Source organism: Waddliaceae bacterium, from assembly GCA_018694295.1.
Lineage (GTDB): Bacteria > Chlamydiota > Chlamydiia > Chlamydiales > JABHNK01 > JABHNK01.
Genome location: JABHNK010000035.1, coordinates 1 through 53,796, shown reverse-complemented (window position 1 = coordinate 53,796; position 53,796 = coordinate 1). Strand labels below are relative to the sequence as shown.

Below are 53,796 nucleotides of genomic sequence, written 5' to 3'. Positions count from 1 at the left end.
CTATCACCTAACACCTCAGGAAGCGATTTTATTGCAGCCTCTAAAGCATCTCTGTCGACATCGGCAATGATGGCCTCATCAAATTCCTGCTCTAGCAGACCTTTAAGGGGAATGTCCATTCCTCTTCCACATCCTGGAATAAATACCTTCCCACTGAGACCTCGCGCCCCTAGTAGTATCGCGTCGTGACTTTCTTCGATAGCTTTGGTGAAGAACTGGGGGTCTGTTGTGCCAAAGGTCTTTCCAGGGATGGATTCTGAAGGCAGGCCTTTAGGAGAAAAAGGGTTGAGAATATAGGGATAGCAACGAAGAATGGCGGTTATGCGGGAGTCTGTGAGGCTGAAACTCGGGTCCCTGTAGGCTGTAATATTTGTAGGTACGAGTTTTAGGGTAAATAGTCTTAGGGCAACTTCAAAGGCTGTTTCCCCCTCGACATTGACTTTTGTTGGGTCGGCACCATCGAGAAGAGATCGCCTCAAAGAGTCAACCTTTTCGTCAATAGAGAGATCTTCCTGAAGAAGAATGTCGTGTAATGAATGTTTTGTAGAGAGTCTATCACTACAATAACTGTGGCCTGCCGATGCTGCTGCTGTGGTGGGTTCCATAAGGCCTTCTTGTTTTTGAGGAGATAGCAAATCTTATACTTCGAAAGACAAAAAAACAAGGACAAGATTTTATCTCGGATAAAGAAGGAAAATATTGGCTTTATAGATGTCAAAACTGTCGATGGTCGCCCCGAAGGGACATGTTTCGCGCCTTTCTACATGAAAGAGAGCGTTGATCTCTTCTTCGAGAGCTTCTTCTTCGACGGCAGGAAAGATTTCTGTTGTCCCTTCTTTGTTTACGTCTTTGTAAGCCGTTTCGTACGACAGGCATACCTTGCCGCCAGGAGCGACGAAGTCCCTCATAGCCCGAAGATAACACTTCTCAATATGCAGCTCTAGCTCCGACAGTGTTCTCTCAAGATGTTCGTTATAAATATCCCTATCCGAAATATACTCATACTTATTATACTCATCCCTACCCGTCTCGTCATAATGTTTGTCTAATAGGCAGTTAACATAATGTATAACAGGAGAAAATAGCCTTGTCAATAACATGGAAGATACTATATACGACGGTGGCTTAAGTCCGTCTCTTATTGCCTTAGGAGAAATCTCAATATAACGCTCCAAGATAAAAATTATGTCCTGAATTAAAGTTTTTTTCTGCTGTTGTGTTTTTTTGGGGTTGTCAAGAGTATGACGCAGCTCCTGAAGAATATTGGCCTGAAAGCCCGTGACATCCACCCTTAAAAACTCGAACTTGTGATGTAGACTCGTAGCGATTTTTTTAAGAATCATTGTTTTCGCACGCTTACCTCCAGTGTTTACCACTAATACTTCGCTAAACTGCTCCGCAAGAGACGCGAAAGGAATGTCGTTATAATAATCACATACTACGACAAAAGCCGTGCCTGAAAGGCCTTCAGCACCCCTAATGATAGCTTCATGACTCTTTTTTATCGCAGCTTCGGACATAGTTATAGCGTCGATCTTTAAAACACCGGCGACACGAAAAAATTCAAGATGAAACGGTGAATATTCACTGGGATACGACCGCAAAACCCTTAGCAAAGGAGAATCTTCTTTTATAACATGATCCGACAGCCTGAAAACAGCACGTTTATTGTGAGGATAAGAATCCAAAGCATTGTGAAAAGCAGACTCTCCCCAGTGATTTCCTATCGTAGGGTCGGCGCCTTCAGCTATTAGACTGAAAATTTTAGCAGCCTTTTTTTCTACACTGTCATCACCATATAATATAGTGTCGTGCAACTCTCTCGTTCGAAGGCTTATTATCGGCTGAGAAAGATGCTGTTTTAATAAAGGATCCATATATTAGATGGTGAATATAATGTTCTCAAAATATATCATTCACGGTGAAGAAGCAATAAAAATAATTTGAAAAATGAAAAAGAAGAGAGGCGATTAGTGATATAGAGAAAAAGCTATTGGGGAGAAATGCCCAGGAGAGGACTCGAACCTCCACACCTCGCGGCACCAGATCCTAAATCTGGCGTGTCTACCAATTTCACCACCTGGGCTTGTGTTGAAATGACATTATATGTGATACCGTACTTTTTTTGATAGCGATATATTTCCACATATATCATTTTGACAAACTATTGTCTATCTGTTGATCTTGCTCAATAATTTGTTATGGTATCTGCTCAATAACACCAAGGCAAGGACAGCGCCTAACAAAGCATATGCCATATCGGCCTGAGTGTCCCAAATATATCCTTGCATACTCAAAAAATACTCAGCAGACTCTCCTAACATCAAAGCGAAAACCCACTCTGCAAGCTCATAAAATGCACTTATCGCTAAGCATATACAGACCACAATAAAACTTAACCACTTGCTCTGTTTAAGAGGGGAGGTTCTTATCAGCAATTCCCTTGCGATTATCGCAGGGGCAAAACCTTGAAATAGATGCCCGAACTTATCGTAGTCATTTCTAGTAGAGTTAAAAACCTCTTGTATCCAGTTAAATAACGGAACCTCTGCATAGGTATAATGCGATCCAACCATTAAAACGATGCAATGCAACAAGATTAAGATATATGACAGCTTTGTGAGCTTGAAATATGGAAAAGTGATGGCAATGGCAAAAAATCCTGCCATAGCAGGACCAGCCTCTAAAAACCAGGTAAGCCTATCGTATGGATTTATCGAAGACCATAAAAGTACGATAAAAAATATGGCAACCCATACGAAATAAAATATATTTTCTTTTTTATACATATATTCCCAACCCTCTTTGCTATATCTATATTGGATGTTATTGTTACTTATAGATAATGACATGAAGAATGACAATGACAAACTGATGCTACGCCACTAAAGTGAGAGTAGCGCTTAAGGTCAGTGACAAATTGATGTTGCGTGCTAATCTCGAACCCTAACTTTCACCAATTACCCGAACAACCCTTCGAAGGACTCTTGGCGTTCTTTGCGGTGGGCGTGGTCGGTGAGTTCATTGACATGAAGAGGGACGCCGGTGAGGAATCCTTCGTTAATGAAGGCTATATCGCTGTCGGGGTGCTCTTCTACTTCGAAGTTCTTGCCGTTCATATAATATATGTCACTTTCGGGGCGTTTGTCTTTTTCGACGACCTCAATCCAATATCCTGAACCTTGCCTGGCGAGTTTATATCCACGGGCAGGCGTGCTGGGGATTGTTATATTCAGAAGCGTTCCTTTAGGAAGAGGATGGTCGAGGACATGTTGGACGATAGGGGTGATATGAGGCTCGGCGATGGCATAGTTCGGGTTGTGTATATCAGCGCACGAAAACGCCACACCAGGGATGCCACGGAAGATTCCTTCGATGACGCCACCAATAGTTCCGCTGTATAGACAATTCCTTCCAGAGTTTGGACCACTGTTTATACCGGAAACTATGATGTCAGGAGGGGAGTCAAGAACTTCAGAAAGGGCAAGCTTTACACAGTCGGCAGGAGTGCCACCAACACGCCATGCCTCTACATCGTTGGGCCACTCTACACGTTCTAACGTTACGGGCTTGCGGATAGAGATCCCCATGCCTGCACCAGACTGCTCGACTTTAGGCGCTACGATGACGACATCGCCAAAGTCTTTTAGTCCGTTCCACAGATGCTTCAGCCCTGGGGCGTCGATACCATCGTCGTTAACAAGAAGAATCTTAGGCATAGTACAAAATCTCGCAAGTTGTTATCATAAAAGCAAAATAGTACAGTAAAAGCCATTTTAAGAAAATAGGAACTTTCGATGAAGACAGCAATAACGCCGACGCGCCAAGAAGATTATCCCGAGTGGTACCAGCAGGTTATCAAGGCCGCTGACCTCGCAGAGAACTCTCCCGTAAGAGGATGTATGGTGATAAAACCATGGGGATATGGAATATGGGAGAAGATACAGCAAGAACTTGATAGGCGTATCAAAGCCACCGGACACGAAAATGTGTACTTCCCGCTATTCATACCGCTAAGCTTCCTAGAAAAAGAAGCATCACACGTCGAAGGCTTCGCAAAAGAATGCGCCATAGTAACACACCATCGCCTCGAAGGTAAAGACGGCAAACTCATTCCCGCAGGAGAGCTCGAAGAGCCCCTCGTCGTACGCCCAACATCAGAGACGATAATAGGACACTCCTTCTCGAAATGGATACGCTCACACCGCGACCTGCCAATGCTGATAAATCAATGGGCAAACGTCGTAAGATGGGAGATGCGTACTAGAATGTTCCTAAGAACGATGGAATTCCTATGGCAAGAAGGTCATACCGCACACGCCACAGAAGAAGAAGCCGTCGAAGAGGCAGAGAAAATGCTCGAAGAGTATAGAACCTTCTGCAAAGACTTCCTCGCTATGCCGGTGATATGCGGCGAAAAGACTCCACAAGAGAGGTTCCCCGGTGCCGTGACAACATACGCCATGGAAGCTATGATGCAAGACCGTAAAGCTCTACAAGCTGGCACATCGCATTACCTAGGACAAAACTTCGCTAAAGCCTTCGATATAACATTCTCCGACACCGAAGGCGCACTGAAACACGTATATATGACGTCTTGGGGAGTTGCTACACGTCTCATCGGCGGCGTAATAATGACACATAGCGACGACGACGGACTTCGCCTGCCACCACGCATCGCCCCAAAACAGGTCGTGATAATACCGTTCCTCACAAAAGAAGAGCATAACGAATCGGTAATGAAATATGCTAACGACCTCGCCGATGATATCCGTGCACAAAACTTCCACGGACACGATGTCACCGTCGTCGTCGATGACAGAGATATGCGCGGAGGAGAGAAAAATTGGCACTGGATAAAGAAGGGGATGCCAATACGTATAGAAGTAGGACCTCGTGATATAGAAAATAATAACGTATGTATGGCACGACGCGATAAAGGACATAAAGATAAAGAAATAATAGCTCGCAACGATATCGTCGCTGCTATAGTGCCTACGCTCGACGATATACAGAATACATACCTAGAACAAGCGCTGAAAATGCAAAAAGAGAATTCACGTTCCGATATAGCAGACTTCGAAGAGTTCAAAGCTTTCTTCACACCGAAAAATGCCAATAAACCTGAGCCCCATGGCGGCTTCGTTTATGCAAAATGGTGCGGCGAAGACTCCTGCGAAAATAGATTATCAGACCTTAAGGTGTCGATACGGTGCTTGCCAACAGAACAGTCCGGCAGCGAAGGCACCTGCGTCGTCTGCGGCAAAAAAGCCACCATCGACGCCCTTTACGCAAAATCTTATTAAGAGCATATAGGAATAGCGTATAACTATACGCTATAAAACCCCAAGCCCCTAGCATTTTTCCTTCTTTAAACTTTGGCTTTCCGAGCACTCCGTGGTAGAAATTGGGGTTCAGAGCTTTATTAAACAGTAAATGTCTTTGGTTTCTGCGTAAGGTCAGCTATTACTTGAGAGAGAAATCCGGGTTGAATTCTATCATCATCATTGTTATGTCATCGGATTGTGGCTCTTCATCGGCGAATGCTTTAACGTCGTCATAAATACGCTCTATAAACACCTTAACATTATCATTATGGAACCGATCGGCTTTTTCTAGAAGCCGTGTTTCGGAATATACTTCTCCTTTTGTGTTGAATGCTTCTGTTACGCCGTCGGTATAGAGGTATATTTTATCGCCTTTTTGAAGGGAGATGCTATCGTTTTCATATTGATTGTCGGATTCAATACCTATAGACATGCCATGTTTTAGAGTAAAATATTCTGCAGGCTTATCTTTTCTTATTATTATAGGAGGATTATGTCCTCCGCTAGAATATGAGAGCACGCCGGTTTTGATGTTTAAGATACCCAATAAAACCGTAACAAACATACAGGTTTCATTTTCTTTTGATATCTGAGCATTGACTTTTGTTAAGATCTTGCCGGGGTCGTTTTTCACATTACGTGCTATTGTTTCTATCAAGGTATTACTTACAGCCATGAAAAGCGACGCGGGAACGCCTTTACCCGCCACATCACCGATTACCAAGCAGAGGTTGTCATCGTCTATCATAAAGAAGTTATATAGATCACCGCCAACCTCTTTTGCGGATTTTAGGATAGCATATATATTAAATTCTTTTTTGTCGGGGAATGCAGGAAACAGCATCGGTATCATGCTCATCTGTATCTCATGGGCGATATGCAGCTCGCTCTCTATGCGCTCTTTCGAGATTGCTGTATGTTTCAATGATTCAACGGCAGAATTAAGAGATCTTAATGTTGTATTGAAGATATCTCCAAGCTGTTTAAATTCAGTAGCTCCTTGTGGTTTTATCTGTGCTTTCGTGAGCTTTTTGAGGTCTATTTTTTTCATCGTATTGATGAGCGAGGTGATGGGTGCCGTTAGAGATTTCGAGAAGAAAAAACATAAGAAGATGGCTATGGCTATGATGATAGAGGTAGTAGTAACAATTTTCATAACTAGAGCACTGACGGCGTCGGCGATATCGGCGTTTTTTACTGCAATGGCTGCTTCGATTTCATCGAGATAGAAACCTGTCCCGACGATCCATCCAAGCGGCTCGAAAATCTTGACATACGAGAGTTTCAAAACATCTGGGATAAGAGAGCCATCAGATGTTGGCTTGGGCCATAGGTATTCGACAAAACCATCACCATCACGTTTACAAGCATTTATCATGGCAGTGAAGAGGTTTTTCTCTTCACCGATGGCAGTGTTGTAAGAAGGGTCATCGAGGATAATACCATCGAGATCGGGGAACGACTTGTGCATGACCATTTTCGGATACATAATCATTGTAGGGGCTGGTAGTGTGTCGTCATTTATCCAGAAATAGCCATTTCCGTCGTCGTAGACCATCTTTTGTATAGAGACTATCGCTGCTATTTTTGCTTCGTCGAGAGCATTGTCGATGTAACGCCCTGTGCCGAGAATCCATCCCCATTCTGGAATGCGACGGACATATGTCATTTTGGGTTCGTACGTTTCTCCTAGGCCTTCTTTTAAAGGCTTCGGCCAGTTATATACTGTATACCCTTCGAGGGTTTCTTCGGTGATCGTTGTGAACGATGTTATCAGATAAGCGAGTTGATCATATTGATCATATAGAGGGCTACTGATATGTACGCTTTCGAGATGCGGAAGAAGAGGGTGCATTAGTAGCATCGCATTGTTGAAGTCGCTCTGCTGAACCCATACGTAGTCGTTATAGTCATAGCGTATACGACGTATTGTTTCGAATACATTGTGCTGTGCTTCTTCGAGAGAGATCTCGCCGGATGTATAACGCTCGTTCTGGTAGTCGATGATAGAAGAGCAGATGTCGATGACGTTCTTCAGTCGTGTGCCGTATTGTTTCTTCAGAAACTCGAAATCTTGTGAGTTTTCATAGTTGATTCTGATGGTCTCATAGGCAATGTCGACGAGACTTTTAAGGTCGCGCTTTTTTTTTGCCATCTCTTCGAAGCGAAACTGCTCGATGTCAGCACCGCCCTTATTTTTTATGGAAATAACTGCAATAGACAAGGAAATAATGGCAGAAAATAATACTATACCTAATGTCGTCAATAAAATTTGTGTGCGTATTTTCATATGATGGCCTCAAAAAAACGTTTAACTTATATGATTAATGGGGAGCGCTTTTTATCATATATTTATAGCGGACAGGTGATTTCTATCCGCTAAACTCTATAACTATCCGCTATTTAATGGTAAACACTTTACCATTAACAGTGTCGATACACAGTTCTGTCATCGTCTTTTTAGGATATTTTATCGCATATCCTATGAAGAAGTATGAAAAGACGAGAAAGGCTACCAATAAAACTATTCTAATAACAAACATTAGTATCCCGTCCGTATCATGGCGTCGACGACAGCTTCGCTGATTTCCCATTCATTAAGTTTTATGATATCATTAGTGCTTAGGTTGAAGACGCTCTTCGAAGCATATATATGGTCGATGATGATCTTATCGCTGACATTAGCGTCGGATAGAGCTTTGATGTCATAGACAGAAAGCTGCTGTTGGTTGTCGAGACGCGACAGCGTCTGTGGGTTTCTGTTTTCGAGGATCATACGTTCTTGATCGTCGAGCTCTGATCCTATGATACTACCAACTAGTGCGCCGATAGCACCACCGATGAGGGCGCCTTCGCCGTCGTCGATAAGAGCGCCGGTTCCTGCCCCGATAGCCGCTCCTGTAAGCGTCCCTGTTTGCTGCCTCGTTTCACATCCTGAACAAAAAACAAGCGCTACTGCCGATAATAATCCTACTGCTAAATATTTTTTCATCTTCTTTCTCCTGCGTAGATGATAAAGTTTCACATATATCACAACACCCTACACCAAAGACATCATGATAAGCAAATATTTTTTTCACTGATAACTGGTCACTGGTCACTGGTCACTGATCCAGCCATTCATTTGTGAGGTTGAAAAGATCGATGACGACGTCTTTCTTATGCGTCTGTATATGTGTGGTGTCGGTGTTTACTATGTCTTTGGGCTCTGGCGCGAGGTCTTGTAGTTTCTCGGCGGCGGAGGAGGGGATTTTAAGGTCTCCGTTGCCGTTGACTATCAAGAATTCTCCATGCATCCGTTGTACGTGGTATCCAGGCTCGACCTTGTTGAAGATCATTGTCGCTGCCATTGCTAGCGGACCTCTGAAAAACCAATAACCAGGGACGATATTGTAGAAGATATTGCAAAGGCCTGCACCGCCGTAAGCGATGACTCCTGGGCCGAGCTCCTGACCCTGGACGTTGGCGAGGTGGTACGTCGCTGGCGTCATGATGGCTCCAGCACTTATCCCTATTATCGCTGTAGGCTTGCCGTCGGACCACTCCTGCTTCCGCACCCACTGTGCTATCGTCACAACCTGCTGTGGGGTGTCGTAAGCACCGCGACGTACTGAAGGGACGTGCAGTGCTCCACGTATTTCCCTCATAAGCTTGAAGTCAGGAGGGTATTCGTAAGAGATAAGAGCTTTGTCGCCATGGTCGGGGACGGCCTCAAGGCCGAGCTTTCCCGTCCCTAAGCCCGCCATTATGATGAGACACTGCAAGCCATCACTCGGAACTTCGACAGGGAGGCTTACGGTGAACGCTGCCGTTCCGCCGGCGTCGCCGACATCAAGGACAATATCGCGGAAGACTCTAGGGCCTACGTCGTCGTTAGTTTCGTAGACGTCTTCGGAGATGACCTTGCCGTCGATGATGCCGTGGTCGAAAGATGCAACAGGGCCGCTCTTGCCGGGAGGCATGCAGCCGCAGGCTAAAAACAGTAAAGCTGTACAATACGATAATATTCTCATCCCCACAACATAGCCTTTTTTTGAAAATTGCGATACAAAAATATTTATTGTTTCTTTTGCACTAAAATCATCACCTCTGATATCCCTAGAAGAACAACAAATGGGAGGTGGGGAATGTCAGGAGCATTAGGAGCATTAGGAGCATTAAATAGATTACAAAGTTTTTTTAGCACAACAAGAGAGCCCGACCTTGAAATGGGGGAAGGTGTTCAAGCAGATCAGGTAGGAACTTTGCAAGTTCATGAGAGCTCAAGGAGTGTTATATTTTTCAGCAACAAATCTAAATGTTTTGATATATCGCTCTTGGTGGTAGGTGCTGTAACTGGTATATTCGGATTATTATCAGGTCATAATTTTGTTATGATATTGGGTTCTGTGACAGTCTTAATAGCAGGTGCGAAAGTATATGGTTCTCATATCATAGATGAAGATCGAAAAACGGTGATAAGGGATTATAATTTTACGGTGGGTCTCGAAGGCGCCGCTGATGCCGTAGGAGATGCCGCCGATAGAGTAGACAAAGAGACAGATGAGCTTGTAGTCGCTTCCGATGCCGTAGAAGACGCCGCCAATAGAGTAGACAAAGAGACGGATGAGCTTGTAGTCGCTTCCGATGCCGTAGAAGGTGCCGCCGTGAAAGTAGATAAAGAGACAGATGAGCTTGTAGTCGCTTCCGATAAACTTCAAGAGCAGATAGAAAGCATGGAGTCGAGGATCTCCGATAGGGAGGCGAAGCTTCAAGAACAAGAAGCGGAAATTGCTTCTAAACGACAAGAGCTTGAGGGCTTTCAGAAGCAGGCATTAGAGGGATCGAAAGAAAGAGAACAACAGTTTTCAAAGATGTTGTGTACGATAAATGCAAAGGAAGAAGCGCTACAAAAAGAAAGAGCAGATTTTAATGTTTATGTTGCTGAACAGAGAGCGGGCATTGATAACGAAAGGAAAAGCCTCGCTTCCCAAAGAGAACAGTTTGCAGCTTTACAACAAACGGTTTTCGCGGATCTCATGAATCGTCAGCAGCCTGGTCAGCAGACTGCTGCAACAGTTAAATAATTTTACCTATTCCAGAGGTCGAAAGCTTTGCATAGCTTTTCGGTCATCTTAGCTTCTGTGAGGGTGTCAGGGAAGTCTTTCGCGATTTCTTTGACGACCAGCTTCTCTATGGCCTTGTGGCTTGAAAGTGCATGACGGAGCTCCCCGAGGAACTGCGGAGGAGCTACGAGGGCAAATTCTTCGAAAGTGCTGTAGCTACTGAGCTCTTTGGCAAGCTGTTTCGCCCATACCTGCTCCTGATGACGGTGAGGGCTGACAGAACGCTCTTTGCTGTGTGTCGCTGTACCACTGCTAGAATGTCCGCGGCCTTGCTTGTCAGCATTGATATCACCAGGATGTGCACGGCCGAGTTCATTAGATAACGACTTGATCTTATTTATCTTCTTCCCTAGACCTTCGACTTCAAAAAAATGTGCACTGCTGCTGTTCGCCACCAAAATCAATAACGTCTTCATGTTTTTCATAATCTGTGCTCCTTTTTAATTGTTATACAACGATACCATCGCATCATAACACAATTTCCGTCAAGAAAATGCGGCGATGCTGCATTTTCATTGAGCATTGAACATTGAGCATTGAGCAATGATGATTTTGCTATCCGCTAAACGCTATAACTATCCGCTAGTTTTAGTGCGAGCGAGGATCATCTTGGCTTTGTGGATGCCCAAAGCCCTTACATAGTACCACGCCGTATATTCTATGACTTCTTCAGGCGATAAATCGCCAGGAACTCCCAAAAAATCACGCTTGCGGCGCGTGAGGTCGTATAGACTCAATGCCGCAGAAACAGAAAGGTTGAAACTTTCTACCATGCCGTACATCGGAATCCTATAACGGATATCACACAAAGCACGAGCTTCTTCGGAAAGACCAATACTTTCATTGCCAAAAAGAAGGCATATAGGCTTGTCGACGGGAAGATCTTCTAGCGTTACGTCGCCGTCGACGCAAGCCCCCGCGATTATCAGACCACGTGATGCCGAGGAGAAGGCCTCGAGAGAAGGGTGACGGTAGCATTCCGCCCAGCGGTCGGTGCCCTGCATGGTCTTTTTCCCTGAGGTTCTCTTCCGTATTATCGGATTTATTATATGGACGGTATTGACACCTAGTGCTTCGGCGGAGCGAACTACTGCCAGGGCATTATGGATGTCGTAAGGTTCTTCTATGGCGACGTGTATAGAAGACATCCTATTTTCTATCGTTCCGGCGATACGCTTTATGCGTTCTTCGGTGAAGCACGGCGACAGTGCCCTTATTATATCCTCGGCAGTATAATTTTCGATAAGGGAGTCGAAGATGTTTCTGTGCGTTGTTATGTCGTGGACCATAATATTGTATTATCCGTCAATGTTTTGATAATGGCCAGCTTCCATATGATGATGGCGAAGACAGACTGAAGAAAGGCATTCTAAGCAAATCAGATATCGATGGTGTTCTTGCGAAAAGAGAATCGATGACGTCGAGAAGAGCTTCGCATATTCTTTTGTGCTTTTTAACACGACCATGAATTTCACTGTCGAGAACAGCGGCGTGTGTGTGTTCATAGAGATCTTCTAGAGATAATTCTTCAGGATATGTACATTCCTTTCCAGAGATAAGAGCGGCGAAAATTTTACCTGCCATGATAAGAGTGTTATTTTGTGGGGTGACGTAGACTTCTTTTGGTAAAAGAGCTCGGCGCTCATCGGAAGAAGAGCTTGCCTTGGCAACGAGAGGTCCAAATTCATCGAAGAGGCAGAGTTTTATTGTAGAGCGTCGATCATCGACGACATAAAGAAGGTTGTCGACGTCGATCTCTCGGAATATTACGAACCCTGCAGAGTTGATGTGTTGTATGCCTTTGAGGAGCTGTCTCAAGGCGTGACGTAGCTTTTCTAGGGATATCCTGCCGGGCTCCGGCGATGCCAATGCCTTTCGTATATCAACGCTTTGGACATCTTCGAGCAAGAGATAGAAATTGTCTCTGTCTTCTTTAAAATCTATGAGACTCACCAGAGAAGAATATTCTACTGTACTGAGGTCTTTTAAAAGATTGCGCATAGGTTTTACGGGATGCCTCTTAGGAAGAACCTTTATAGCGCAATGTTTGTTATAATAGTCGCGGCGTAATACGCGGAAATCGGCGTATGCTTTGTTGGCAACAATATCCGTGATGACATGCTCTTTGAAGAGCTCTTCTATGGTTGCCTTTTCTTGTCTTATTCTTCTTTGTTCTTGTTTTTTTCTTCTCTTTTCATAAAAAGCTTTCGCTTTTTCTTGAACTCCATCGTCTTCTTTTAGAAACCGTTCTACAGACAAACTTCTCGATACAGCTTTTCTCGTTGTTTTGTCGGACTCGAGCAGCGGCGTTGGTGTTTTACAAGACGCTGGCGATTGTGGTGATAAAGTAGTAGCTGTCGGCGGCGGAGCTGTAATGCCAGAAGCTGATATCTGAGGTGATGACATATTAAATCCCTCCTATGTTTTCAGCGATGGTATCCAAAAAAACAAAAAAAAACAAGAGGACTTTTCAGTTATCAGTGACCAGTGACCAATGCTTTTAATAGCGTATAGTTATAGCGGATAGCGTAGAGTTATAATTCACCATTTATTGTTCACGGTTCACCAATCAGAAATGGGGGTCTGGGGGAGAATTCCCCAGCCAGACTCCTTCTTTAAACTTTTGTTCTCCGTGCACTCCGTGGCTCCGTGGTAGAAAAATCCTATTCCGAACCCCGAAATTATTGATCATTGAGCATTGATTCTAGTTTTTGCCAGCGGGAAAATGCCTGATCGAGATCTTCCTGGGCCTTGGCGAGAGCGTCGCATGCCTCTTTAAGCTTTATGCCGTCGCTTGCGATAGCAGGATCCTCAGTAGCCTTGGTGAGAGTGGCGATGTTTTTCTCGATGGTGACGATCTTATCTTCCATGTCGGCAAGCTCGCGCTTCTCACGGTATGACAAAGACGGCTTTTTTGTCTTTTTACGCTGCGGAAGCTGCTGGCGGCGTTCTTTGGCGCGCTGACGACGTAGCTCTTTACGCCACAACAACCACGAGGCAGTGTCGTTGAATGCGTTGCCATCGACGGCGATGAGTCTGTCGGCGACGCGGTCCATCATGGCACGGTCGTGTGTTATCATTATTACCGCGCCGGGGAAGTCGTCGAGGCCTTCTTCGAGGATCTCTAGGGTGTCGATGTCGAGGTCATTGGTGGGTTCGTCGAGGAAAAGGACGTCGGCGGGCTTTATCATAAGACGTGCGATTATTACACGAGCGCGTTCTCCACCGGAAAGCTCCGACATCGGAAGTTCTAGGCGGTCTTTTGTGAAAAGAAACCTTTCACACCAACCCTCGACGTGGATGTTCTTGCCGCGATACTGTATCATGTCGCCTGCCGGCGCTAGGCCACGACGCAGAGAAAGCGATAGGTCGAGTTTCTCCCTATGCTGGTCGAAGAAGAAGATGTCGAGGTCGTTTGCACATTTAACAGTGCCGCTGTCGCTGTCGAGCTCTCCGGCGAGGATCTTCATAAGAGTAGATTTCCCACTGCCATTCTCTCCGACGATGCCAAGCCTGTCGCCACGGAGGATGTCGATGTCTAGGCCAGAAAACAGACGATTGCTACCGTATGCCTTGCTGAGGTTCTTTGCGGTGACGAGCTTACGAGTAAGCCTACCAGAATGTTCTACGGAGATCTTTGCCTTCTTATCGATGTTACGACGCTTTATACAGGAAAATTCCTGCTGGAGCTTCGCGGCCTCCTGGATGCGCGACCGTGACTTCGTAGTACGCGCTTTTGGCGTCTGCCTAAGCCACTCTTCTTCACGACGCAACTTCGAACGCAGGCTGCTCTCCTGGCGCTTTTGTGCCTTGAGGAACCCTGCACGGCGTTCCATAAACTCAGCATAAGCATCGTCTACAATGAAAAGACCTCCAGGGTATATGGTGCTGATCTCCCACGTCCTGGAACATACAGTGTCGAGGAAAACCCTGTCGTGGCTGGTGACGACAAACGTCATCGACGACTGCCGAAGGAAACCCTCCAGCCATAAGATACTCTCGATATCAAGATGGTTCGTCGGCTCGTCGAGAAGAATGACGTCAGGCTCCGCGACGAGAACCCTGGCGATGGTAAGACGACGCTTCCACCCGCCAGAAAGATCGTTGGCGTTGATGGCGATGTCAGAGAAGCCTAGCTCGCCAAGGACCTTGCGGACGCGAGAATAACGCTCGTGGTCGTCGAGGTGCGACACACCCACAGCGGCATCAGCGACGACATCTTCGACGCTACCGTCGAATTCCTCGACATTCTGAGGGACATAGCCGACGCGTAGGCCTTTGTTGGTGATGATGACACCATCGTCGGGGTTCTCGGCGCCACAAAGAAGCTTGAGGAATGTCGACTTGCCCGTACCATTAGGGCCGATGAGACCTATCCTGTCTCCAGAGAATATCGTCGCAGAAATGTCGCTGAAAAGATCGCGAGAACCGTATCCTTTGCTGATGTTTTGACAGTCAATGAGAGGTGTCATGATGATTTCGTTGGCAGAGTTTTTTCTTGCTGGTATGTCTTAAAAGTCATGACAACATTGTATATTATGATAGCAAATAACATCCAGTGTAATGCTATAGGGTTGGAATACGCCACGAAAGGTGCGGAGATAAGGACGCCGATAATTCCAGGGACTACAAGGAAAAGTGTCTCGCCTAAAGCTATCTCCTTCTTGGTGACGAAAGTTAAAGCCGTTAGCGACTGTACAAGGACGCCTACAGTAGTCATGATGGGAAAAGCGACTAGTGGCGATAGACCAAGGAAGAAGAGTACAACTTGCGTTGGAGCGTATATCCCTACGCCTATGGCAGGGAGCATCCCAACAAAAAACATGGCAATAGCACCGATAAAGAGCATCTTACCGTGTAAGGCAATAGCATTGCCGCCGATAGGTAAAAGATTCAGCTGGTTGCTTAACACAAGCATGGCGATGCCAGAAAATCCTACGACCATAACAAGGCGTAGAGTCTGCTTGTTGAGCTTCGTCACTATGAGGCCACTGAAAAAGCCACCAGCACATGACGTCACGACGAGAACGACTAACGTCATAACGTCTATCTCTATGAACTTCAAGAAAAATAACGACTGTACCATGGCAGCCATTACGCTGAAGCCATTAAGAGTTCCAGGGAGCTTCTTGTCGTCGATAAGAGCCCAGTGTTTGTCAAAAGCGATAAAGACGGCAAAGCTTCCTATGCCAAGAGTGTCGGCAATACAGGCAATAAACCCAGAAATAGCAAGGCGTAGCTTGTTGGAGACCTTGACGAGAGAGCCTTCGCTCTTACGAAAAGAAAAGATAATGCTCGCCAAAACGGTAAGCGCTACGACGACGACGATAAACTTTATGATTAAAATCATGAGATATCCTGTTATACCTGTGATTGCGACCTATCTTTCCTTTAGCGCCATAGAGTTAGGTAAGATGGCTCAGTGCGCGACAAGCGAATAGTTGTAACTATTCGCAAGGAGCAAAATGAACCAGATTGCCTGACTCTATGGATGCTATAGGGAACAGGGCATTTTTTTCTTTCTAAGAAGCTCGAACAAAAAACATACTCTCATAAAGATAAATGTCTTAAGCCCTTGCTATTCCTTGTTTTTTTTATTTACCCGCTTGTTATTATTTGGCTTCACCATATATCTTTTTCCAGCAGCACATCTACTTTGCTTCTATCCTCGCGAATGTTTTAACATTCGCTCGTCTTTCACCTTCGTATCTGTACCACTGCAAAAACCCTATGGCAAAGGATAGGTCGCAATCACAGGTTATACCTTAATAATTAAAACATTATACTTATTTTTTTTATATTATACAACAGAAAATAAAACCCTGCCGTATACCCGAAAATAGTAGTAAAAAATTGAAAAAGGGTGCATATTTAAAATAAATGCGGCAATGACGCATAGTTCAGAGTTTTGAGTTTATATAGTTATAGTTTACCATTCAGAAAGGGGGTCTGGGGGAAATTTCCCCAGCAGGTCCTATTTCCTCTCTGTGTTCTCCGTGCCTCTGTGGTGAAAAATCCTATTCCGAACTCCGAACTCTGAACCCCGAACTATTTATTAAGGAGAAAAAAGATGAAACTAAAAATTATTGCTATTTTTGTACTTATCATTGTCGCTGTTGTAGTTTTTCTGCGTACACAACAATATAGCCCCGCTACCGAAGCAAGCATCAAAGAAAAAGTCACTAAGGATCTTGTAGATTCAGCATATGCATATCAAGATGCTATGGAAGCATATTTTAATGTCGAGATAGGAAAAAGAGAGTGGGCGCTGAAGATGAACCTCCGCGAGGCATACATTAAATGCGATGCCACCCACGACGATATCGTCGAATATGTCGATGGATATGGTAAAGAACTCGACAGAAAACTCAGAGAATGGAACCTCAAAATCGAGAAGGGACTTCTAGAACGTAAAGACCCTACCGTTTCGCTAGAAGATTTCGCCGAGAGGGCAGAAGAATATGTCGTAGCACACTACGAAGCTACAACGCTGCCAGAATACGACGAATATGTTATAACGCACAACACCTTCAAAGAGATCGTTATAAGTCTTATGGAAGCCGGAAGGACAACGGAAGAGATCCTTCAAAACCTCGAAGATGGTAACATCACCAACAAGCGTGTACTCTCACGGATAGAGTACTGGCAGAAAAAAGCTCTTTGATAGCTTAACTGGCCTTACGCGCGACTCTCACTTTAGTGGTGTAGCGCGTAAGGTCAGAGCTTAACTGAAGCTATTAATTATTTCGATAGCTGTTGAGGAAGACGGCTGCAGCCTGCGATACGTTGAGAGAGTCGATATTCCCCAACATAGGAATATATACGCGGAAGTCGGCGTTCTTACTAATAATAGGCTGTATGCCCTTGCCTTCAGAGCCTAAAACTAGCAAGGTCTTGTCAGGGAAATCGAAGCCGTAGAGCGACGACGATTCTTCTCCAGCCTCGGCACATACCACCCAAAAATCTTCTTTTTTGAAGGCCCTAATAGTCTCGGCAAGATTCGATACCTTGGCGATATCAACGAGCTCAGAAGCGCCAGCGCTAGTCTTCGTAGCAACAGGGGTGATGTCGGTGCCGCGGTTCTTGGAATATATGACAAGATCGACACCAAAACATTCACAAGAACGTAATATCGCTCCCAAATTCTGCGGGTCGTAGATAGAGTCAAGCATGACAACAAGGTTCTTATCAGCATCGCGAGAGCTCACCAAAAAATCCTTGAGAGCCGGTTGCCCACGCTCTTTGACGGCAGCAACGTATGACTGGTGAGAATCAGAATTCACCAAAGACCCAAGATCGCGCTTGGGGACCTCTTTGACGCGAATCTTTTTCTTGATAAGCTCACGATATAAAGCATCGTCGGACTTCTGCGATGTATATACCTCAACAATGCGAGAAGGGGACGCCCTCAGGACTTCGGAGATGCAGTTCTTCCCCATGATAAGACGAAAATTCTTTCTCATGCTTTCGAGCTCTTATAAAACACACCTGAAGCAATAGCCAATACGATAATATTCATGATAGAGACCATGGTAAGACCGCCGATAAAACCGTCTATGATAAGAAAAACCAATCCTATAGCATAACACGCTATAAAAGGTTTCTTGATCTCTTTGATGACTGGCTGCGTATATTGTACAAGCCATGCGACGATAATAAATCCTAAACCAATAAATGATAACATAAGACTGCTCCTTGTTTTAGTGCATTTATATACATTTTATCACGAAATTTGTTTTTGTCGATTAAATTATTTCGTCGTATTGTCGTTAAACATGCCACGTGCTATTTTTAAATAGCGTTTGTAAAAAACAATACAACGAAATCAGACATTAAAAAATTAAAAAATGAGGTTTAATAATGAAAAAAATTGCTATCCTAATCGCAGGAGTGACCCTTGTGCTTACGGCGTCAACGCCTTTGATGTCAGCATTAATTAGAAGTGATTTCGACGATGAAACATATGATGAAATAACTGAAACCGAAGTTTCAGATCACGACGGATACCAAAAGATCGAAAATGTTGCACAGTATAAGGATGCCAACTGGAACAACGTAGTATGTAGCGTAAGCAATATATCGTTATCAGAAGCATTCGATATTGCTGATGGTAACCCAGTAATAACATATTTCTTCTACACTAAAGGATATAAAATGGTCCTTGAAACAAAAGATGGTGGATATCGACTTTTTCGCCATGGCGACACCGTATTCTTCACAGGAAGCCCATGGTGGGGATCTGCTCCAGGGCTCGCCGACGGATATGTTAAGCTGTAATTCATGAATATAACAGCTATGATTAAAGAAGAGAGCTAAAATAAGAGCTCCTAATTCTGCAATCATCAATCAGTATTCTGCATTAAACTTGGGGGCGGTTGGACAGGCTCAGAACTTTTGATTGGGGGCTCTGGAAGTCAGCCTCTCTCGGGTAGGATTTTTAGACTGTCTTCTTATTCGGTATAAAAGGATTAAATAGAGGCGGTTAAATTTATTTAATGGTAGAATTGTTAATGTTATCTTTACAACAGGATTGAACTACGATGAAGCAACGTATGCCACAAAAAAACTCGATTAGAATAGATGAGATCGATCTCAAATTAGAAGAATCAGAGAGCGTGCTGTCTGAGAAAATTGCGGAGATCCTAGGTATTTCTCGATGCGAAATTATTGATTATGTGGTAGTAAAGCGTGCCGTTGATTCGCGAGACAAAAGAAAAATACAGTTCGTTTATTCTGTAGACGTGAAATTGTCTGATCCCGAAAAGTATTTTTCAGAAATACTGCTGAGAGACAAGGGGAAAGTTCTTAGGCATCGCGTACGACTGCAACCTCCCTATGAATATGAAATAAAAGAAGTTTTGTTCGATAAAAACAAATCGCGCCCAGTTGTTATTGGTACTGGACCAAGTGGTTTGTTTGCGGGCTTGCTTTTGGCAAAAGCAGGATTGAAGCCTATTGTGGTTGAGCAAGGGAAAAAGGTGGAAGAGCGTGTTAAAGATGTGAATAAATTTTTTACTACTGGAAAGCTGAATGTAAAATCAAATGTGCAATTTGGCGAGGGAGGAGCAGGGACTTTTTCTGATGGGAAGTTACATACGGTGATAAACAATCCTAGGAAAAAGTTCGTCTTCGAGGAATTGATTGAGGCAGGCGCTTCACCGGAAATTGGAATCGATGCCCAGCCGCATATTGGGACAGATAAGTTACGCGAAGTTGTTAAAAATATCAGAGAGAAAATAATAGAACTGGGCGGAGAAGTTCGCTTTGAAACGTGTCTGACAGATATAGAAATCAGAGACGAAAAAGTGGTGGCTGCAGTTTTTAACGGCAACGAAAAGATTTTGGTTGATGACCTTATTTTGGCTATAGGACACTCGGCGAGAGATACATATCAGATGCTTTATGATAATAAATTGGCAATGGAAGCCAAACCTTTCTCTATGGGAGTGAGAATCGAGCATACTGCCGAAATGATAAATCGCGCTCAATATGGTGATTTTTACAGACATCCTAAGCTGCCAACGGCTAGGTATCGACTGGCGGTTCACCTGGAAAACAAACGTTCTGTATATTCCTTCTGTATGTGCCCAGGAGGGACTGTAGTGGCTGCGGCTTCTGAAGAAGGGCGATTAGTAACAAATGGGATGAGCGAAAAAGCTCAAGACGGTAAAAACTCCAATAGCGCTCTTCTGGTGGGCGTCTCGCCGAGTGATTTTGAATCAGAGCATCCTTTGGCAGGCATAAAATTTCAGCGTTATTGGGAAGAAAAGGCCTATCAAGCTGGAGGTGGGAATTATAAGGCCCCAACACAACTAGTAGGGGATTTTTTAGAGAATAGACCTTCGGTAAGATTTAAAAATATTTCGTCAACATATAAACCAGGAACAACATTGACTACTTTAAATGGTTGTTTGCCTGATTATATTCTCGCCAGCTTGAGAGAAGCCTTGCCAATTTTTAGCCGAAAAGTAAAAGGCTTCGCTAATCCTGAAGCGGTTTTGGTAGGCATAGAAACACGCAGCTCTTCTCCGGTTAGAATTGTCCGTGATGAAAATTTCCAGTCCAATATAAAGGGAATATATCCAGCGGGAGAAGGCGCTGGTTATGCCGGTGGTATTATTTCTGCTGCCATTGATGGTTTAAAGGTAGCCGAAACTGTCATTATGAATCACGGGTAATAGAGCCATTTTAGTAGAATAGGCTCTATTGATGAGGGGTTACAAATACTTTCCTTTTATAATTAGTCGGATATTGTGCTATAATAACAATGAATCATCACAAGATGTGTTGATTCTATCGGCAGCACTTGAAAATATGTCGATAAAACTAATATTTTTTACCATTACAGAGAGAAATAAAGATGTCAAAATCGAAAGGTACAGTCAAGTTTTTTAACGATCAGAAAGGTTTCGGATTCATCACTCCTGACGACGGAGGGAAGGATCTATTCGTTCATGTCAATGGCCTTGAAGGAGGCGCGCAGTCTCTAAGCGAAGGACAAAAGGTCGAATACGTTGAAGGACCAGGTCGTAAAGGCCCAGAAGCTACAGAAGTAGTGGGTTTATAATACAACTTTTTGGAGTCATAATGGGGTCAGGACGGATATTCGGACATTTGAAATGTCCTAATGTTTGGCCTGACCCTATCTTTTACCCCATCTTCACTTACGTTTTAAAGCGCCAAAAGTAAAATTTCCCGGGATCGCGACAGATCAATATCGCTATGTTCACCCAACTTCAAGCGACTGTGTTTTTCAAGACTTTTAATGATCGTATCAATATCTTTTTCTTTCAAATCCACATCACGTAATGATGTAGGTGCCTGCATAGATTTAAAGAAAGCTACAGTACGATCAATAGCCTGGTCTATTAGTTCGTCATTGCTAGCTGAGGTAATACCTAACACGCGTTCAGAATATTGTAGAAGCTTTTCTTCTTTTTGCTTACGTTGTTTTTTTAATACCGCCGGCAAAATAATGCTAAGCGTGCGAGCATGATCGATACCAAAATTTCCTGTAAGCTCATGGCCGATCATATGCGTTGTCCAATCTTGGGGTACACCGGAGCCAATAAGACCGTTCAATGCTAATGTAGCAGCAAACATAATATTAGCACGCGCATCCATATCTTTTGGATTTTCAAGAGCTTTGGGTCCTTCTTCCATTAATGTTAATAGTAATCCTTCGGCGAAACGATCTTGTACTTTCGCATTGACGGGATAGGTGATATATTGTTCCATGACATGTATGAAGGCATCTATAACACCGTTTGATATTTGTCGAGAGGATAAAGAGAGGGTGGTTTTAGGATCAAGAACAGCGAATAAAGGACGCACTAATGGAGACGTAAAAACCAATTTATCATTACCTTTAGAGATGACAGCGCCGATATTCGTTTCGGAACCAGTAGCTGGGAGGGTCAACACACATCCTAGAGGCATAGCATCTGTAACAGGTATGCCTTTTTTCAATATGTCCCAAGCATCATTTCCGTCATATTTTGCTGCTGCAACGACAAATTTTGCGCCATCGATAACAGACCCTCCACCTACAGCAAGGACAAAATTGAAGTTTTCCTTTTTAATTTTTTCAACAGCCTGCATTAAAGTATCATATTGCGGGTTTGGTTCAATCCCTCCAAATTCATCCCAATCATGATCGACAAGGGCTTCTTTTGCCTGTTCATATACGCCATTATGTTTTATCGAACCACCGCCGTAAAGCAGTAATATTTTGCTGTTTTGAGGGATGCTTTCTGCAATTTTTGCTATCTGTCCCTCGCCGAAATAAATAGCCGTTGTATTTTGAAACATAAATGAATTCATACTATCTCCTTCTGTAAACCGCATAATCTTCTTCTTAAATCGCATATGAGACAATAAAGCAGTATAATAATCAACCAAAATTTTATACGGGGGCACGTGCTGAAACCATGAAGTTAAACACTGACCTTACGCGATAGCCATTATTATGAAGGGATTTCGGAATAGGATTTTTCACCACAGAGTCACAGAGAACACAGAGAAGAAAAGAATATGGCTGGGGGCTCCCCCCAGACCTCCTTTTTCATTGAACAATGAATAAACCCGGACACGGCAGTGCCACCTCTCGCCGTTGTCGTAAAAATAAGGTTGCATCTTTACGTTTGCTATAGGAAAAACAAAGAAAGGAAGTGCAATCAACGACAATGGCGACAGCTGTGCGTCCGTTGCGCGCGCTCTGCGCAGTGGGCGCTCTCTGTGTGCTCTGTGGCTCTGTGGTGAAAAAAATCGGTAGTGCGTAACATCAGTTAATCAGACCTTTCTATATCGTCCCGAATCCTTCAATCCTAATCGGCCTAAATGATTAAAGTTTGATTTTATCTGGTTTTCTTGTATAGTTTTAATTGGCTAATAATTAATAAGGATATCATGTATTTAGGCGAATTCAATACTTTATACGCTCTTCGGAAAGCATCATGTGGCATTTTTTTATGGGAAACTGGTAGTGATAGAGATGTTCTGCTTCCAAATAAATATGTCCCTGTCGGCCTTAAGCTTGATGATACTGTAGACGTTTTTCTTTATAGGGACTCTGAAGACCGCATTGTAGCAACAACTATCACCCCAAAAATTCTTTTACATCAATTTGCCACCCTCGAAGTGAAGGAGGTCACTACAATCGGCGCTTTTTTAGATTGGGGACTTGAAAAAGATCTTTTCCTTCCTTTTGTAGAACAAGTGACAAGAGTCAAAAAAGGTGATAAAGTCACTGTTTTTCTCTATCTTGATGAAAGGACAGACCGCTTGGTTGCTTCAGCGAACGTCAGAGACTTTGCTGAGGAGAACACCACCCTTAAAGAAGGTGAAGAGGTCGATCTGCTAGTAGACCAAGAGTCAGACCTTGGATTTCAGGTAATTATTAACAACAAATATATTGGGCTTCTCTTTGCTAACGAGGTTTTTCAGCCTCTCAGCAAGGGAGGCAGGGTTAAGGGCTTTATTAAAAATATTCGCGAAGATGGTAAAATCGATGTTTCTTTACAGAAGCAAGGCTATGGTCAAATCTCGGATTCACAAGGCCTATTGCTTAAAAAATTACAGGAAAACGAGGGTGTCTTGTATCTTACCGACAAGAGTGATCCTGACTTGATAGTACAGAGGATGCAGATGAGCAAAAAGGTTTTTAAAAAGGCTGTGGGAGCTCTTTACAAACAACGAAAAATCAAGATCGAAAGCGATCGTATTGTCCTTATTCAAAAATAATGATGGTATTGCGCCTGACAACGTTACCGTTATAGACATAAAAAAAGAGATCATTTCTTAGGAAATGATCTCTTTTTTAAATGGGGGCGGTTGGGCAGGTTCAGAACTTTTGACTGGAGTGGCATAGCCGAGAATCGGATCAGGCCCGCTCACAACGAGAAAGGCTTCTCAAGTTAATTTTTTAAAGCAAGCCGCTTTCTGGTTTCTTCAAAAAACGCTCGTAACTATAAAAGATATTAAAAAATATTTCTAAAAGGGCTATAATAGTAATAACAGACAGTAAAACTTTTCCTGGGTTTGCTAATATAGAACTGCCTTTATCGTCAAGATACTGTTTCAAGGCAGAATCAGTCACTATTAACAAAGGTAACACAACAAAATTAATCAGCAAAATTTGTTTGTTTTGAGGCGATTTTATAAATTCCATCACTCTTTTTGGAGGTATCATTTTATCCAGACACCATGTAGAGTGCTGATTAGTCGCGCCTAATAGATAAATAATAAAAGGGATTGGTCTAGTAATACTTAAGTGATATTTCAACACAAGGCTTAATGGAATAAAAGCAGTACTGAGAAACAATGACGTATACACAATCGTCGTTTTTTGTTTGGCAAAATCACGGACTCTGACGCCTTGCACTATTTGTTGTCTTCTTAATTGTATCGCTTGAGTGGTGGGAGACGCAGGAATTCCTATATTTATAGGATATTGGTCTGGCGCTGTTTGAGGCGGCCCCGAAACTGCTGCTGGATAATCTGGTGAAGACTGCATATAAGCCTCTCTTGCTGGAAAACCTGTTGAAGGCTGCATATAAGCCTCTCTCCTTTATACTGTTAAATTATAATTTTGGCTGCATTTTAGCATATAAAACATATTATTACAACCTGTTTTTAAACTAGGCTGCACCTCCGGCCCTGCGGGCTTGCCACTGCGTGGCACTCGCATCGCTTCGCGACTTGCGAACCAACATTCAGCATTCTGCATTCTGCAGTCTACAATCAAAACTTGGGGGCGGTTGGGCAGACTCAGAACTTTTGACTGGGGGAGTATCGCTGAGAGCGTGAAGCTAATCAGTTCGTTATTAGCAGCTTAATAGCATAATAGGAAGGCTGGGGCAATCTTCATTCCCGAGTGGTATATACCAAAAAAGATTAGTGTTTGAAATGAACAAAGATTCTGCCAAAATTTTTGGAATCTTTTTCCACGCGGTGATATAATGCTCTAATATGCGGTTGTTGCAGGAATCGTAACACCTTTTTCTTAAGCTGGCCGCTTCCTTTGCCAGGAATGATCTCTATGAGAGGAATTTTCTTTTTTACAGCCTCATCAACGATTCTATTAAGCTCTTCATCAATAGTTTTTCCTTTGTTGAAAATATCATGCAAATCTAATTTCAACTTCGCCATGTTATAATGCCCCTCTTTGCTTTGAGAGCATTTTTAGCCTGCTTTGGATCTTGTTTTTTGAAGTACGACTGAGCTCTTGAATTACATCAAAATTAAGAGTATTTCCCGTCATCTTTTTCACCAGCTTTTTTAGATAAATCCATAAGAAAACAGTTGCTTTGACATCATCAAGAGCGCGGTGCTCTTGATGGCCGGGAGTAACGTTGAAATCAATATATCTCATGAGGGTTCCGAGCTTGTGGTTCTGAACCTCTGGGATAAGTCTTCGTGATAATAACATCGTGCAGAGAAGTGGATTGTTGACACATTTGCCTATCCTATACATTTCAGCATTGAGAAACCTGATATCAAAAGAAGCATTGTGAGCAAGAAGAGGTCTGTCGCCTATGTAATCGTAAAAACGCGACATCACTTCTTTGGGAGAAGGCTGGCCTTGTAGCATAGTGGCCGAAATCCCTGTCAGACCAGTAATGAAATAAGGGACAGGTATTTTTGGATCGCAAAGAGAACTGAAAGAACTTACAATTTCATCATCTTTAACAATCGATGCTCCAACCTCTATAATACGATCAAAATCAGTTGACAGCCCTGTCGTCTCAAGATCGAATATCACAACTTCTTTGCCTACTTCTGTACAATAGTTTTCCATTAACACCTTTTTTAATATTCCCTTGTTTTTGTGATTAAAAACCTATAAACCCACTACTTTTAATTCAGGAAGCAGCGAAATTTGTTCATGATTTTGCTTCGCAAACCAAAGATCATATTGAGCTTGTAAATTCAACCAAAATTCAGCTGATGTTCCAAAAGCGTCAGCAAAATCTAAAGCAATAGCCTCCGTCACACGACGCTTCTTATTTACAATTTCGCTAACCTTAGGCTGAGTCCACGAGCCGCCAAGATGCATAGCAAAGTGCTCTTGAGAGATAGTTAATGGCTTCAAAAACTCCTCCCATAAAACTTCTCCAGGATGAGTTGGCTGTCTATTTTTTGGAAACATTCATCTCTCCATGTTATTTATGATAATCTGTTATTTCTACTTCTTCCGCACCTTTAGCTGTCCATCGAAAAACAATCCGATATTTAACATTAATACGTATACTATGTTTACCCTTTAAATTTCCTTTTAAAGCCTCGAGATGATTAGAGGGCGGTATTTTGAGATCTTCGAGGTCGAGCGCAGCATTTATCATATCTAATTTCCGACTAGCTACTGGGAAAAGAGCTGTATCAAGTCTTTTACGAGCTTTTTTTGTATTAAAACCATCAAAAACGTCATTAGTCGCATCGTCAGCAAATGATTCAATCACTACAGCATCCCTTCTCTATTTAATATCATTATACCATATAATGATATAATTGCAACAGGAAAATAATTTTCAGAAAAGCTTCTCTGGAAACACTTAAATATAAAGGCCTTGTGAAGGCTTTAAACGAGAATGGGGGCGGTTGGACAGGTTCAGAACTTTTGATTGTGACTCTATCGCTCTCAATCCTATCCTTTCTACGCTATTTATTAAAAATTAGCGTCTCATTAATTAGGGATTATGACGCACAATAGAGCTTGTCAACAACCCATGAGACACAGAGGTGCAGAGGGAAAATTTCTTGATCAAGAGTACAAATCAAACCTAAAAAATAGACTTGTATTAATTATTAACGTCTCGTATAGTGCGCGTTATGAGACGAAAAAGAATTAACCCATAACAAATGAGACATAACAATGAAAGAACCATTTACACCTGATACTCTTCCACTAAAGCTTTTAGATCTTGGTGGAATGATAACTGAAATTGGAAAGGCCAATCGCGAAATCGCTGCATTTGGAGGCTTATTGCAAGGAATTCCCAATCCATTCGTGTTGCTCTCGCCTCTTACATCTCAAGAAGCGGTTCTTTCCTCAAAAATTGAAGGGACTCAAGCATCATTACAAGACATGTTAAAATACGAAGCTGGTGACAAACCAACACACAATTCTAAAGCTGATGATGACATACATGAAATCTTAAACTACAGAAAAGCAATGACGACGGCTGTAGATGCTCTAAATTTAAAGCCGATCACCTTAAATCTTATAAAAGATCTACATAAAGTTTTGTTAGAAGGTGTCAGGGGACAAAATATGAGACGGGGTGAATTTCGCCAGAACCAGAACTTCATTGGCAGCCGCGGGAGCTCTATTGAAGATGCAAGCTATATTCCTCCATCTCCGCTTCAATTACTAAAGCATCTTGATAATTGGGAAAAATATATCCATTCTCAGAATATAGACCCATTAGTGCAGTTAAGTATTGTACATGCTCAATTCGAAATTATTCATCCTTTCATGGATGGTAATGGGCGTATAGGTCGAATGCTTATTCCACTTTTTCTTTATGAAAAAAAGGTTATTCCCTATCCAACCTTCTATTTAAGTGCTTATTTAGAGACTAACAGAGAAGAGTACTATGACCGATTAAGCGCTATTTCTAAGAAAGGAGATTGGGTAGGTTGGATACGTTTTTTCTTAAAGGCTATTGCTTTTGAGTCGGAAAAAAACTCACAGAAAGCGCTCACTATATTAAAGTTGTATGATAAAATGAAAGAACAGGTTGCGGAGTGGACACGGTCTCAATACGCTATAGCTGCATTAGAAACATTATTTTCAAGTCCCATCATTTCATCTTCAGATTTTAAGAAAAGAGCAAAAATTCCAAAGCCTACTGCCGCAAGAATTTTGAAAATATTACAAGATCATAAAGTTCTTGATGTAATACGATTACCTCTTGGTCAAAAACCAGCAATATTAGCTTTTACTAAACTTCTCAACATAGTTGAATCATAAGATTATTTCAAATATTGCTAGTATGCTGTCAAGTAAAATGGGGTGCAAGTATTCATACTAAAAAAGCAGAACTAAAAGTTCTGCTTTTTTAGTATGGATGGGGGAGGTTGGGCAGGTTCAGAACTTTTGACTGGGGAAAACTCTACGAACGCCAGAGTTACAGGCTCTCGATTTTCAGTCAATTATACCCCAAGGGGAATTGCTGTTCGGCAGCACCCGTTTACGAATTTTGAATTACTAGCGGCATAAAGATATATTAGTTTCAGTAATGTTCAATTCAAATACGAGAGATTGGGACCGAGGGGCCGGTAGGATCCTTGATTTTTAGTTGTTCTGGCGATAGAATAACTGTTATGCTAAAGACTAGTGTCGATCTCTTCTACTGAGAAAAGTAACATTGCTATCCGATGCTTAAATTAACATCATTGTGTAGCAATCAGGAGTTTCGATGCGTTCATCGAATTAAAAGTATGCTTTACCACAAGGAATGTAAAAAAAAAATATGAACGACTTAGAACGTATAGGGTATAATGATTGGTTTCGCACTCATGTTGATGCTGATAAGGCTGCTACCCATGAAATCGCGCGTGTCGTATCAGTGCACAAAGATAGCTATATCGTAACAAAGGGCCATAGAGAAACATTTGCTGAGCTGTCAGGAAATTTATCTTATCGATCAAGCTCTTCTTTGGACATTCCTACAACGGGTGACTGGGTATATGTTGATTTTTGTGACAATGACTCCTATGCGAGAATCCATGGAGTGCTGCCGAGGAAAACTTTGCTAAAAAGAAAAACCGCGGGGAAGCTGGTGGATTTTCAGCTGATAGCAGCGAATATCGATATCGCTCTTATCATGCAATCGACAGATCTCAATCTAAATCTTAGAAGATTGGAGAGGTACCTGGTAATGGTAAACGAGAGTGGGATCGTTCCGGTAATACTACTCAGCAAGTGTGATCTGGTATCTCAAGATAAGGTTGAGGAAGTGAAGAAAGATATTCAAAGAATCACTCCTCATACGACAGTAGTGCCTTTTAGCAACATGAAGAAAGAAAATACGGATGCAATTAAGGATTCGTTGCTGCCAGGGCAGAGTTATTGTCTGCTTGGCTCATCGGGAGTTGGAAAAACGACCCTTTTAAACAGCCTTTTAGGTAGCGAGCAGTTTAATACACAGACTTTAAGCCAAAAACACTGCAAAGGTAGGCACACTACAACAAGTCGAGAATTAGTACAGATAAAGAACGGAGCTTTGCTTATAGATACTCCCGGAATGAGAGAGCTGGGCAGTATGTCTGTTGATATTGGTCTTGATGAGACATTTTCTGAGGTGCTAGAGCTGGCTCAGCAATGTAAATTTACAGACTGTTCTCACACCAATGAAAAAGGGTGTGCAATATTGGCAGCTCTCAAAAAAGGTGATCTGGCTGAGAATCGGTATGAAAATTATGTAAAAATGCAAAAAGAGTCGGACTTTAATAAAATGTCTTACCTTGAAAAAAGAAAGAAGGATAAGGCTTTTGGCAAGATGACTAAATCAGTGATGAAAGGTAAGCGGAAATATTAGGTGTTTGAGGAGATGAAAAAGCAGAACCTTTCGATTCTGCTTTTCAATCGATGGGGGCGGTTGGATTCGAACCAACGTATCCGTAAGGAAGCGGAGTTACAGTCCGCCGCAATTGGCCACTATGCGACACCCCCAAAAAAGTGACGACACTGAGTCGTTCTCAAGATGTAATGATGCTGGCGGAAGGACTTGAACCCACAACCGTCCGATTACAAGTCGGATGCTCTACCAGTTGAGCTACACCAGCATTGGTAAGAAGTAACGTTATAGCAAAATTGTAGTATTTTATACAAGAGGTTTTGACCCTAATTTCTATCCTTTTGTGATGATCTTCTTAAGTTCGGACATCTCGGAAGGGTCGTCAGGGGATTCTTCAGGAAGATTTTTGGCTTCTTCTTGAAGTTCTTTGAGGCTTTTGTTCATATTCTTCAAATTTGAGAATATTCCGCCCATCTTTTTACAGTACGGGTTGTTTTCCGAGACCATATTAGAAAGCTTGCGGTCGCCAAGCTCTTTCTTCTGGTCGCTATCCCAGCAGCACTTCTTGTATTTCTTTCCAGACCCACAAGGACACGGACTATTACGATTTAATTTCTTTGCCACGATAATAACACCCTCAATAAAACTGTTTATGGTAATAAAATAACAGCCCAAGTATTATAATGCAAACGAATTGAATATCAGAAGGATAAGAGTATGATACCCATCGCGACACCACCATGGAAACAGTGCGGGAAAAAGATCGAAAGCACTATGCGTAAAGCCCTATACGACTTTGCTATCATCGAAGGAATCGACAGCATCGCCGTCGCCCTCAGCGGCGGAAAAGATAGCATGACGCTACTATATATGCTAAAAGCAATAATAGGCCGTGGATTTCCCGACATAAAAATCCATGCAATATACGTCGCCGGAGAATATTCCTGCGGTGCCGGCGTAGACGAAAATATGCTACGAGCAGTATGCCGCGAACTCGACGTCAACTTCATCGTCTGTCATTCCACACAAACCCTTGAGAACCTCGAATGCTACAGATGCTCGCGAGAACGTCGCTCGCTAATATTCGACGCCGCAAAAGAAGCCGGAACAACAACGATAGCCTTCGGACACCACCGCGATGATAACATCCAAACCACTATGATGAATATGCTCCACAAAGGAGAGTTCGCCGGAAACCTCCCCAAGCTGCTCATGAAAAAATATGGCGTCACAATAGTGCGCCCCCTAATATACGTCGCAGAAAACGATATAAAAACCTTCGCAAAACAACACGGCTTCAACCGCATAACATGCCAATGCCCCGTCGGCCAGAACTCCCTACGAAAAAAAGTCGACGATATCATCACAGACATCGAAGATACCTTCCCAAATGCCCGCAAAAACATCGCCCACGCTGTGCAAACCTACGGCTCCAATAAGTCCGCCACAATGTCAAGGCCTCCGCGACCTTAACAATCCGCGGCAAAGAGCGAGCCCTTTGCAAACCCTCGGCAAAACAAAAGAGCAAAAGCGTCTCGCCTTTGTTCTTTTCTTTGTCGCCTACATGGGGAGCCCAGAGGAGAACTTCTCCTCTGGCGGGAGCGGTGAGGGCAGGGCCCTCGCCATTAACGCTAGTTGGCCGCATGCGGCGTTGATGTCATCACCTTTGGTATATCGGCAGGTCGTTATTATTTTATGTTTTGTTAGGGTGTCGTAGAAGTGTTTTATTGTGTTGGAGGGTGGTCGTTGGTATGGGAGACCTTCTACGGCGTTGTATGGGATGAGGTTTACTGTGCATTGTCGGTGGCGTAGTAGGGCGATTAGGGCTTTGGCGTCGGCGGGGGAGTCGTTGATATCGCGGAGGAGGGTATATTCGTATGTTATATCGCGTTTTGTTGTGGAGGAATAGTGGTCCATGGCTTTGAGGATATCTTTGAGGTCGTAGCGTTTTGCGTATGGGATTATCTTTGTGCGGAGGGTTTGTTCTGGTGCGTGGAGAGATAGGACGAGGTTGACTTTTAGGCCTTCTTCGGCGAGGGCGTATATTTTCTCTACGACACCGACGGTAGACACTGTTATACGGCGCTGTGATAGGGCGAGGGCATTGGGGTCGATGAATAGACGTATTGCTGCGATGACGGCGTCGTAGTTCTCTAGGGGCTCGCCCATTCCCATGAAGACGACGTGTGACACGCGCTCGTCTTTTTCGTTGAGGATGGTGTCGATGGCGACGACCTGTTCGACGATTTCTGCTGTTGTCAGGTTCCTGAAGAAGCCTTTACGTCCTGAAGCGCAGAAAGCACAACGTGCTGGACATCCGACTTGTGTCGAGACGCATACCGTACGTCGTTTTTCTGAAGATATAAGGACGGATTCTACCATGAGGTTGTCGTCGAGTTTCCACAGGTATTTTGCCGTCTCGGCGTCGTTGGAGTCGACGGTATTTGCTGGCGATATTGTTGAGATCCTGAAATCTTCGGAGAGAGCATCGCGGAGGCTTTTGCTGACGTTGCTCATATCTTCCCACGAAGAGGCGTTTTTCTCGTAGAGCCATTGGAATATCTGCTTGGCGCGGAAGGGTTTTTCTCCGTTGGCGACGAGCCATTCTTCTAGTGCTGGTAGTGTAGTACTATATATGTCCATAATATCAAAAAGCATACCATGGTATAGCCTAAAAAAGCAAGTAAACAATTGACTTATAAGGGTATATTGTTGTATTATATATACAAATTATTATGAGGTAATACGATGGTAGAAAGAATATATGTTACTGCTAAAGCTGATGTTGTGGAGTGTGCTCCTGAGGAAATCTACGTAGCTAAGGAAGAGCAGACTGTTACTTTTTACGATGTTTCAGCAGCGAAATCGTTATTCAACAGTGTTGTTGCTGTTCCAATGGAAGAATATAGAACAACATATCCTATGAATGTGTTGGCATATTGTGACACAAGAAAACCTTGTGATTATACTGAGATTTTAGCTTCAGAACAGGTTCTTCGTGTTGCTGATAGATGGCAAGAGGCGATAGTTAGGGAAGCAGAAGACATTAGAGAAAAACTTAAGGAAACAGATTTATTTCTTCATCGTCTTTGTTCTGATGTTCTTCATGAGTCTAGAATGCAATTATCGCGCCTTATGACATCAATTCCAAAAGCTTACGAAGTTGTACAGCTCGTATAATTTTATTGGTTTTCTTCGCCGCGCTTTTCTACGACGATAGAGCGTATTGTGCTGTTGTCTTTACCGGAAAAGCCACGTATCAACGTTATAATCCCTATGCCGACGAAAACGATCACAGCAGGAGACACCTGCAGATGCGGGAATATCTCCCCAAAACGTACTAGAAAATATATCCCTAGCGTTACAACGACACTAGTTATGCAGGTGACGATCTTCTTCTGGAAGCCGAAGCGTATGAAAAACTGTATGGCGAAGAGAAGCATGATGTCAGGCCACCACCTGTTGAAGTAGTGTATTATTGCAAGGCCGAAGAAAAAGATTCCATTCGATAATCCTCGTGCTACGCGAGCGCGTTTTTCTGTTTCGATATATGACGTCATAAGGAGCCTCCTGACTGTTTTCCACTATATTATTTTTTTGATGTGATAAAAGTCAAACAATCAATGCTCTGATATTATAACACCTTGAGGAGATTTTTTTTCCCATAAAAGCTTATCCCCGACGGTGATGTTATTGTCATCAAACCAGCCAGACATAACCTCTAATGCATAGCGTGTCTTCTTATGTGACGATATATTGTTTTTATTGAAAAACACGACGATAGGGTCATTGTAATAGTATTTTTTTAGGTCTTGGAGGGTGTTGACAGGACGCGATGGGTCCATCTTCTCGGGAAATGCCCGCAGTGTGTGAATTTCTGTGATGGTGCCTTTGTCGTCGAGGAAAGCTACCGATATGTCGAACAGACATCCGAAGCTCCACATTGTCTGTATCTGTTTTTTTTTGAAGGAGAAAAGCATCCCTGTATTGTCTGGCAGCGTTTCGCGGGCCATAAGACCCCACTGTATCTCTTCGGCGGTAGTTGCATGCTCTAGCGATATTTCCGTGCCATATGATTCAGAAGACGCTAATAGCGACGTCGTCAGCAGCATAGTAACTATTGTGCTGATAAGGGCGTATCGTATATTATATAGTAAAAGTATCATAGGAACAGACTATGCCAGCAGATCGTTTTTTTGTCGATAGCACTCTTGTCGAAGGTGATAATATCGTCGTGGAAGGCCAGGAATTCACCCACCTTACCAAGGCTATGCGTTGCGGCGTCGGCGACACCGTCGAGGTCGTCAATGGCAAGGGTTACCTCGCCACCGCAACCATTGATGCCGTGACAAAACGTCACGCATCACTCGCCATCAAGAGCGTAGAGTTTTTCGAAAGGCCTACGCCGCAGGTAATATTGGCGCAGGCGATGCCGCGGTTAAGCCGTCTCGACATTATCCTTGAAAAAGGTACGGAGCTGGGGATGTCGGTTTTGTGGCTGTTCCACGGAGACAGGAGCGAGAAAAAGTCTATAAGCGACAATCAGCGCCGTCGTATCACGACGGTGATGGTTTCTGCTATGAAACAATGCGGCAGGTTGTGGCTTCCTGACGTCGTCGAGATGCCACCGATCAGCAAATGGAATGGCATCGACGGCACTATATTTTTCGGCGACATAGACCCTACAGCGCCTTTGCTTTCAAAAGCATGGGAAGATCGTGGCGACGGCGATATTATCTTCGCAGTAGGACCCGAGAGCGGTTTTTCCGATGGAGAAGATAAGATATTGCGGGACCTTGGCGCTATAGGCGTTAAACTCCACAATAACATCCTACGTACCGATACAGCATCCCTTATGGCGCTGAGCCTCATAAGTCATTTTTCAATGATCAATGATCAATGATCAATTAAAAGTAAGTATTGTTCACTGGTCACTGATCAGGCTTCTAGTGGGAAGATAGGGTTTATTTTGGGGGAGTGTCCGATGTCGCTAAAAACCTCTGCTTTTGTCCTGTGGCTTTCGATGATTGTAGTGGCAAGGTCTTCGAGGAAATATTCGTGCGACAGTGTTTTTTCTACCATGCTTTTTAAAGGGATAGCTCCAGCTATAGAGAAGCGTTTGTAGTGGCCTACGACGCTGTCGGCGCCGGAGAAGTCGAAGACTATCTGCAGGAAGTAGTCGTCGATGAGGGCATCGCTTATCGTTTTGTAGGGGAGTATTTTGGCACCGTCGAAAGAAACCTCTTCACGATATTCTTCGGGGACCATAATGGAGAACATACCTTTGGGATATATCGCCCTGAAAAGTGGAAGTGCTTTATTTACGATGTCGAAGAACTTACGTTCTTTTGGCATGACGATGCCGACAGTATCATAGCGATATTGCCTTTTCGCATGGTGATGTTGGTGTTGTTTCCAACGCTTATGCTGCCACAACCACTGCCCCGGGTGTTCGCTGATGCCTTTTTCGACGATTTTAATGGCGTCGTCCATAATAGCAGGGACTTCTTCTTTGAAAGGCTTTGAGGTGTCGGGGACGATAGGCTCAGAGTATCTGATAGTATAGTTTCCGCTGTCGTTGCGGTATATCGTAGCGACACAAAGGTTCGCGTCAGCTTTATAGGCGAGAAGGGCCGGGGCCATAGAAGAAGATGCCTTTGTCCCGAAGAAATCTGTGGAGTATGAACTTTCAGGGAAGCCCTGGTCGGCGACGATCCCGACAAGATGTCCTTGTTTCAAAGCTTTTACACATGGTGACAAGGCGTTTTTATGGTCTACGATGGTGCCGCCGAACATCTCCCTGATGCCAAGAAGCCAACGGTATAAAAAAGGGTTTTTCTGAGGCTTGCCGATGCCGACACCATAGCCATATGACGACATGTGTAGGAAGGTAAGCTCCCAGTTAGCTTGGTGTGCACAGAAAACTACGAAGCCCTTTTCGTCGGAACAAAGGCGTTCCAAGACCTTAGGGTTTTCGCACGAGATAATATCGTCGAGACAACGCCGCCTTCCAAGGCGAAACAACTCAAGAGTGACAACACATAGATTCTGAAACGACTCTTTTGCTATGGTATGGGCGTCGTCATTCGAAAGGTCGAGACTGCGTGCCAAGGCAAGGTTGTTAAGGGTCTGTTTACGGTGTTTCTTGGCGAAAAGATACCCCGCCGTACCGATAAACCTCCCAAGGGATCGCAACATAGAGTATGGCAGCAGTGACAACGGAAAGATGACACACCGCAGCAGCGAGTATGAGATTGCATACTTTATTGTAGAGATCATAGCAAAGTTCACATGGTTTCGAGTGTTTCGGTGACTATAGTATCAAGCTGATGAGAAAAGTCAAGATGTTTGACGCTATTACGTATCGCCGAGGCCTGCGATGGCGTCTTGGGGCGTTCCATCGCCATAGCAAGAGTAGCAGCGAAACCTTCGGCATCATAAAGGTCTTCGAGGATAGCTCCAGTATCGCTTGTAATAACTTCATGGCCGCCATTGCTCTTCGACGTCACGACAAAAACCCCCATAGCAAGAGCTTCGACGGTGACATTAGCGAAAGGATCGTAGTTCGAAGGTATAACAAGAGCGTCGGCGACTTTGTAGAAGTCTATGACATCATCTCGAGCGCCAAAGAAATGTACATTGCTGCCAATGCCAAGATCTTCGGCAAGGGAAGAAAACTCTTTAAGATTTTTGTCGGCACCGACGACAGAAAGAACAAAGTCACGGCGTGGCAATAATGACAGCGCCCTAAGCAGAAGGTCGAGACCCTTGCGCTTAAAACCACCGCCGACGAAAAGGAAATGATATGATTCGTCGGTAACGCCGAAGCGCTTTAATAGCTTACAACGCTCCGAAGGCCATAAGTCAAAGGCATTACCCATCTCAGACCATTCTACGCCATTATGTATGACGGAGATTTTTTTGGGGTTGACGGTATAGTATGACAAAATTTCGTCGCGGACCATAGCAGAGTTTGTGAAAAGACGGCGCAAGGACTTCCCTTCGTATGTAGACTTCTCTAAAGAAAGAATTTTTCTGTGAAGGGGATTTACAGCAAAAGAAAGGCGCTTCAACGAAGAAGCCGTAGCACGGCGCCTGTCAAGATATGCAGCATGGACGCCATTGCCGGCACGATAGTGCGTCTGGAAGCTGTGACGGTCCATCCCGAAGACAACATCATATCCATTGCTGCCGAGCCATGACATACACCCTCTGTCGAAAGATACGATGTCATAATATGATAGGAAACGTCTCTTGGAGACGATCTCATACGATACCTTCTCCGACGATGACGGTGGCTCGCCAGAGGTCAATACCGTCACTGTACATCCACGATCAGCGAAAGCATCAGCAAGGCGTGATGTGTATTTCTCAACGCCACCACGATTGGCAACATTGCTCTTTAACAGGACGACGTTCGTCATTGCCCAAGACCTACACCAGAAACGTCTTTGAGGATGATGCTGTCGTCCTGAAGCCTGGCGTCAAGACGGAAAGAATTTTCGTTGGCTTTGTAAAATTCCAGGTCTCCCATGTATTTTTTGAAGCGATCGCGTAGCTGCTTTTCGCGGAGGTGCCTAGGCAATGTCAAATCCTTCATCCTGATGCTGTCGTCCATCATCATAGAAACATATTTGTTTTCCATAGAAATAACGTCGATAAATTGTATCGTCCACCGCAACGTCTCGCGCTCTTCATTAGGAGCCGCTATGATGAAGAGCTCAATGTTGTCACTTACAATGTCGAGGAAAAGCTTACTGACATTTCCAGCAAAAAGAGGAATAGTAAGATATGATACGCCTCTACCTTTTGAAACGATTTCACCCTCGGCAAAAGAACAATTTTCGGGGTTTAACGAAGAAATATGCTCGGTAGGAAAAAATACTCGTAGTGGTATGTTCCTATCAATAGGGATGAACTGTTTCTTTAAAAACGTTATCTGAAGCTTCTCAGCTTCTGGAGTGTCAACAGGGACGCGAGAACCATGATAGAAAGGAACGGATATATGTTTCCACGAGTCAGGGACATAATAAACGACCTCGTCTTTGCGGAAAGGATGCTCGTCGGTTTCAAGCTCGTCGAGGTCGTCTTTGCTGATATTGCCAAGATCGAAGACAAGAGAAGTTCCCTTGCTTTTGAAGTCCAAAACCTCTTCTTTAGGACCGCTGACAGTATACTTCAGGTCTTGTGGCCATACGTCAAGCCATTGGTAGCCAGGAGGAGGCTCGCCGATAGGAGAACGTATGTGTATCTCAATCTCTTCGGTGACAAGCTTGCTGAGCCTGATGAAAAGCTCGTTGTGGTGGACAGTAGAAATGTTGTGGACAAGATCGATGTCAGGGTTCTTGCTGACGAGGTTCTTCTTGTCGATGTCGATAAGCCAGTCGTCGGGTTTATCAGAAGCATCGAGGACGATCTCGAGGTCTTCGGGCTTGAGCTTTTCGAGGATGGACTTCCTACCTTTGATCGTCAGCGATATGCGCTGCATAAGATGGCCAGAAGGAAGCAGCTTCTTCGACGTCTTGTCTTCGGGAAGATTGATGATCTTAATCTGTACGTTGGGGATGGTACGCGTCGTCGTTATAGAATGATTGACGAGCGACCATACAAACACCGCAGCGATCAACGAGATAATATATTGCTTCCAGTTTCTAGTAAGGAATTCTCTGATAGAAAGCTTCATGCTTTGGAACCCTCACTTTCTTTCGTGGTATTGTTTGTGAAACGTGACATAAGATATTGCGGTAAAGTTTTTTTCTTCGGCAGAGTAGTCGTCATACTATGAGGGACGGTGAAAACACTGCGTAAAATCCCTTTGAAACGGTCGACTTTGATGCCGCGTGTCATAATACCCTCACGGGCGAGAGATACTTTGCCGCTCTCTTCGGAGACGACGATGATGATAGCGTCGGAGGTCTGACTCATCCCAAGGCCAGCACGATGACGCGTTCCCATAGACTTCGTAACCTGAAAAGTGTCTTCCGCTAAAGGTAATATCGTCGCTGCCGATAGTATCGTTGAATTCCTTATAATGACAGCACCGTCGTGGAGAGGCGTCGTCGTCATGAATACCGACTCTAAAAGCTCCGAAGAAAAGTCAGCATTGAGAACCACAGACTTTTTGACGTATTCGTCGAGAGTCTCTTGGTTTTCAAGGACAATAAGAGCGCCGACCTTTTTCTCCGCAAGACGGTATACCGAAAAGGCAATGTTCTCAAGGAAATGCTCGAACTCAGTGCTAGCACGGTATTTCTTGCTCTTGAAACTCAGCTTGGCAAGGGCAAGGCGTAGCTCCGGCTGGAAGATGATAAGGATAGCAAAAACAGCAACATTTACAATCTGGAACATCAACTTCTCCAAAACAGGGAGGTTGAGCCAGCTCACCAAGACAAAAATAAGAAGGAACGCTAAAAACCCAAAAGCAAGGTCCATGGCACGAGTGTTCCAGAAAAATGAAAGCAGGAAGTTGAACAAGATAGCGATAGTCACTATCTCAAAGAACGGTATCAAAGCTTGGAAAAGTCCCAATAACATGACGCGATATAACCCTGTGCCTTCATTGCTTTTTTTTGTACGTATCACCACAAAAAGCACAATCTAGGACTATAAACCACAAGATAGAGCCAATCTACGACGTATGATACTAAAAATAATATTAATAGATCACAGTAATAAAAGCAACTACATAATTTCTTGAGAATTTCGAAGGTAGTACAATATCATCGCAACTCAATGTCGCTAAAAGAATAAAGAAAAAAGATGAAAAAGTATGAAAATACCATTGCTTTTTTTAAAAGAGAAAGATACAATTTTAACTGAGATTGTTAGAAGATTAATTATAATAATGGCGGCAGACGCCGATGTAATAATAACATGCTGAAGATCTTAGAGCTTTTTTCTACTCTGCGGATGCGATGGTACTATCCAGTGTCGTTGCCTGCGGATATTTCCCTTGCTTTGGGCATCGATCTCCCGCAAAAAAAGATCGCTTTCGAAGATCTTATGCGCTTCCTTATAAGTCCAAAAATCCGCCCTAAACGCCTAAAACGCTTTATGCCTAGAGAAAAAGCCGAAGCAGTTTTTAACGGTGCTGTAAGAAAGGATGTCTTCGCATATAATTCCGTATATTCCTATTACTTCCGTAACGGGTGGCTGGAGTTTATCCTACAATTCGATAATAAATCACGCCTCCGTAGGATATACGTCCAACATAAAGACATATATCAAGACGATGGCGTTGAAATTAATTTGAATACATTGTCTGCTTAAGTTCTGGCAAATAAACCGCTTTCTCTGTTATCATCTTAATAAACAACAACGAATAGATTATTATGCTGCCAAAGAAAAAATCCCGAGAAATAGCTTTTCAGATGCTCTTCGCCCATGATGTCGGCGAGGGCATCGGTGATGACATAACAGCGCTTGTCATGGAACAGCTTAAGGTTACACGAAAAGATGTCCATGCAGCACGAGATGTTGTAGAGATGATATCTTCTAAGATGTCGCATATCGATGAGATCATCACAAAGACTTCTGTCGATTACGACTTCGAGCGTATACAACGCGCAGAGCGCAATATCTTACGCCTCGCTATATACGAAATTCTTTATGATGAAGACATCCCAGCAAAAGTCGCTTTAGCAGAAGCTATACGCTTGTGCCGTAAGTTCAGCACGTCGGAGTCTGTGTCTTTTGTCAACGCCATCCTCGACGCTGTATGCCGTAAGCATTGTCCTGGCGATCTTGACGATAAATAATTTTTTTTGTATCGCTTTTGCTCGATATCTCGTATTATATTATATAAGATAATACTCGACAGGATATATCAATGCAGCTCCCAGAAGATTTCAACAACGACGTGCTACTGAGTACGATGTCGACATTCGGCATCGGCGGACCTGCACGCCATTGTGTTGAAGTTTCTTCTGTCGAGGAAATGCAAGAGGCCTTGCGGTATTGCTACGACAACAAATTAAGATATATCATCCTAGGAAAAGGGTCTAACTGCCTCTTCGACGACCGCGGCTTCGACGGCGTCATCATCGTCAATAAGATAACATTCATAGAGCATGCCGATGGTGTCTTCACAGTAGGAGGAGGGTATAGCTTCGCACTGCTAGGAATAGAAGCTTCGAAGATGGGGCTGTCAGGGCTAGAATTCGCAGCAGGGATACCAGGGACGGTAGGAGGCGCCGTAGCTATGAACGCCGGCGCAGCAGGAAGCGATGTCAGCGACGTTATTGTCGACGTCGTACATATCGACGAAAAAGGAGAATCCTCGCTATATAAAAAAGAAGAGATCGACTTCGGATATCGACATTCTTCGCTGCAGAAAATCCCCGGCGCCGTCGTGGCGGCGACGCTCTCTTTGAAACACGACCCACAAGCTTTTAATAAACAGAACGAAATAGTACGATACCGTAAAGAAACACAGCCGTGGGGAGAGCGCTCAGCAGGGTGTGTCTTCCGCAATCCAGCGTCATTGTCTGCAGGAGCTCTTATAGAAGGGAGCTTTATGAAAGGTGCCAAAGTCGGAGGCGCAAGGGTGTCGAACGTTCATGCCAACTTCATCGTAAACGAAGGAGGCGCGACGTGTGAAGATGTCTTTGCCCTAATCGCTACGATAAAAAAACAGGTGAAAAAATATTATGACGTCGTTCTAGAAGAAGAAATACGTTATATCCCATACCAGCGAGAGGAACTATGATAATAATACCATCGTACGCCGACCTACATTGCCACTCGACATGCTCCGATGGTGTGTCGACACCAGAAGAACTCATCGCCCTAGCGGCAGAACGAGGACTTCGTGGGCTTTCAATAACAGACCACGACACTGTCGCCGCATATCCCGGCGCCTTAGACATCGCAGAGCGAAACGGCATGAAACTCCTTACAGGAGTGGAATTTTCTACAAACTTCCAAGGCGTCAATGTACACGTCCTTGGATATGGATTTCCAATGCCAAACCCTCTAATCGAAGAATATTGCCAGAAACATATAAGCTATCGCGAAGACCGTAACGCTGCAATACTCGAACTTCTAAGAAAAGAAGGTATGCCTATAGAACTCCATGCCGAAGGTGATACCGTTCTCGGACGTACACATATCGCCATCGCTATGGTAGAAAACGGATATGTCGCCACAACAAACGAAGCCTTCAAACGTTATATCGGTGATGGAAGGAAGTGCTTCGTGACGCTTAAAGCATCGCCGGTAGAGAAAATGATACAAGTCATCCGCGATGCTGGAGGATTGGCAATCCTAGCACACCCACACCTTATAACACCGCCAAAAGTCGCAGACTTGGTGATGAAGAAAGACTTCGATGGCATAGAAGGATACTATGCCTCACTGACGCCAGAACAAGAACATTATTGGGTGACTAAAGCCGAAGATAGAGGACTTATTGTCACTGGAGGCTCGGACTACCACAGCGAAGAACTTAAGCCAAAGAACTTCCTGGGGTCTTCGTGGGTGGGAAAAGAGACGTTCGATATCTTATATAACCACTTCCTAAAAAAAATGAAGGAACTATAGTGGACTATAAGACGACAGTAGAAAAAATCTTCTCCTTCGGTGCTCGTAAAGATCGCAAAACAAGCCTCGAGACGATATCACGGATGTCGTCTTTGCTAGGAAATCCACAACACTCCTTCAAAGCCGTCCATATCGCAGGAACTAATGGCAAAGGATCCACTGCAGTAAAAATAGCAGCAGCGTTGTATTGTGATGGTTATTCTGTAGGGACATTTACATCGCCGCATATATCATGCTACAGAGAGCGCATCGTCGTCGATGGTGCAAAAATCTCCGAAGATGACGTCGTAACAATAGCTTCGAAGATATTAACAGTATGCGAAGAGAACAACATAGAACCTACTTTCTTCGAGATAACAACAGCATTGGCATTATATTATTTCGCGATGAAAAATATCGACATCGCCGTTATAGAGGCAGGAATAGGAGGGAGACTCGACCCCACGAATGTTATAACGCCGATACTCTCGGTGATAACGTCGATAAGCATCGACCATACGGCATACCTCGGAAATACCATCGCCGATATTGCATACGAAAAAGCTGGGATAATAAAAGCCAAAACATCATTGGTGCTGGGGCCTAAGGCGCTTTCGATGGGAATACAAGATATTGCAAAGAAAATAGAAGCGCCAGTAATAGAGGTCGTAGGGAATTATAACGACGTCGAAGAAGAAAACAACGCCATAGCACAAAAAGCCCTAGAAGAACTAAAAATTTCTATGACCTCAATAAAGAAAGGTCTGAAAGCAACACTGCCATGCCGCTTCGATATTAAGGATGTCGATGGCGTTACCGTCGTCTTCGATATCGCACATAACCCCGATGGTTTTCAACGACTATTCAAAACACTACATAGGAGCTACCCAGAAAGAAGTATTCGCGCTGTGGTGGGGCTCTCAGCCGATAAAGATATTAAACAATGCATGAAAGTCGTCGCCGAAAATACCTGCGCATTATATCTCGTCGCAGGAAATAATAGCAGATGCGTTACGACCAAAACCCTTAAAGCCGTAGCTGACGAATATGCAGTCACAATAGAAAGACAGCACCCAACAATAGCAGAAACAATGCAGCACGCTATAACATCAGCACGAAAACATAACGACATCGTCGTCGTATGCGGCAGCTGCTATATCATGGAAGAACCTTTTAATAGCGTATAGTTATAGCGTTTAGCGGATAGGTAGAAATATTCTAACTTTTACTGCTATACGCTATGCACTATAACTATACGCTATTCTTTTATTCCTCAAAAGCAAGAGCATTATCTACGACATTCTGCGTGCAGAAGACAGGGATATTATTAAAAAGGGCGAGAGTTATACAGTCGCTGGGCCGGGCGTCGACTTCTACGATATGTCTAGCGCTACTTTCGAACGTCTGTTCTAGAACCATGCGAGCATAGTAGATAGAATCCTGGAGGTCGTTGATAACGACATGTTTCATCTTGACACCAAGACCTTTGAAGATCATCGTCATCATATCGTGAGTGTGTGGACGCGGTTTCTTGGTGTCGAGCATAGAAGACTGTATATGCATTCCAACAGTAGGTTCGACGTATATGGCAAAACTCTTCGTCGGAGCTTTAATAATTATTGCAGTATACGTCTTTGTTTGTAGTATCTTCTCGAAAGTAAGGGGAGTCAGCGCTGTTTCCATGATAGTTCCTTATATAATTTCAGTGTGTCCGTCGTGATATCCTACTAAGATAGCGTCAGCAATACCGAAGAAAAACCCCGTCTCTATGACGCCTACGACGCTTATGATTTTAATGTTGTCATCTTCAGGGGAACGCAAAGGTTCATCGAAAGTAATGTCGACGATATAATTTCCACCATCAGTGACGAAAGCTTCTCCGTTATCATTACGAAGTTCCGCGGAATAACCTAGAGAGACAAGTTTTTCTATCGTGGCTTTGTATCCGAAAGGTACTATCTCAACAGGAAGGCCGAAAGCACCGAGATTCTCGACGCGCTTGTCTTCTTCGACAATGATTACAACCCTTTTGCTCATAGTAGCGACGATTTTCTCGCGAAGAAGCGCTCCGCCACCGCCTTTTATTATACGCTTATTGTCGTCGACTTCATCGGCACCGTCGACAACGATGTCAATGTTGTCAACATCCTCGATGCTAACAAGAGTGATCCCTAGCGACCGCGCAAGATCTGCCGTTGCTTCTGACGTCGCTACTGCAGTGATTCTGAGGCCGCCACGGCAACGCTCGCTAAGGCTCTCGATGAAAGCCGTCGCTGTTGTACCAGTCCCAAGGCCAACAACCATGCCATCTTCGATGAGCGCCGCTGACTCCGTCCCTAATAGTTCTTTGATATCCATTATGTCCTTGCTTGTGTCTCTTTTGATGTGATATATGTTCTAACAAAATATATAACTAAACCTTTACCATTGCCATGATTACATTACAAGAATTTTATCAGTATCTTACACAACTTCTTGAAAGCACTCCCGTCGAAGATTATTGCCCCAACGGCATACAAGTCGAAGGCTCTAAAGAGATAAAAACCTTCGCCACTGCCGTCTCAGCAAGCTTGCCGACGATACAAAGTGCCGTAGATCTTGGCGTCGACGCCCTCGTCGTACACCACGGCATGTTCTGGAAATTTGACACCATGAGCGTCGAAGGAGTAAAAAGAGAAAAACTTAGACTCCTCATCGAAAACAACATTACACTAATAGGTTATCATCTTCCTCTCGATATGCACCAAGAATACGGCAACAACTGGAAGGCAGCGAAAGACCTCGGCATGAAAGATCTCGAACCGTTCGGCGTGTATAATGGCACTGCCATAGGCGTACAAGGTGCTTTCGACGCCATAAGCCGCGAGGCCTTCATAGAAAAACTAGAAGAATATTACGGACACAACGCGGCAACAGCATTGGGCGGAAAAGAAACCGTATCAACAGCAGCAATAGTGTCTGGAGGCGCCCACGGGAACATATCCGACGCAATAAAGGCAGAAGTCGATTGTTTCATAACAGGAAGCTTCGACGAATATATCTGGAACATCGCACACGAAGAGAAAATAAACTTCTGCGCATTAGGACATACAGCAACAGAACGTGTAGGACCTCAAGCCCTAGGAAAACACCTCGCCGATACGTTCGATATAAAACATTCCTTCATCGACACAATAAATCCATTTTAATGCGGCTACACCGCATTTCAGTGACCTTACGCGATAGTCATTATTAAGAAGGAATTTCGGAATAGGATTTTTCACCACAGAGCCACGGAGAACACAGAGAAGAAAAGAATATGGCTGGGGAATTTCCCCCAGACCCCTTTTTCATTGAACATTGAATAAACCTGGACACGGCAGTGCCCCCTCTCGCCGTTGTCGTAAGAGTAAGATTGTATCTTTACGTTTGCTATAGGAAAAACAAAGAAAGGAAGTACAATCAACGACAATGGCGACAGCTGTGCGTCCGCTGCGCGCTCTCTGCGCAGTGGGCGCTCTCTGTGAAACTCTGTGATTCCTCTCTTCTCCCTCTGTGGTAAAAATGGGGCTTGTTATTTTTTATTGCAGGGGCGGCAGGCCGCCCTGAGAAATTCTGTGGTAAAAAAATCGGTAGCGCGTAACATCAGTTGATCATTGATATCTGTTTCCGGAGTTTGTTGATATAACGGCTAGAAATTTTGGCAGTATGCTTATTGTTGTCGAAGAGCTTTATGTCTTTGTCTTTGAGGCTGATACGCTTGCCCGCATGACGCGTTATCCACATGCGCATAGAATAAGACGCTTTTTTAAGAGCCTCTTCGGTGAATAGCTTTTTCTCTTCGGAAAGCTTCTTCTCAAGCTTTCGACGCATGCGTAAAATAGTGGCACTCTCGACATTTTTGATTCTGTCCTCGCGAATGTTTTAACATTTGCTCGTCTTTCATCTTCGCACCTGTACCACAGCAAAAACCCTATGGTAAAGTATAGGTCGCAATCATGGGTATTATAACAAAACAAATATTTTTTTTCTTTTTTTCTTGAAAAAATATTACACGATACGTTTGAATGTTGACATAAAGTAGTATATAAGATACTATACTTGAAATTGTTACACCCCTGAGAAGGCTATATGGAAAATGTTATAGATATTTTGAAAGAGCGCGGCTTCATCGACGCGATGACCGGCGAAGAGGTCCGTGACCTATTGCAAGCTCCAATAAAAATATATTCAGGCTTCGATCCTACCGCCGAAAGTCTACATATCGGAAACCTCGTTCCACTTATCGGATTAGCATGGTTTCAACGATGCGGACATACACCAGTAGCATTAATAGGAGGAGCAACAGGGATGATAGGCGACCCCTCAGGGAAAAGCAAAGAACGCGTACTCCTCGATGAAGAAGCTATAAAACGTAACGTCGCTGGTATCACAAAAGATGTCGAAACTGTCTTGTCACGACATAGCGACGTCGCCAAGCCGCTTATCGTCAATAACCTCGACTGGTTCGGCGGCATAAATTTTATAGCTTTCCTACGCGATATCGGAAAAAACTTCCGTATGGGAACAATGCTCGCCAAAGAAAGCGTCAAAAGTAGACTCAACTCCGACGAAGGCCTGAGCTTCACAGAGTTCAGCTACCAGGTTCTTCAGGCGTACGACTTCTATCACCTCGCCGAGAATGAAGATATCGTTATACAGCTAGGCGGAAGCGACCAGTGGGGGAATATCACCGCAGGGACGGAGCTTATCAGGAAAATAGGGACGAAAAAAGCCGCAGGGATAACATTCCCACTGCTAAACCGTAGCGATGGAAAGAAATTCGGGAAAAGTGAGGAAGGGACGATATGGCTTTCACCAGAAAAACTACAGCCATATGATTTCTATCAGTATCTCGTACGTATCCACGACGACGACGTCATAAAGCTTATGAAGCTGCTGACATTCATGGATTTAGAGGAGATACGCCGCTATGAGAGCTCTATGGAAGATAACGATTATATCCCCAATACAGCACAAAAACGCCTCGCAGAAGAAGTTACTCGTATCGTCCACGGAGAAGAAGGAGTAACAAAAGCACTGAGAGCCACAGAAGCAGCAGCGCCAGGGGCAAAGACCGTCCTCGACGCAAAAACACTAGAAAGTATCGCCGCAGATATCCCCAGCGCCGAAGCCGATGCCAAAGATGTAATAGGGGAAAAAGTCCTCGATATCATGGTACAGACAGGATTCCTCGGAAGTAAAGGCGAAGGACGTAGGCTTATAAGAAATAAAGGTGTATACGTTAACAATGTCGTCGTCGAAGATGAAAACACCATAATCGAAGAAAAACACCTAATAGAAGGTAGGATGTTCCTCATCGCTGCAGGAAAAAAGCGTAAAATCCTTATAACAATAAGAGGATTATAGGCCTAAAATACGAGAGAGATTAAAAAAAGTTTAAAAAAAGCCTTGATAGAAAATGTTCAAGGATGAAGAATACAAAAGATAAAAGAGTTAAGGTATTATAACGTCAAATGGCGTACCGCCTTTAGACTGCATGACAAAAACAGAAGAATGCCGTGTCGCTAAAGAAAAATTGCATAGTTAATAGTTAGATTTTAAACAAACAAGGAGAAGATGTCATGGCAACAGTGACAAAGAAGAAATTAATAAACGATATAGCACAAAAAAATAACATCAACCCAGCAGATGTTAGAACCGTTGTACAGGCGTTTCTTGATAATATAACAGAATGCCTAGCAGAAGGTGACAGACTAGAATTTAGGGACTTTGGCGTCTTTGAAGTCGTTCTTCGCAAGCAAAAAATTGGCCGTAACCCTAAAAACGCTTCAGTGCCTATCATTATACCAGCACGTAACTCCGTGAAATTCACTTCAGGGAAAAAGATGCGTATCCTCATCGAAGGATCAACGAAATCTGACGTTATGGATAAATACGCTACAGATACTAGTAAAAAACTCGAAGAAGTCGGCGTAAAAACTTGGTGAAGAACTAAACCTTTCATATAAGAAAGGTCGTGTAACACTGTTGCTAAAAAGACTGCTAAGGCACACATTTGTGTGCCTTTTTTACATCACTCAAAAATATTATCAGACTACATTTTGGATGGCGCATAACGTCAATTATTATTGATCATTGATCGATGATCACTGGTCACTGAACCCGGATACCCAGCACTGTTCCACAGAGCATCGAAGGCAGGCTTAAGGGCTTCCTTGACATCTTCTTCGCCGTATGTTGTATCGACAATAGCATGAGGAAGTATTAGATTATCATGGTCGATTTCACGGCTGTCGTCCCACGAAACTTTTTCGCTGCTTACCGCCAAAGAAAAATCTTTGACGCCTAGCACAGAAATCATTACGTAACACGCAGTGTTGATCCCTAAGTCGTGGAGCGCAGAAAGGTACATAGGAAGCCGTTCTATGATGCCTTTTTCGATGGCGACGATAGGTATTGTCTTATTTTTGCCGTTGATGATCTCACCATTGACGCTTTCAAGAGAACCATTGCGGAAAAGCTGTACATACGACTGCTGCACGAAGGATATAGCACTGAGCTGTTGTGATACCGCCGCAGAGCTGAGGATTCCATGAATATTATAGTGTCTCACAAAGAGAGCCTTATGTGTCGTCGCAAAAAGAGGCGTCAGCCTTTTTCCGTCGTCGTCATATAAAGACGATAGATCACAGTTGCCATCAGTGTCGAAAGGGACGATATGCATCACCACCTTCGGAGCTTCGACATCGATGTCGAGAGGTGTAGCGCCCTCGACAATATCGCCAAGACGCTCTTCCCTGAAGGCGTTCGCGATATCGCGCTGCATGTTGTAGTGATGACTAGAGAGCAATGCCTCTAAAGTTGTTGTATCGACGCTTTCTTCTTTCATATTATTTTTCCTTCTGTAGATCTTGTAGATATTCCAGGGCGTTGTTATGCCGCGTTTCCGGGAATATTATATTTACACGTTTGAGGTCTGTACCTCTACTTTGAAGCATTCTTAGGGTGTGTATAATTTCTTTGTTGGTCATAGGGTAGGCTCCTATTCGGAAGTCGCATGCTACGACATGTCCCTGGACGTCAGTTTGCACGGCACCACCAGCTTTAATTTCGCCATATCCGGGAACTTCTCCTGACAGCATTCTTTGTATGTCTTGTAACTGTCTTTCCAGCTTCTTGAGACTGTCCTCTTTATTTTGGACCCTATCTGAAAACAATGGCATTAGTGGTTGCGTTCTTCCCGTTTTTGGTTTTATTGCCTCGGGAGGCTTTTTTCTCATCGTTTCTATTTCAGCTCTGAGACTTTTGATTTTGTGTTCCAGCTTTTGTATAGCGGCTTTTTGTGTCCGTTCATGATAAAGGCTTTTGAGAGCACTCGATCCTACATAAGCTTCGCCTCTTTCGTCGAAGAGAAGAAGCTGTTTTCTGCCTTTCGGCGTTTTATATAAGGCGTTTCCTTTTGTTATAGAGCCTTCTTCAGTAAAAGACACCCTGTTTTCATCCTTGCGGCGTGCTATTGTTTCTCGTAGCTTCACGAGGTATTCTTGTGCTTTGACGCTTCTAATGTCCCCGGTCTTTGTGAAGAAGGTGAAATCAATATCCAACAAATCGACACCTCGCGAAGAGAAGTATTCTAGAAGATATAGATTCTCGGTGTCTTCGGGGCGGTAATGACCGCTCTTTCCCGATATCGCGATGATCTTACCGCTAGAGTCGGTTTTTATTTCTCCACCGGCAAGGACGGCACTATCACCCAAGAAACTGGAATGATGGAAGACCCCACGGATATGAGAGGCTGCGTACATTTTTTGCTCAGGACTTATCACTATTATAGCATATCCCTCTCCGCCATGAGCAGTGCTTTCATAAGAGGTATCGAAGGTGTGACCATTCCTAACGAAAGTACCGTCATCGCGCATAGAAACTTCATAGACTTTTCTTTGCCCCTCATCAAGGCGGATAAAAGGCTTAACTTCGACAAAACGGTCGTCACCCTGCTGTACCATCCAATCTTCGTAAGAGAGTGGCAAATGCGTTCCTGCATATTTTTCTCGCATCTTACTTTCTTTTTCCTGTTTCCAGTCATCAAATAATAGTGTTGTTTTTCCTTCTGTTTTTTCTTTTTGCCATTCGCCGTCAAGGACATATTCTTTGAAGGTAAGCGGCGATCCCGAAGCTTGCCATTCATCCTTTTTCAGCCAAAGAGCCGGTGATATTGATAATGCCGAAATGAAATATAGTCGCCTCATGCTCTGCATAAATTTTGGGAATGATATGGTGACGCCGGCTTCTTCTGAGATTTCTTTCCAGGCATCTTGATGAAAAATTATCCCTTTAGCCCTCCATTCTTCGAAGGTTTGTGGCGTCTTGCTTGCTTTATTTCCGCGTTCCCAGTATTTCTTTGATAGCCATTCTGGCTCGGCAAAAGGGCTGCTTTTTTGCGCTTCTTCTGTTCGCCACTCTTCGATGGATAGTTTTGTCCCCGAGGCTTGATATGCCAACACTTCTTTCTTTTCAAAAGAATCTTGTGTTACCCACTCGAGAAAGAGCCTGTGATTTTCTGGAGCTCTTTCATATGGCGACTCTTGATAACGCTTTTCTTCCCATTCCGTAAAAGATAGGTCGTTGTCGGGTTCCAATTCCCATAAATCTTTCAATGTAATAGCCTGATTAGAAGAATATCCTTTGTCTTTCACGACAACTTCTTCGAGCCAATAGTTGCCTCTCAAGACCCTTCCTGTATATCCTAGCCTTTCTAGTTTATCGAGACCTTCGCCGATTATAGAAGCACTTTGTATTGCTCGTCGTTTCATCCCGGGGATGCGATCGCGGAGAGTTTTATGTTTTTTAGTCTCGACGCCAGGGATGCTTCTGGCGAAGAGCTTGAAAGAACGATCTTTGACGACCTTGACAGTGTCTTGTTGGACGTCATGCTGTGATAGGGGAGTGTTGTTGGCGGCGCTTTCTAAAAGCTCTTGAAGCTTTGTACCATCTATTATAGCATCGACGCCGGCAGTGTCTCGAATATCCTGCGCTTCGTTATCTTCAAGATATTGTACTTTCCACCCGTGACCGCCATGGGTACTTTTCTTTACTAGGCGTAACTTGTTTTTGTCAAAGTCTGATGCTCCTATGCGGGCAAAGAGATTTTTATCTATAAAAGACATTCTTTATTTTCCTTCTTGAAAATTCATATGTAAAAAAGGTATATATATACTCTTTCTAATATGAGGTTCATCTGTGATGCTAGACACTTTAACATATTTTTATCAAGGAAGAGCTACTATTTTCGACGATATAGTAGCAAAATATGTCACCGACGGAGGACTCGACGATGATTTCATCGAGAATATCGAAGGAATAAGCTTCGGCGAAGAAGAGCTTTCACCACGAGAACATCTCAACGCTTTGCATGGCATCCTCGCCATTGCCATCCTCGCCCAAAATCATCCTCAAAGCGAAGAATATTGCTCTGCTCTGTCGACAATGCTTCATGGGTTGCGCCGTATACCTTTATGGAGGGAATGTCAGCTTTTATCTGCTATAGACGCCTTCATCGCCATCCTCGTAGGAGAGAAACCTCGTGATATCGTTCCTATACAATACGACAAAGGCGCTGCACCACTAGAGACCGGAGACCACTGGATGTGGGGAGCTATACCACACCACTCTCTACATGCCGAGCTTGGAGCAATATGGGCGGCAATAGGATCCCTCACCAAAGACAAAACTCTCATAGCCGCGGCGAGGAACATAGCGCTCTGGCACAACAACACCATCGCCCATGACGGAACCCCACTGCAGGGGATATATTCCCAAGAGCCTGACGGCAATCCCCGTGATGTTATGCAATACGACTACATGCTCTTCCGCACCGTTGCAATAGCAACACGCGACGCTTTCATGGAACATAGAGCCTGCGAAATCCGCAACGCAATAAAAGTCCTCGATGGAGGATTAGAACATAGCAGGGGATCATACCCTTTCTTAGTAGCAGCATGGGCAGAGACGCTAGCACCAGTGCCACAACCACACAAAGAAGACCTCCCTACAGCGATATGTGATGAGACCTTGGCCTTAGCCGGAATACGCGGAGAAAATTTCACGATAATATCGACAGCGACAGGAGGAGGTACCGGACTCGGAGCTTGCCGTTTCGATGATGTCGATATCATAACATACGGCCCACAATATCTTCCTCTAGGAGAATGCGAAGGCTTCGGCATCGAAGGAGGCGAGACATTTTCCTGCGATATCACCGACGATGGCTTCGAAGTCTCTGGAAGAGCAAAACTATCAGCATATTCTCCAGACGGCATACATATGCCTACAAAGAAATGGATAGATATACGCCAAGAAGCAAAAAACAATGCCCTCACCATTGAAACGTCAATACTTAACCTCTACAACGCCGAAGAGATAGCCTTTGTCTTCTATATAAAAGCAAAAACATGCCACCTCGGAACAATGACACTACACCCGCACTCACTAGAACGCTACGAAGGGAAAAATATTCCTATAGCATTCGTCAGCGATAATGGCGCAGTGAAAATCACAACAGAAAACCACAATCCTCTATTACAGGTTGTCCCTCTCGCAGGGAACAAAGACTTCTGGGGAGCGAACTTCCTCGTAGCATACTCAATACAGCCACACTTCAAACCATACCACTGGAAAATACAACATTCTATGATTGCTACAAATGAGGTATAAAAATGAACCCGCTTGAATGTTGTTGGCCCGCTCGTAGAACTCAACGAGTACATCCCGTAACAACGGAACACACAACAGCACGCTCTCAAGGAGAAATGAGCACTAGAGCAGTATCAGTAGCTCCTAGAGAAGACACTGTTTTGTCTGTAGACGAATATAGTTCACGTTTTTTTGACATAGAAAAACAAGACGATAAGGTTGTTTTTCTAAATGGGATTTTTCAAGCCAGAGAAGATAACATTACCAGCGATTTCTTAGATGGTTTTTTTAATAAAATAGTATGCCAAAATAAAGAACCTGTTCTTGAGGCGGTAATAACGCTAGCCTTTGCCACCGAATCAAGCAGCGATTCACATATAAACGTTGCGCTCGCCCTTGTTAAGTTAATAGAAATGGACCTCGATGAAGATATTCGGCTCCGCCTTATTGATGCAGCATTAAAGCTAGCATTTAATCCCAATCTGAGTATAGATGCACATAGGAATATTTCTTATCTTCTTTATAGTTTACTAAAAATAAAAGAGAAACGCGATAAAGGTAGTCTGACCCGTCTTATTAATGCAGTATTAACGCTATCATATAATCCCAATCTGAGTATAGATGCACATAAAAATATTGCGCATTTGTTTTTTAAAATACTTGATTATAAAGGGCACGACTTGTTTCTCATCAAAGAAGATCGTTTTGATGATCTTGTTGATGAAGCAATAGAATTTGCATATAAAACTAATTTGAACCCAGAAGCACACGCTATTGTTTTACTCTTGCTTAAGAAATTGTTGGAATTGCCATCATTAGCGCAAGAAAAAAAAGATCGCGTGGAGCAAAGAATTACATTTTTTTCTGGGCTTTAACCCGTTAAGAATTGAGCATTAACCCAGAATGCCTTTGTGCTTTAATCTTTAATCGCTTACAATTGACTATCTTTAATAAACATATAAGATATAAAAGATGGTTTTATTTAGTTCCTGTTTTTTAAATGGGGTCAAAATGGGGTCAGGCTTTGGTTATTGAGTTCTAGAAAGGCTGGTTTTTAAAACTCGGATATCTTCTTTTAATTCTTTATCTTTGTCCATTAAATGTTGGATGTTGTTTGCTGATAGACTAAGAGTGCTTAAATCTCGATTT

Annotated in this window: 54 protein-coding genes, 3 tRNA genes and 1 pseudogene; 22 read left to right on the top strand and 36 right to left on the bottom strand. The window is 43.6% G+C overall.

Going from position 1 to position 53,796, the window contains the following annotated elements; all coding sequences use genetic code 11:
- From HN980_04095 to surE, 5 genes are all read right to left on the bottom strand, one after another.
- Window positions 1-605, bottom strand: a 605-nt coding sequence (locus HN980_04095) for a hypothetical protein (GenBank protein MBT6928657.1), incomplete at its 3' end; no start/stop codon positions are given.
- A gap of 69 nt (window positions 606-674) precedes the next feature.
- The gene (locus tag HN980_04090; protein MBT6928656.1) at window positions 675-1,877 is read right to left on the bottom strand and encodes a hypothetical protein; all 1,203 of its coding nucleotides are present in this window, start codon (window positions 1,875-1,877) and stop codon (window positions 675-677) included.
- A 127-nt stretch (window positions 1,878-2,004) separates the two neighbouring features.
- Window positions 2,005-2,086, bottom strand: a tRNA-Leu gene (locus HN980_04085).
- Window positions 2,087-2,171: 85 nt separating this feature from the next.
- The gene (locus tag HN980_04080; protein ID MBT6928655.1) at window positions 2,172-2,789 is read right to left on the bottom strand and encodes a DUF2238 domain-containing protein; all 618 of its coding nucleotides are present in this window, start codon (window positions 2,787-2,789) and stop codon (window positions 2,172-2,174) included.
- Between the two features lie 171 nt (window positions 2,790-2,960).
- Window positions 2,961-3,719, bottom strand: coding sequence for a 5'/3'-nucleotidase SurE (gene surE, locus HN980_04075; protein MBT6928654.1), 759 nt, complete (start codon window positions 3,717-3,719; stop codon window positions 2,961-2,963).
- Between the two features lie 78 nt (window positions 3,720-3,797).
- Here surE and HN980_04070 point away from each other — a divergent pair, with 78 nt between their 5' ends.
- The gene (locus tag HN980_04070) at window positions 3,798-5,306 is read left to right on the top strand and encodes a proline--tRNA ligase (protein MBT6928653.1); all 1,509 of its coding nucleotides are present in this window, start codon (window positions 3,798-3,800) and stop codon (window positions 5,304-5,306) included.
- A gap of 160 nt (window positions 5,307-5,466) precedes the next feature.
- On the opposite strand, the gene HN980_04065 is transcribed toward HN980_04070, so the two are convergent.
- The 3 genes from HN980_04065 to HN980_04055 form a co-directional block, all read right to left on the bottom strand.
- Window positions 5,467-7,617: a SpoIIE family protein phosphatase gene (locus tag HN980_04065; protein ID MBT6928652.1), complete on the bottom strand. Its 2,151-nt coding sequence runs from the start codon at window positions 7,615-7,617 to the stop codon at window positions 5,467-5,469.
- Between the two features lie 252 nt (window positions 7,618-7,869).
- Entirely contained in the window at window positions 7,870-8,319 is a 450-nt protein-coding gene (locus tag HN980_04060) for a glycine zipper 2TM domain-containing protein (GenBank protein ID MBT6928651.1), read from the bottom strand.
- Between the two features lie 112 nt (window positions 8,320-8,431).
- Window positions 8,432-9,340: a hypothetical protein gene (locus tag HN980_04055; protein ID MBT6928650.1), complete on the bottom strand. Its 909-nt coding sequence runs from the start codon at window positions 9,338-9,340 to the stop codon at window positions 8,432-8,434.
- 360 nt (window positions 9,341-9,700) lie between these two features.
- On the opposite strand from HN980_04055, the gene HN980_04050 reads away from it, so the two are divergent.
- On the top strand, window positions 9,701-10,393 hold the full coding sequence (locus tag HN980_04050; GenBank protein MBT6928649.1) for a hypothetical protein: 693 nt from the start codon (window positions 9,701-9,703) through the stop codon (window positions 10,391-10,393).
- 2 nt (window positions 10,394-10,395) lie between these two features.
- On the opposite strand, the gene HN980_04045 is transcribed toward HN980_04050, so the two are convergent.
- The 5 genes from HN980_04045 to HN980_04025 form a co-directional block, all read right to left on the bottom strand.
- Window positions 10,396-10,857: a host attachment protein gene (locus HN980_04045; protein MBT6928648.1), complete on the bottom strand. Its 462-nt coding sequence runs from the start codon at window positions 10,855-10,857 to the stop codon at window positions 10,396-10,398.
- Window positions 10,858-11,007: 150 nt separating this feature from the next.
- The gene (locus tag HN980_04040) at window positions 11,008-11,721 is read right to left on the bottom strand and encodes an RNA methyltransferase (GenBank protein MBT6928647.1); all 714 of its coding nucleotides are present in this window, start codon (window positions 11,719-11,721) and stop codon (window positions 11,008-11,010) included.
- Window positions 11,722-11,737: 16 nt separating this feature from the next.
- Window positions 11,738-12,838, bottom strand: a complete 1,101-nt coding sequence (locus HN980_04035) for a protein kinase family protein (GenBank protein MBT6928646.1) — start codon at window positions 12,836-12,838, stop codon at window positions 11,738-11,740.
- A gap of 275 nt (window positions 12,839-13,113) precedes the next feature.
- Window positions 13,114-14,904 (bottom strand): ABC-F family ATP-binding cassette domain-containing protein, encoded by a 1,791-nt coding sequence (locus HN980_04030; protein ID MBT6928645.1) that lies wholly within the window; start codon window positions 14,902-14,904, stop codon window positions 13,114-13,116.
- A complete protein-coding gene (locus HN980_04025) occupies window positions 14,901-15,782 on the bottom strand; it encodes a sulfite exporter TauE/SafE family protein (protein ID MBT6928644.1) in 882 nt (293 codons plus the stop codon). The genes HN980_04030 and HN980_04025 overlap by 4 nt, the downstream gene beginning before the upstream one ends.
- Before the next feature lie 720 nt (window positions 15,783-16,502).
- Here HN980_04025 and HN980_04020 point away from each other — a divergent pair.
- A complete protein-coding gene (locus HN980_04020; protein MBT6928643.1) occupies window positions 16,503-17,096 on the top strand; it encodes a hypothetical protein in 594 nt (197 codons plus the stop codon).
- Window positions 17,097-17,169: 73 nt separating this feature from the next.
- Here HN980_04020 and rlmB read toward each other — a convergent pair whose 3' ends face one another.
- Together rlmB and HN980_04010 are read right to left on the bottom strand one after the other, a co-directional pair.
- The gene (gene rlmB / locus HN980_04015) at window positions 17,170-17,895 is read right to left on the bottom strand and encodes a 23S rRNA (guanosine(2251)-2'-O)-methyltransferase RlmB (GenBank protein MBT6928642.1); all 726 of its coding nucleotides are present in this window, start codon (window positions 17,893-17,895) and stop codon (window positions 17,170-17,172) included.
- Window positions 17,892-18,116 carry a hypothetical protein gene (locus HN980_04010; GenBank protein ID MBT6928641.1) on the bottom strand — a complete coding sequence of 75 codons (225 nt, stop codon included), beginning with the start codon at window positions 18,114-18,116 and terminating at the stop codon, window positions 17,892-17,894. Before HN980_04010 ends, rlmB begins: the two co-directional genes overlap by 4 nt.
- 176 nt (window positions 18,117-18,292) lie before the next feature.
- Here HN980_04010 and HN980_04005 point away from each other — a divergent pair, with 176 nt between their 5' ends.
- The 3 genes from HN980_04005 (at window position 18,293) to HN980_03995 (ending at window position 20,999) form a co-directional block, all read left to right on the top strand.
- On the top strand, window positions 18,293-18,709 hold the full coding sequence (locus HN980_04005) for a hypothetical protein (protein MBT6928640.1): 417 nt from the start codon (window positions 18,293-18,295) through the stop codon (window positions 18,707-18,709).
- A gap of 275 nt (window positions 18,710-18,984) precedes the next feature.
- Window positions 18,985-20,610: a hypothetical protein gene (locus HN980_04000; protein MBT6928639.1), complete on the top strand. Its 1,626-nt coding sequence runs from the start codon at window positions 18,985-18,987 to the stop codon at window positions 20,608-20,610.
- 182 nt (window positions 20,611-20,792) lie between these two features.
- On the top strand, window positions 20,793-20,999 hold the full coding sequence (locus HN980_03995; protein MBT6928638.1) for a cold-shock protein: 207 nt from the start codon (window positions 20,793-20,795) through the stop codon (window positions 20,997-20,999).
- A 104-nt stretch (window positions 21,000-21,103) separates the two neighbouring features.
- Here HN980_03995 and HN980_03990 read toward each other — a convergent pair whose 3' ends face one another.
- Window positions 21,104-22,255 carry an iron-containing alcohol dehydrogenase gene (locus tag HN980_03990; GenBank protein ID MBT6928637.1) on the bottom strand — a complete coding sequence of 384 codons (1,152 nt, stop codon included), beginning with the start codon at window positions 22,253-22,255 and terminating at the stop codon, window positions 21,104-21,106.
- Between the two features lie 585 nt (window positions 22,256-22,840).
- On the opposite strand from HN980_03990, the gene HN980_03985 reads away from it, so the two are divergent.
- The gene (locus HN980_03985; protein MBT6928636.1) at window positions 22,841-23,674 is read left to right on the top strand and encodes a GntR family transcriptional regulator; all 834 of its coding nucleotides are present in this window, start codon (window positions 22,841-22,843) and stop codon (window positions 23,672-23,674) included.
- Between the two features lie 181 nt (window positions 23,675-23,855).
- Here HN980_03985 and HN980_03980 read toward each other — a convergent pair whose 3' ends face one another.
- From HN980_03980 to HN980_03960, 5 genes are all read right to left on the bottom strand, one after another.
- On the bottom strand, window positions 23,856-24,485 hold the full coding sequence (locus tag HN980_03980) for a hypothetical protein (protein MBT6928635.1): 630 nt from the start codon (window positions 24,483-24,485) through the stop codon (window positions 23,856-23,858).
- Between the two features lie 341 nt (window positions 24,486-24,826).
- Entirely contained in the window at window positions 24,827-25,081 is a 255-nt protein-coding gene (locus tag HN980_03975) for a Smr/MutS family protein (GenBank protein MBT6928634.1), read from the bottom strand.
- Window position 25,082: 1 nt separating this feature from the next.
- Entirely contained in the window at window positions 25,083-25,730 is a 648-nt protein-coding gene (locus HN980_03970) for a 3'-5' exonuclease (protein MBT6928633.1), read from the bottom strand.
- 42 nt (window positions 25,731-25,772) lie between these two features.
- Window positions 25,773-26,081: a HigA family addiction module antidote protein gene (locus HN980_03965; GenBank protein MBT6928632.1), complete on the bottom strand. Its 309-nt coding sequence runs from the start codon at window positions 26,079-26,081 to the stop codon at window positions 25,773-25,775.
- 13 nt (window positions 26,082-26,094) lie between these two features.
- Window positions 26,095-26,391, bottom strand: coding sequence for a plasmid maintenance system killer protein (locus HN980_03960; protein ID MBT6928631.1), 297 nt, complete (start codon window positions 26,389-26,391; stop codon window positions 26,095-26,097).
- Window positions 26,392-26,804: 413 nt separating this feature from the next.
- Here HN980_03960 and HN980_03955 point away from each other — a divergent pair, with 413 nt between their 5' ends.
- On the top strand, window positions 26,805-27,905 hold the full coding sequence (locus HN980_03955; GenBank protein ID MBT6928630.1) for a Fic family protein: 1,101 nt from the start codon (window positions 26,805-26,807) through the stop codon (window positions 27,903-27,905).
- Between the two features lie 502 nt (window positions 27,906-28,407).
- A complete protein-coding gene (gene rsgA, locus HN980_03950; protein ID MBT6928629.1) occupies window positions 28,408-29,475 on the top strand; it encodes a ribosome small subunit-dependent GTPase A in 1,068 nt (355 codons plus the stop codon).
- Window positions 29,476-29,526: 51 nt separating this feature from the next.
- Here the strand turns inward: rsgA and HN980_03945 are convergent.
- From HN980_03945 to HN980_03935, 3 genes and pseudogenes are all read right to left on the bottom strand, one after another.
- Window positions 29,527-29,609, bottom strand: a tRNA-Tyr gene (locus HN980_03945).
- Between the two features lie 40 nt (window positions 29,610-29,649).
- A tRNA-Thr gene (locus tag HN980_03940) sits at window positions 29,650-29,722 on the bottom strand.
- A gap of 287 nt (window positions 29,723-30,009) precedes the next feature.
- A pseudogene (locus tag HN980_03935) lies at window positions 30,010-30,090 on the bottom strand (SEC-C domain-containing protein).
- Window positions 30,091-30,171: 81 nt separating this feature from the next.
- Between HN980_03935 and HN980_03930 the strand changes: the two are divergent.
- The gene (locus HN980_03930) at window positions 30,172-30,927 is read left to right on the top strand and encodes a tRNA 2-thiocytidine biosynthesis protein TtcA (GenBank protein ID MBT6928628.1); all 756 of its coding nucleotides are present in this window, start codon (window positions 30,172-30,174) and stop codon (window positions 30,925-30,927) included.
- A gap of 87 nt (window positions 30,928-31,014) precedes the next feature.
- On the opposite strand, the gene rlmN is transcribed toward HN980_03930, so the two are convergent.
- On the bottom strand, window positions 31,015-32,097 hold the full coding sequence (gene rlmN, locus HN980_03925; GenBank protein ID MBT6928627.1) for a 23S rRNA (adenine(2503)-C(2))-methyltransferase RlmN: 1,083 nt from the start codon (window positions 32,095-32,097) through the stop codon (window positions 31,015-31,017).
- A 105-nt stretch (window positions 32,098-32,202) separates the two neighbouring features.
- On the opposite strand from rlmN, the gene HN980_03920 reads away from it, so the two are divergent.
- A complete protein-coding gene (locus HN980_03920; protein ID MBT6928626.1) occupies window positions 32,203-32,634 on the top strand; it encodes a hypothetical protein in 432 nt (143 codons plus the stop codon).
- 2 nt (window positions 32,635-32,636) lie between these two features.
- Here HN980_03920 and HN980_03915 read toward each other — a convergent pair whose 3' ends face one another.
- Both HN980_03915 and HN980_03910 read right to left on the bottom strand, forming a co-directional pair.
- Entirely contained in the window at window positions 32,637-33,014 is a 378-nt protein-coding gene (locus HN980_03915; GenBank protein ID MBT6928625.1) for a hypothetical protein, read from the bottom strand.
- A gap of 60 nt (window positions 33,015-33,074) precedes the next feature.
- Window positions 33,075-33,620 carry a DUF192 domain-containing protein gene (locus HN980_03910; protein MBT6928624.1) on the bottom strand — a complete coding sequence of 182 codons (546 nt, stop codon included), beginning with the start codon at window positions 33,618-33,620 and terminating at the stop codon, window positions 33,075-33,077.
- 11 nt (window positions 33,621-33,631) lie between these two features.
- Here HN980_03910 and HN980_03905 point away from each other — a divergent pair, with 11 nt between their 5' ends.
- Window positions 33,632-34,357, top strand: a complete 726-nt coding sequence (locus HN980_03905) for a 16S rRNA (uracil(1498)-N(3))-methyltransferase (GenBank protein MBT6928623.1) — start codon at window positions 33,632-33,634, stop codon at window positions 34,355-34,357.
- 35 nt (window positions 34,358-34,392) lie between these two features.
- On the opposite strand, the gene HN980_03900 is transcribed toward HN980_03905, so the two are convergent.
- Genes HN980_03900 through HN980_03885 form a run of 4 tightly spaced genes read right to left on the bottom strand, consistent with a single transcriptional unit; the run spans window position 34,393 to window position 38,988 of the window.
- Window positions 34,393-35,733, bottom strand: a complete 1,341-nt coding sequence (locus HN980_03900) for a hypothetical protein (protein ID MBT6928622.1) — start codon at window positions 35,731-35,733, stop codon at window positions 34,393-34,395.
- An 8-nt stretch (window positions 35,734-35,741) separates the two neighbouring features.
- Window positions 35,742-36,878, bottom strand: a complete 1,137-nt coding sequence (locus tag HN980_03895; GenBank protein ID MBT6928621.1) for a glycosyltransferase family 4 protein — start codon at window positions 36,876-36,878, stop codon at window positions 35,742-35,744.
- Window positions 36,875-38,137: a hypothetical protein gene (locus HN980_03890; protein MBT6928620.1), complete on the bottom strand. Its 1,263-nt coding sequence runs from the start codon at window positions 38,135-38,137 to the stop codon at window positions 36,875-36,877. The genes HN980_03895 and HN980_03890 overlap by 4 nt, the downstream gene beginning before the upstream one ends.
- Window positions 38,134-38,988: a TIGR00159 family protein gene (locus HN980_03885; GenBank protein ID MBT6928619.1), complete on the bottom strand. Its 855-nt coding sequence runs from the start codon at window positions 38,986-38,988 to the stop codon at window positions 38,134-38,136. The genes HN980_03890 and HN980_03885 overlap by 4 nt, the downstream gene beginning before the upstream one ends.
- A gap of 339 nt (window positions 38,989-39,327) precedes the next feature.
- Between HN980_03885 and HN980_03880 the strand changes: the two genes are divergently transcribed.
- The 5 genes from HN980_03880 (at window position 39,328) to HN980_03860 (ending at window position 43,160) form a co-directional block, all read left to right on the top strand.
- On the top strand, window positions 39,328-39,723 hold the full coding sequence (locus HN980_03880; GenBank protein MBT6928618.1) for a hypothetical protein: 396 nt from the start codon (window positions 39,328-39,330) through the stop codon (window positions 39,721-39,723).
- 59 nt (window positions 39,724-39,782) lie between these two features.
- Window positions 39,783-40,211, top strand: a complete 429-nt coding sequence (gene nusB / locus HN980_03875; protein MBT6928617.1) for a transcription antitermination factor NusB — start codon at window positions 39,783-39,785, stop codon at window positions 40,209-40,211.
- A gap of 71 nt (window positions 40,212-40,282) precedes the next feature.
- Window positions 40,283-41,161, top strand: coding sequence for a UDP-N-acetylmuramate dehydrogenase (gene murB, locus HN980_03870; protein ID MBT6928616.1), 879 nt, complete (start codon window positions 40,283-40,285; stop codon window positions 41,159-41,161).
- Entirely contained in the window at window positions 41,158-41,994 is an 837-nt protein-coding gene (locus HN980_03865; protein ID MBT6928615.1) for a PHP domain-containing protein, read from the top strand. Before murB ends, HN980_03865 begins: the two co-directional genes overlap by 4 nt.
- Window positions 41,994-43,160, top strand: coding sequence for a bifunctional folylpolyglutamate synthase/dihydrofolate synthase (locus tag HN980_03860; GenBank protein MBT6928614.1), 1,167 nt, complete (start codon window positions 41,994-41,996; stop codon window positions 43,158-43,160). Before HN980_03865 ends, HN980_03860 begins: the two co-directional genes overlap by 1 nt.
- Before the next feature lie 79 nt (window positions 43,161-43,239).
- Here the strand turns inward: HN980_03860 and HN980_03855 are convergent, their stop codons facing one another.
- On the bottom strand, window positions 43,240-43,656 hold the full coding sequence (locus tag HN980_03855; protein MBT6928613.1) for a bifunctional nuclease family protein: 417 nt from the start codon (window positions 43,654-43,656) through the stop codon (window positions 43,240-43,242).
- Window positions 43,657-43,665: 9 nt separating this feature from the next.
- On the bottom strand, window positions 43,666-44,331 hold the full coding sequence (rpiA, locus tag HN980_03850; GenBank protein MBT6928612.1) for a ribose 5-phosphate isomerase A: 666 nt from the start codon (window positions 44,329-44,331) through the stop codon (window positions 43,666-43,668).
- 74 nt (window positions 44,332-44,405) lie between these two features.
- Between rpiA and HN980_03845 the strand changes: the two genes are divergently transcribed.
- Window positions 44,406-45,161 carry a Nif3-like dinuclear metal center hexameric protein gene (locus HN980_03845; protein MBT6928611.1) on the top strand — a complete coding sequence of 252 codons (756 nt, stop codon included), beginning with the start codon at window positions 44,406-44,408 and terminating at the stop codon, window positions 45,159-45,161.
- Window positions 45,162-45,597: 436 nt separating this feature from the next.
- Here HN980_03845 and HN980_03840 read toward each other — a convergent pair whose 3' ends face one another.
- On the bottom strand, window positions 45,598-45,825 hold the full coding sequence (locus tag HN980_03840; GenBank protein ID MBT6928610.1) for a hypothetical protein: 228 nt from the start codon (window positions 45,823-45,825) through the stop codon (window positions 45,598-45,600).
- Between the two features lie 258 nt (window positions 45,826-46,083).
- Between HN980_03840 and HN980_03835 the strand changes: the two genes are divergently transcribed.
- Together HN980_03835 and HN980_03830 are read left to right on the top strand one after the other, a co-directional pair.
- Window positions 46,084-47,361, top strand: coding sequence for a tyrosine--tRNA ligase (locus HN980_03835; protein ID MBT6928609.1), 1,278 nt, complete (start codon window positions 46,084-46,086; stop codon window positions 47,359-47,361).
- Between the two features lie 215 nt (window positions 47,362-47,576).
- Window positions 47,577-47,942, top strand: coding sequence for an HU family DNA-binding protein (locus HN980_03830; protein ID MBT6928608.1), 366 nt, complete (start codon window positions 47,577-47,579; stop codon window positions 47,940-47,942).
- 131 nt (window positions 47,943-48,073) lie between these two features.
- Here the strand turns inward: HN980_03830 and HN980_03825 are convergent, their stop codons facing one another.
- Window positions 48,074-48,844, bottom strand: a complete 771-nt coding sequence (locus HN980_03825) for a hypothetical protein (GenBank protein MBT6928607.1) — start codon at window positions 48,842-48,844, stop codon at window positions 48,074-48,076.
- A gap of 1 nt (window position 48,845) precedes the next feature.
- Window positions 48,846-51,122, bottom strand: a complete 2,277-nt coding sequence (locus HN980_03820) for a hypothetical protein (protein ID MBT6928606.1) — start codon at window positions 51,120-51,122, stop codon at window positions 48,846-48,848.
- Window positions 51,123-51,198: 76 nt separating this feature from the next.
- On the opposite strand from HN980_03820, the gene HN980_03815 reads away from it, so the two are divergent.
- Both HN980_03815 and HN980_03810 read left to right on the top strand, forming a co-directional pair.
- Window positions 51,199-52,668, top strand: a complete 1,470-nt coding sequence (locus HN980_03815; protein ID MBT6928605.1) for a hypothetical protein — start codon at window positions 51,199-51,201, stop codon at window positions 52,666-52,668.
- A 2-nt stretch (window positions 52,669-52,670) separates the two neighbouring features.
- Window positions 52,671-53,522: a hypothetical protein gene (locus tag HN980_03810; GenBank protein ID MBT6928604.1), complete on the top strand. Its 852-nt coding sequence runs from the start codon at window positions 52,671-52,673 to the stop codon at window positions 53,520-53,522.
- Window positions 53,523-53,796: the final 274 nt, after the last annotated feature.

Coding starts and splice junctions, on each gene's coding strand:
- HN980_03820 (MBT6928606.1), bottom strand. CDS start 51,122: ATGTCTTTTATAGATAAAAATCTCTTTGCCCGCATAGGAGCATCAGAC.
- rlmN (MBT6928627.1), bottom strand. CDS start 32,097: ATGGACATATATAGTACTACACTACCAGCACTAGAAGAATGGCTCGTC.
- HN980_03890 (MBT6928620.1), bottom strand. CDS start 38,137: ATGAAGCTTTCTATCAGAGAATTCCTTACTAGAAACTGGAAGCAATAT.
- HN980_03915 (MBT6928625.1), bottom strand. CDS start 33,014: ATGACGTCATATATCGAAACAGAAAAACGCGCTCGCGTAGCACGAGGA.
- HN980_04090 (MBT6928656.1), bottom strand. CDS start 1,877: ATGGATCCTTTATTAAAACAGCATCTTTCTCAGCCGATAATAAGCCTT.
- HN980_03995 (MBT6928638.1), top strand. CDS start 20,793: ATGTCAAAATCGAAAGGTACAGTCAAGTTTTTTAACGATCAGAAAGGT.
- HN980_04030 (MBT6928645.1), bottom strand. CDS start 14,904: ATGACACCTCTCATTGACTGTCAAAACATCAGCAAAGGATACGGTTCT.
- HN980_03900 (MBT6928622.1), bottom strand. CDS start 35,733: ATGATCTCTACAATAAAGTATGCAATCTCATACTCGCTGCTGCGGTGT.
- rlmB (MBT6928642.1), bottom strand. CDS start 17,895: ATGAGAAAGAATTTTCGTCTTATCATGGGGAAGAACTGCATCTCCGAA.
- HN980_03825 (MBT6928607.1), bottom strand. CDS start 48,844: ATGAAAGAAGAAAGCGTCGATACAACAACTTTAGAGGCATTGCTCTCT.
- HN980_03855 (MBT6928613.1), bottom strand. CDS start 43,656: ATGGAAACAGCGCTGACTCCCCTTACTTTCGAGAAGATACTACAAACA.
- HN980_04020 (MBT6928643.1), top strand. CDS start 16,503: ATGAAACTAAAAATTATTGCTATTTTTGTACTTATCATTGTCGCTGTT.
- HN980_03840 (MBT6928610.1), bottom strand. CDS start 45,825: ATGCGTCGAAAGCTTGAGAAGAAGCTTTCCGAAGAGAAAAAGCTATTC.
- HN980_03865 (MBT6928615.1), top strand. CDS start 41,158: ATGATAATAATACCATCGTACGCCGACCTACATTGCCACTCGACATGC.
- HN980_04010 (MBT6928641.1), bottom strand. CDS start 18,116: ATGTTATCATTTATTGGTTTAGGATTTATTATCGTCGCATGGCTTGTA.
- HN980_03905 (MBT6928623.1), top strand. CDS start 33,632: ATGCCAGCAGATCGTTTTTTTGTCGATAGCACTCTTGTCGAAGGTGAT.
- HN980_04025 (MBT6928644.1), bottom strand. CDS start 15,782: ATGATTTTAATCATAAAGTTTATCGTCGTCGTCGTAGCGCTTACCGTT.
- HN980_04055 (MBT6928650.1), bottom strand. CDS start 9,340: ATGAGAATATTATCGTATTGTACAGCTTTACTGTTTTTAGCCTGCGGC.
- HN980_03910 (MBT6928624.1), bottom strand. CDS start 33,620: ATGATACTTTTACTATATAATATACGATACGCCCTTATCAGCACAATA.
- HN980_03815 (MBT6928605.1), top strand. CDS start 51,199: ATGCTAGACACTTTAACATATTTTTATCAAGGAAGAGCTACTATTTTC.
- HN980_04005 (MBT6928640.1), top strand. CDS start 18,293: ATGAAAAAAATTGCTATCCTAATCGCAGGAGTGACCCTTGTGCTTACG.
- rpiA (MBT6928612.1), bottom strand. CDS start 44,331: ATGGATATCAAAGAACTATTAGGGACGGAGTCAGCGGCGCTCATCGAA.
- HN980_04080 (MBT6928655.1), bottom strand. CDS start 2,789: ATGTATAAAAAAGAAAATATATTTTATTTCGTATGGGTTGCCATATTT.
- HN980_03885 (MBT6928619.1), bottom strand. CDS start 38,988: ATGTTATTGGGACTTTTCCAAGCTTTGATACCGTTCTTTGAGATAGTG.
- HN980_03845 (MBT6928611.1), top strand. CDS start 44,406: ATGATTACATTACAAGAATTTTATCAGTATCTTACACAACTTCTTGAA.
- HN980_03835 (MBT6928609.1), top strand. CDS start 46,084: ATGGAAAATGTTATAGATATTTTGAAAGAGCGCGGCTTCATCGACGCG.
- HN980_03830 (MBT6928608.1), top strand. CDS start 47,577: ATGGCAACAGTGACAAAGAAGAAATTAATAAACGATATAGCACAAAAA.
- HN980_04070 (MBT6928653.1), top strand. CDS start 3,798: ATGAAGACAGCAATAACGCCGACGCGCCAAGAAGATTATCCCGAGTGG.
- HN980_03955 (MBT6928630.1), top strand. CDS start 26,805: ATGAAAGAACCATTTACACCTGATACTCTTCCACTAAAGCTTTTAGAT.
- HN980_03810 (MBT6928604.1), top strand. CDS start 52,671: ATGAACCCGCTTGAATGTTGTTGGCCCGCTCGTAGAACTCAACGAGTA.
- HN980_03930 (MBT6928628.1), top strand. CDS start 30,172: ATGATACCCATCGCGACACCACCATGGAAACAGTGCGGGAAAAAGATC.
- HN980_03970 (MBT6928633.1), bottom strand. CDS start 25,730: ATGGAAAACTATTGTACAGAAGTAGGCAAAGAAGTTGTGATATTCGAT.
- HN980_04035 (MBT6928646.1), bottom strand. CDS start 12,838: ATGTCATCACCTCAGATATCAGCTTCTGGCATTACAGCTCCGCCGCCG.
- HN980_03990 (MBT6928637.1), bottom strand. CDS start 22,255: ATGAATTCATTTATGTTTCAAAATACAACGGCTATTTATTTCGGCGAG.
- HN980_04060 (MBT6928651.1), bottom strand. CDS start 8,319: ATGAAAAAATATTTAGCAGTAGGATTATTATCGGCAGTAGCGCTTGTT.
- HN980_03980 (MBT6928635.1), bottom strand. CDS start 24,485: ATGCAGCCTTCAACAGGTTTTCCAGCAAGAGAGGCTTATATGCAGTCT.
- HN980_03985 (MBT6928636.1), top strand. CDS start 22,841: ATGTATTTAGGCGAATTCAATACTTTATACGCTCTTCGGAAAGCATCA.
- HN980_03880 (MBT6928618.1), top strand. CDS start 39,328: ATGCTGAAGATCTTAGAGCTTTTTTCTACTCTGCGGATGCGATGGTAC.
- HN980_04045 (MBT6928648.1), bottom strand. CDS start 10,857: ATGAAAAACATGAAGACGTTATTGATTTTGGTGGCGAACAGCAGCAGT.
- surE (MBT6928654.1), bottom strand. CDS start 3,719: ATGCCTAAGATTCTTCTTGTTAACGACGATGGTATCGACGCCCCAGGG.
- HN980_04000 (MBT6928639.1), top strand. CDS start 18,985: ATGCCACAAAAAAACTCGATTAGAATAGATGAGATCGATCTCAAATTA.
- HN980_04050 (MBT6928649.1), top strand. CDS start 9,701: ATGATATTGGGTTCTGTGACAGTCTTAATAGCAGGTGCGAAAGTATAT.
- HN980_03975 (MBT6928634.1), bottom strand. CDS start 25,081: ATGGCGAAGTTGAAATTAGATTTGCATGATATTTTCAACAAAGGAAAA.
- HN980_03920 (MBT6928626.1), top strand. CDS start 32,203: ATGGTAGAAAGAATATATGTTACTGCTAAAGCTGATGTTGTGGAGTGT.
- HN980_03895 (MBT6928621.1), bottom strand. CDS start 36,878: ATGACGAACGTCGTCCTGTTAAAGAGCAATGTTGCCAATCGTGGTGGC.
- HN980_03965 (MBT6928632.1), bottom strand. CDS start 26,081: ATGTTTCCAAAAAATAGACAGCCAACTCATCCTGGAGAAGTTTTATGG.
- HN980_04040 (MBT6928647.1), bottom strand. CDS start 11,721: ATGGTCCACGACATAACAACGCACAGAAACATCTTCGACTCCCTTATC.
- HN980_04065 (MBT6928652.1), bottom strand. CDS start 7,617: ATGAAAATACGCACACAAATTTTATTGACGACATTAGGTATAGTATTA.
- rsgA (MBT6928629.1), top strand. CDS start 28,408: ATGAACGACTTAGAACGTATAGGGTATAATGATTGGTTTCGCACTCAT.
- murB (MBT6928616.1), top strand. CDS start 40,283: ATGCAGCTCCCAGAAGATTTCAACAACGACGTGCTACTGAGTACGATG.